Annotated in this window: 49 protein-coding genes, 12 tRNA genes, 1 rRNA gene and 2 pseudogenes (1 of these 64 running past the window's edge); 45 read left to right on the plus strand and 19 right to left on the minus strand. The window is 51.7% G+C overall.

All coding sequences use genetic code 11. The features are described 5' to 3' along the window. The 20 genes from rrf to glmS form a co-directional block, all read left to right on the plus strand. Positions 1-77, plus strand: a 5S ribosomal RNA gene (rrf, locus tag KVT34_RS33000); the annotation flags it as partial. A 5-nt stretch (positions 78-82) separates the two neighbouring features. Continuing rightward, positions 83-158 (plus strand) — tRNA-Asn (locus KVT34_RS21330). 1 nt (position 159) lies between these two features. Next, a tRNA-Thr gene (locus KVT34_RS21335) sits at positions 160-232 on the plus strand. Between the two features lie 6 nt (positions 233-238). After that, positions 239-310, plus strand: a tRNA-Glu gene (locus tag KVT34_RS21340). Between the two features lie 9 nt (positions 311-319). Beyond that, positions 320-395, plus strand: a tRNA-Val gene (locus KVT34_RS21345). 4 nt (positions 396-399) lie between these two features. After that, positions 400-475: transfer RNA gene (locus KVT34_RS21350), tRNA-Thr, on the plus strand. A gap of 8 nt (positions 476-483) precedes the next feature. After that, a tRNA-Gln gene (locus KVT34_RS21355) sits at positions 484-558 on the plus strand. Positions 559-568: 10 nt separating this feature from the next. Beyond that, positions 569-644, plus strand: a tRNA-Lys gene (locus KVT34_RS21360). Positions 645-656: 12 nt separating this feature from the next. After that, positions 657-737 (plus strand) — tRNA-Leu (locus KVT34_RS21365). Positions 738-747: 10 nt separating this feature from the next. Then, positions 748-822: transfer RNA gene (locus KVT34_RS21370), tRNA-Gly, on the plus strand. Positions 823-833: 11 nt separating this feature from the next. Next, positions 834-910 (plus strand) — tRNA-Arg (locus KVT34_RS21375). 9 nt (positions 911-919) lie between these two features. Then, positions 920-996, plus strand: a tRNA-Pro gene (locus KVT34_RS21380). Between the two features lie 7 nt (positions 997-1,003). Continuing rightward, positions 1,004-1,077 (plus strand) — tRNA-Gly (locus KVT34_RS21385). Between the two features lie 210 nt (positions 1,078-1,287). Then, on the plus strand, positions 1,288-4,074 hold the full coding sequence (gene ppc / locus KVT34_RS21390; RefSeq protein WP_217560894.1) for a phosphoenolpyruvate carboxylase: 2,787 nt from the start codon (positions 1,288-1,290) through the stop codon (positions 4,072-4,074). A 128-nt stretch (positions 4,075-4,202) separates the two neighbouring features. After that, positions 4,203-4,781, plus strand: coding sequence for an RNA polymerase sigma factor SigW (gene sigW / locus KVT34_RS21395; protein WP_217560896.1), 579 nt, complete (start codon positions 4,203-4,205; stop codon positions 4,779-4,781). 81 nt (positions 4,782-4,862) lie between these two features. After that, the gene (locus tag KVT34_RS21400; RefSeq protein ID WP_217560898.1) at positions 4,863-5,462 is read left to right on the plus strand and encodes a zf-HC2 domain-containing protein; all 600 of its coding nucleotides are present in this window, start codon (positions 4,863-4,865) and stop codon (positions 5,460-5,462) included. Positions 5,463-5,657: 195 nt separating this feature from the next. After that, positions 5,658-6,473, plus strand: a complete 816-nt coding sequence (gene cdaA / locus KVT34_RS21405; RefSeq protein WP_042234450.1) for a diadenylate cyclase CdaA — start codon at positions 5,658-5,660, stop codon at positions 6,471-6,473. Continuing rightward, complete coding sequence (locus tag KVT34_RS21410) at positions 6,466-7,803, plus strand: CdaR family protein (protein WP_217560900.1); 1,338 nt, start codon at positions 6,466-6,468, stop codon at positions 7,801-7,803. Before cdaA ends, KVT34_RS21410 begins: the two co-directional genes overlap by 8 nt. 119 nt (positions 7,804-7,922) lie before the next feature. After that, the gene (glmM, locus tag KVT34_RS21415) at positions 7,923-9,263 is read left to right on the plus strand and encodes a phosphoglucosamine mutase (RefSeq protein WP_217560901.1); all 1,341 of its coding nucleotides are present in this window, start codon (positions 7,923-7,925) and stop codon (positions 9,261-9,263) included. A 1,618-nt stretch (positions 9,264-10,881) separates the two neighbouring features. Next, entirely contained in the window at positions 10,882-12,711 is a 1,830-nt protein-coding gene (glmS, locus tag KVT34_RS21420) for a glutamine--fructose-6-phosphate transaminase (isomerizing) (RefSeq protein ID WP_217560904.1), read from the plus strand. An 866-nt stretch (positions 12,712-13,577) separates the two neighbouring features. On the opposite strand, the gene KVT34_RS21425 is transcribed toward glmS, so the two are convergent. Continuing rightward, positions 13,578-14,645: a sensor histidine kinase gene (locus tag KVT34_RS21425; protein ID WP_217560906.1), complete on the minus strand. Its 1,068-nt coding sequence runs from the start codon at positions 14,643-14,645 to the stop codon at positions 13,578-13,580. A gap of 1 nt (position 14,646) precedes the next feature. Continuing rightward, positions 14,647-15,333, minus strand: a complete 687-nt coding sequence (locus KVT34_RS21430; protein ID WP_217560908.1) for a response regulator transcription factor — start codon at positions 15,331-15,333, stop codon at positions 14,647-14,649. Positions 15,334-15,531: 198 nt separating this feature from the next. Between KVT34_RS21430 and KVT34_RS21435 the strand changes: the two genes are divergently transcribed. From KVT34_RS21435 to KVT34_RS21445, 3 genes are read left to right on the plus strand one after another with little or no spacing between them, the layout of a single operon-like run. Next, entirely contained in the window at positions 15,532-16,557 is a 1,026-nt protein-coding gene (locus tag KVT34_RS21435; protein ID WP_217560910.1) for a DJ-1/PfpI family protein, read from the plus strand. Further along, positions 16,554-17,201 carry a DUF2306 domain-containing protein gene (locus KVT34_RS21440; RefSeq protein WP_217560912.1) on the plus strand — a complete coding sequence of 216 codons (648 nt, stop codon included), beginning with the start codon at positions 16,554-16,556 and terminating at the stop codon, positions 17,199-17,201. The genes KVT34_RS21435 and KVT34_RS21440 overlap by 4 nt, the downstream gene beginning before the upstream one ends. Before the next feature lie 44 nt (positions 17,202-17,245). Beyond that, positions 17,246-18,046: a DJ-1/PfpI family protein gene (locus KVT34_RS21445; protein ID WP_217560914.1), complete on the plus strand. Its 801-nt coding sequence runs from the start codon at positions 17,246-17,248 to the stop codon at positions 18,044-18,046. Between the two features lie 147 nt (positions 18,047-18,193). Here KVT34_RS21445 and KVT34_RS31960 read toward each other — a convergent pair. The 7 genes and pseudogenes from KVT34_RS31960 to KVT34_RS31965 form a co-directional block, all read right to left on the minus strand. Next, a pseudogene (locus KVT34_RS31960) lies at positions 18,194-18,298 on the minus strand (type I methionyl aminopeptidase); the annotation flags it as partial. 3 nt (positions 18,299-18,301) lie between these two features. Next, positions 18,302-18,385 (minus strand): annotated as a pseudogene (locus KVT34_RS33005) (type I methionyl aminopeptidase); the annotation flags it as partial. A 293-nt stretch (positions 18,386-18,678) separates the two neighbouring features. Continuing rightward, positions 18,679-18,975: a spore coat protein gene (locus tag KVT34_RS21455; RefSeq protein ID WP_217560918.1), complete on the minus strand. Its 297-nt coding sequence runs from the start codon at positions 18,973-18,975 to the stop codon at positions 18,679-18,681. A gap of 14 nt (positions 18,976-18,989) precedes the next feature. After that, positions 18,990-19,193 (minus strand): hypothetical protein, encoded by a 204-nt coding sequence (locus tag KVT34_RS21460; protein WP_217560920.1) that lies wholly within the window; start codon positions 19,191-19,193, stop codon positions 18,990-18,992. Between the two features lie 31 nt (positions 19,194-19,224). Continuing rightward, entirely contained in the window at positions 19,225-20,361 is a 1,137-nt protein-coding gene (locus tag KVT34_RS21465; protein WP_217560922.1) for a zinc-dependent alcohol dehydrogenase, read from the minus strand. Continuing rightward, positions 20,358-20,744, minus strand: a complete 387-nt coding sequence (locus KVT34_RS21470; RefSeq protein WP_217560924.1) for a spore coat protein — start codon at positions 20,742-20,744, stop codon at positions 20,358-20,360. Before KVT34_RS21470 ends, KVT34_RS21465 begins: the two co-directional genes overlap by 4 nt. A 12-nt stretch (positions 20,745-20,756) precedes the next feature. Next, positions 20,757-20,999, minus strand: coding sequence for a spore gernimation protein GerQ (locus KVT34_RS31965; RefSeq protein ID WP_254635056.1), 243 nt, complete (start codon positions 20,997-20,999; stop codon positions 20,757-20,759). 193 nt (positions 21,000-21,192) lie between these two features. Between KVT34_RS31965 and KVT34_RS21475 the strand changes: the two genes are divergently transcribed. From KVT34_RS21475 to KVT34_RS21485, 3 genes are all read left to right on the plus strand, one after another. Then, positions 21,193-21,474 (plus strand): hypothetical protein, encoded by a 282-nt coding sequence (locus KVT34_RS21475; RefSeq protein WP_217560926.1) that lies wholly within the window; start codon positions 21,193-21,195, stop codon positions 21,472-21,474. Between the two features lie 646 nt (positions 21,475-22,120). Further along, a complete protein-coding gene (locus tag KVT34_RS21480; protein WP_217560928.1) occupies positions 22,121-23,215 on the plus strand; it encodes an L-dopachrome tautomerase-related protein in 1,095 nt (364 codons plus the stop codon). Between the two features lie 233 nt (positions 23,216-23,448). Then, complete coding sequence (locus tag KVT34_RS21485) at positions 23,449-24,210, plus strand: ANT(4')-I family aminoglycoside nucleotidyltransferase (RefSeq protein WP_217560930.1); 762 nt, start codon at positions 23,449-23,451, stop codon at positions 24,208-24,210. Positions 24,211-24,392: 182 nt separating this feature from the next. On the opposite strand, the gene KVT34_RS21490 is transcribed toward KVT34_RS21485, so the two are convergent. The 3 genes from KVT34_RS21490 to KVT34_RS21500 all read right to left on the minus strand — a co-directional run bounded on the left by KVT34_RS21490 (position 24,393) and on the right by KVT34_RS21500 (position 26,771). Beyond that, positions 24,393-25,796: an MFS transporter gene (locus tag KVT34_RS21490; protein WP_217561445.1), complete on the minus strand. Its 1,404-nt coding sequence runs from the start codon at positions 25,794-25,796 to the stop codon at positions 24,393-24,395. Between the two features lie 154 nt (positions 25,797-25,950). Beyond that, entirely contained in the window at positions 25,951-26,211 is a 261-nt protein-coding gene (locus KVT34_RS21495) for a hypothetical protein (RefSeq protein ID WP_217560932.1), read from the minus strand. Between the two features lie 32 nt (positions 26,212-26,243). Then, positions 26,244-26,771, minus strand: coding sequence for a YbhB/YbcL family Raf kinase inhibitor-like protein (locus KVT34_RS21500; protein WP_309244122.1), 528 nt, complete (start codon positions 26,769-26,771; stop codon positions 26,244-26,246). Between the two features lie 177 nt (positions 26,772-26,948). On the opposite strand from KVT34_RS21500, the gene KVT34_RS21505 reads away from it, so the two are divergent. The 3 genes from KVT34_RS21505 to KVT34_RS21515 all read left to right on the plus strand — a co-directional run bounded on the left by KVT34_RS21505 (position 26,949) and on the right by KVT34_RS21515 (position 28,838). Then, on the plus strand, positions 26,949-27,614 hold the full coding sequence (locus tag KVT34_RS21505) for a GntR family transcriptional regulator (protein ID WP_217560934.1): 666 nt from the start codon (positions 26,949-26,951) through the stop codon (positions 27,612-27,614). A 274-nt stretch (positions 27,615-27,888) separates the two neighbouring features. Beyond that, positions 27,889-28,416 (plus strand): Crp/Fnr family transcriptional regulator, encoded by a 528-nt coding sequence (locus KVT34_RS21510; protein ID WP_254635066.1) that lies wholly within the window; start codon positions 27,889-27,891, stop codon positions 28,414-28,416. An 80-nt stretch (positions 28,417-28,496) separates the two neighbouring features. Continuing rightward, a complete protein-coding gene (locus KVT34_RS21515; RefSeq protein ID WP_217560938.1) occupies positions 28,497-28,838 on the plus strand; it encodes a darcynin family protein in 342 nt (113 codons plus the stop codon). 207 nt (positions 28,839-29,045) lie between these two features. Here KVT34_RS21515 and KVT34_RS21520 read toward each other — a convergent pair whose 3' ends face one another. The 3 genes from KVT34_RS21520 to KVT34_RS21530 form a co-directional block, all read right to left on the minus strand. Then, positions 29,046-29,558: a hypothetical protein gene (locus tag KVT34_RS21520; RefSeq protein WP_217560940.1), complete on the minus strand. Its 513-nt coding sequence runs from the start codon at positions 29,556-29,558 to the stop codon at positions 29,046-29,048. A 136-nt stretch (positions 29,559-29,694) separates the two neighbouring features. Continuing rightward, positions 29,695-30,438 carry a spermidine synthase gene (locus KVT34_RS21525; protein ID WP_217560942.1) on the minus strand — a complete coding sequence of 248 codons (744 nt, stop codon included), beginning with the start codon at positions 30,436-30,438 and terminating at the stop codon, positions 29,695-29,697. A 202-nt stretch (positions 30,439-30,640) separates the two neighbouring features. Further along, positions 30,641-31,645 carry a metallophosphoesterase family protein gene (locus KVT34_RS21530; protein ID WP_217560943.1) on the minus strand — a complete coding sequence of 335 codons (1,005 nt, stop codon included), beginning with the start codon at positions 31,643-31,645 and terminating at the stop codon, positions 30,641-30,643. 429 nt (positions 31,646-32,074) lie between these two features. On the opposite strand from KVT34_RS21530, the gene KVT34_RS21535 reads away from it, so the two are divergent. From KVT34_RS21535 to KVT34_RS21545, 3 genes are all read left to right on the plus strand, one after another. Further along, the gene (locus KVT34_RS21535) at positions 32,075-33,748 is read left to right on the plus strand and encodes a family 14 glycosylhydrolase (protein WP_217560945.1); all 1,674 of its coding nucleotides are present in this window, start codon (positions 32,075-32,077) and stop codon (positions 33,746-33,748) included. A 264-nt stretch (positions 33,749-34,012) separates the two neighbouring features. Then, positions 34,013-37,588, plus strand: coding sequence for an OmpL47-type beta-barrel domain-containing protein (locus tag KVT34_RS21540; protein ID WP_217560947.1), 3,576 nt, complete (start codon positions 34,013-34,015; stop codon positions 37,586-37,588). Between the two features lie 494 nt (positions 37,589-38,082). Beyond that, on the plus strand, positions 38,083-38,778 hold the full coding sequence (locus tag KVT34_RS21545) for a hypothetical protein (RefSeq protein WP_217560949.1): 696 nt from the start codon (positions 38,083-38,085) through the stop codon (positions 38,776-38,778). On the opposite strand, the gene KVT34_RS21550 is transcribed toward KVT34_RS21545, so the two are convergent. Further along, positions 38,765-40,762 carry a serine hydrolase domain-containing protein gene (locus KVT34_RS21550; protein WP_217560951.1) on the minus strand — a complete coding sequence of 666 codons (1,998 nt, stop codon included), beginning with the start codon at positions 40,760-40,762 and terminating at the stop codon, positions 38,765-38,767. The genes KVT34_RS21545 and KVT34_RS21550 overlap by 14 nt on opposite strands. Positions 40,763-41,053: 291 nt before the next feature. On the opposite strand from KVT34_RS21550, the gene KVT34_RS21555 reads away from it, so the two are divergent. From KVT34_RS21555 to KVT34_RS21575, 5 genes are all read left to right on the plus strand, one after another. Beyond that, entirely contained in the window at positions 41,054-41,641 is a 588-nt protein-coding gene (locus KVT34_RS21555; RefSeq protein WP_217560953.1) for a sensor domain-containing protein, read from the plus strand. An 81-nt stretch (positions 41,642-41,722) separates the two neighbouring features. After that, positions 41,723-43,573, plus strand: a complete 1,851-nt coding sequence (locus KVT34_RS21560) for a helix-turn-helix transcriptional regulator (RefSeq protein WP_217560955.1) — start codon at positions 41,723-41,725, stop codon at positions 43,571-43,573. A gap of 188 nt (positions 43,574-43,761) precedes the next feature. Next, positions 43,762-45,234: a 4-hydroxyphenylacetate 3-monooxygenase, oxygenase component gene (gene hpaB / locus KVT34_RS21565; protein WP_217560957.1), complete on the plus strand. Its 1,473-nt coding sequence runs from the start codon at positions 43,762-43,764 to the stop codon at positions 45,232-45,234. Positions 45,235-45,427: 193 nt separating this feature from the next. After that, positions 45,428-45,724 (plus strand): putative quinol monooxygenase, encoded by a 297-nt coding sequence (locus KVT34_RS21570; RefSeq protein ID WP_217560959.1) that lies wholly within the window; start codon positions 45,428-45,430, stop codon positions 45,722-45,724. Positions 45,725-45,891: 167 nt separating this feature from the next. Continuing rightward, positions 45,892-46,296 (plus strand): VOC family protein, encoded by a 405-nt coding sequence (locus KVT34_RS21575; RefSeq protein WP_217560961.1) that lies wholly within the window; start codon positions 45,892-45,894, stop codon positions 46,294-46,296. Positions 46,297-46,386: 90 nt separating this feature from the next. Here the strand turns inward: KVT34_RS21575 and KVT34_RS21580 are convergent, their stop codons facing one another. Beyond that, positions 46,387-48,264, minus strand: a complete 1,878-nt coding sequence (locus KVT34_RS21580) for a bifunctional metallophosphatase/5'-nucleotidase (protein WP_217560963.1) — start codon at positions 48,262-48,264, stop codon at positions 46,387-46,389. Between the two features lie 286 nt (positions 48,265-48,550). On the opposite strand from KVT34_RS21580, the gene KVT34_RS21585 reads away from it, so the two are divergent. The 8 genes from KVT34_RS21585 (at position 48,551) to KVT34_RS21620 (ending at position 56,614) form a co-directional block, all read left to right on the plus strand. After that, a complete protein-coding gene (locus KVT34_RS21585) occupies positions 48,551-49,516 on the plus strand; it encodes a DNA-binding transcriptional repressor DeoR (RefSeq protein ID WP_217560965.1) in 966 nt (321 codons plus the stop codon). 76 nt (positions 49,517-49,592) lie between these two features. After that, positions 49,593-50,426: a purine-nucleoside phosphorylase gene (locus KVT34_RS21590; RefSeq protein WP_217560967.1), complete on the plus strand. Its 834-nt coding sequence runs from the start codon at positions 49,593-49,595 to the stop codon at positions 50,424-50,426. A 273-nt stretch (positions 50,427-50,699) separates the two neighbouring features. After that, positions 50,700-52,013: an amidohydrolase family protein gene (locus KVT34_RS21595; protein WP_217560969.1), complete on the plus strand. Its 1,314-nt coding sequence runs from the start codon at positions 50,700-50,702 to the stop codon at positions 52,011-52,013. A 117-nt stretch (positions 52,014-52,130) separates the two neighbouring features. Next, positions 52,131-53,351, plus strand: a complete 1,221-nt coding sequence (locus KVT34_RS21600) for an NCS2 family permease (RefSeq protein ID WP_254635067.1) — start codon at positions 52,131-52,133, stop codon at positions 53,349-53,351. A gap of 617 nt (positions 53,352-53,968) precedes the next feature. Then, the gene (locus tag KVT34_RS21605) at positions 53,969-54,118 is read left to right on the plus strand and encodes a hypothetical protein (protein WP_217560971.1); all 150 of its coding nucleotides are present in this window, start codon (positions 53,969-53,971) and stop codon (positions 54,116-54,118) included. A gap of 26 nt (positions 54,119-54,144) precedes the next feature. Continuing rightward, on the plus strand, positions 54,145-54,918 hold the full coding sequence (locus KVT34_RS21610) for a MerR family transcriptional regulator (protein ID WP_217560973.1): 774 nt from the start codon (positions 54,145-54,147) through the stop codon (positions 54,916-54,918). Then, positions 54,915-55,571, plus strand: coding sequence for a GAP family protein (locus tag KVT34_RS21615; RefSeq protein ID WP_217560974.1), 657 nt, complete (start codon positions 54,915-54,917; stop codon positions 55,569-55,571). The genes KVT34_RS21610 and KVT34_RS21615 overlap by 4 nt, the downstream gene beginning before the upstream one ends. Positions 55,572-55,933: 362 nt before the next feature. Beyond that, positions 55,934-56,614, plus strand: coding sequence for a 4'-phosphopantetheinyl transferase family protein (locus KVT34_RS21620; protein ID WP_254635057.1), 681 nt, complete (start codon positions 55,934-55,936; stop codon positions 56,612-56,614). Here KVT34_RS21620 and KVT34_RS21625 read toward each other — a convergent pair. Both KVT34_RS21625 and KVT34_RS21630 read right to left on the minus strand, forming a co-directional pair. Next, positions 56,577-57,569, minus strand: a complete 993-nt coding sequence (locus KVT34_RS21625; protein ID WP_217560975.1) for a DNA-3-methyladenine glycosylase family protein — start codon at positions 57,567-57,569, stop codon at positions 56,577-56,579. The genes KVT34_RS21620 and KVT34_RS21625 overlap by 38 nt on opposite strands. Continuing rightward, on the minus strand, positions 57,529-57,671 hold the end of the coding sequence (locus KVT34_RS21630) for a methylated-DNA--[protein]-cysteine S-methyltransferase (RefSeq protein WP_217560976.1). 424 nt of this gene lie beyond the right edge of the window; only the last 143 of its 567 coding nucleotides appear in the window; its start codon lies beyond the right edge, outside the window; its stop codon occupies positions 57,529-57,531. Before KVT34_RS21630 ends, KVT34_RS21625 begins: the two co-directional genes overlap by 41 nt.

Genomic DNA, 57,671 nt, shown 5'->3' on the forward strand with positions numbered 1-57,671 from the left:
CGAACACGACCGTTAAGCCTTCCAGCGCCGATGGTACTTGGACCGAAGGGTCCTGGGAGAGTAGGACGTTGCCAAGCGATATTCCCTGATAGCTCAGTTGGTAGAGCACTCGACTGTTAATCGAGTTGTCACAGGTTCGAGTCCTGTTCGGGGAGCCACGCTTCCATAGCTCAGTAGGTAGAGTGCTTCCATGGTAAGGAAGAGGTCACCGGTTCGAATCCGGTTGGAAGCTTCTTACGGCCCGTTGGTCAAGGGGTTAAGACACCTCCCTTTCACGGAGGTAACAGGGGTTCGAATCCCCTACGGGTCATTACTGGGCGGACGCTTAGCTCAGCTGGGAGAGCATCTGCCTTACAAGCAGAGGGTCGGCGGTTCGATCCCGTCAGCGTCCACCACCATGCCGTTGTAGCTCAATTGGTAGAGCAACTGACTTGTAATCAGTAGGTTGGGGGTTCAAGTCCTCTCGACGGCACCATGTTTTATTGGGGGTTAGCCAAGCGGTAAGGCAACGGACTTTGACTCCGTCATGCATAGGTTCAAATCCTATACCCCCAGCCATTTTTAGTACGAGCCATTAGCTCAGTTGGTAGAGCACCTGACTTTTAATCAGGGTGTCGAAGGTTCGAGTCCTTCATGGCTCACCATGTTTCCAACTTGCGCGTGTGGCGGAATTGGCAGACGCACTAGACTTAGGATCTAGCGTCTTTGACGTGGGGGTTCAAGTCCCTCCACGCGCATCGGTTTTATGCGGAAGTGGCTCAGCGGTAGAGCATCGCCTTGCCAAGGCGAGGGTCGCGGGTTCGATTCCCGTCTTCCGCTCCATAATTTCATATGTGCCCTTAGCTCAGCTGGATAGAGCGTTTGACTACGAATCAAAAGGCCGGGAGTTCGAATCTCTCAGGGCACGCCATTCATATTTCGGGACGTAGCTCAGCTTGGTAGAGCACCTGGTTTGGGACCAGGGGGTCGCATGTTCAAATCGTGTCGTCCCGACCATATGTATGCGGGTGTAGTTCAATGGTAGAACTCCAGCCTTCCAAGCTGGTAGCGTGGGTTCGATTCCCATCACCCGCTCCATACATAACTAACAAAGATCTCATAGAGATCTTTTTTTATTTATCCAGAATCGGGCTTCAGTTAAATCTTACTCAGCTTTCCTTTAATTCTCAGGCATGTTTCGTCAAAAATAGCTATAATGCAACGCGTGAATGTGGTAAAATATTCTGAAATGAGTATGAAATCAGACGAAATTTGGTGTGATTATCAGTAGAGAGAAGAGGCGAGGACATGTCGGATAACGAAACAATCGTTCAGAAAAATTCTACTAACAACTTGCTTCGCAGAGATGTGCGGTTTCTTGGGCATATCCTTGGGGAAGTACTGGTCCATCAGGGAGGCAATGAGCTTCTGGCAGTCGTAGAGAAGATCCGCGAACTGAGTAAATCCCTTCGGGCTCAATATGATCCAGCCATTTATGCGGAGTTTAAAGCGACGATCGACGGGCTGCAGCCTGAAATTCGTCACCAGGTTATTCGTGCTTTTGCGATTTATTTTCAACTCGTTAATATTGCCGAGCAAACCCACCGTATTCGCAGAAAACGCGATTATGAGCGTTCCTCGGGAGAAACGGTTCAGCCCGGCTCCATCGAAAACATCGTTCAGCAGTTGAAGCAGAATCAGATTTCCTACCAAGAGGTTCAGGAAATTTTGCAGACGATCTCGCTTGAACTCGTTATGACTGCCCATCCTACAGAAGCTACACGCCGTGCGGTTCTGGATATTCATCAGCGTATTTCCCAGGACGTGATGTACCTCGACAATCCGACGCTAACTTACCGGGAGAGAGAACAGCTTAGAGAAAAACTTCTGGCCGAGGTTATAACGCTTTGGCAAACCGATGAACTGCGCAACCGGAAACCGACTGTCATCGACGAAGTTCAGAATGGCCTTTATTATTTTGATGAAACCTTATTCGATGTTCTTCCTGAAGTTTATCAAGAATTGGAACGTTGTCTGGATAAATACTACCCGAATGAGACTTGGCACGTACCTAGTTTCCTTAAATTCGGTTCCTGGATCGGTGGAGACCGTGACGGCAATCCTTCGGTTACCTCTCATGTCACGTGGGAGACGCTGGAGCTGCACCGCGGCCTTGCCTTAAAGAAGTATGAAACAATTCTCGTGGATGTCATGTATCACTTAAGCTTTAGCAAGAATCTTGCCGAGATCAGTGATGAGCTGCAGAAATCTATTGAGGCCGATCATGAAGTTTTTGGTCCCCACAATGATTTCTGGAGCAATGACGACGAGCCGTACCGCACAAAGATTGCCTATATGATCGAGAAAGTCAAAAACACGGGAAATACTCAAGTAGCGGACTTCCAGAAGTATACCTCGCCGGACGAAATGATTGCGGATCTCTATGTGATCGAAAGAAGCTTGCGGAGCCATTACGCCGATTATGCGGCGGACCGGTATATCAAGAAGCTGATTCGTCAGGTAGAATTATTCGGGTTTCATCTGGCTACCCTCGACATTCGTCAGCACAGCCGCGAACATGAGCTGGCCATGACGGAAATCCTAAACCGGATCGGTATCGTGGAGGATTACAGCACACTCCAAGAAAATGAGAAGATTGAACTGTTGAGCAAGCTTCTCGATGAGCCGCGTCCGATTACATCCCCATACATGAAATACTCCGAGTCTACTCAGGAATGTCTGGATGTATATAGAAATATTTATAAGGCCCAACATGAGTTCGGACGCTACTGCTTGAACAGCTACCTGATTAGTATGACACAGGGCGCGAGCGACATGCTGGAAGTTATGGTTTTTGCGAAAGAAGTAGGACTTTATCGCAAGGAAGCCAACGGCACGGTTGTGAGCACCATTCAGTCGGTTCCGCTTTTTGAAACGATCGACGATCTGCATGCGGCTCCGGAAATTATGGATACGCTGTTTAAAATTCCGGCTTACCGTGCAAGCTTGAATTCCGCGGCGCCTATGCACGAAATCATGTTGGGGTATTCCGACAGCAACAAAGATGGCGGCGTTATTACCGCTAACTGGGAGCTGCGCGTCGCGCTGCGTGCCTTGACGGATACCGGAAACAAAAACGGTGTGAGGCTGAAGTTCTTCCACGGACGCGGCGGTTCGCTCGGACGCGGCGGAATGCCTCTGAACCGGAGTATTCTGGCACAGCCTGTGGATACGATCGGCGGCGGCATCAAGATTACGGAGCAGGGCGAAGTGCTTTCTTCCCGCTATTCACTGCAAGGTATCGCTTACCGCAGTCTGGAGCAGGCGACATTTGCTTTGATTAAAGGAGCGGTATTGGCACGCAATCCGCAAAAACATCCGCTTGAAACCGAATGGGAAAGCATTATGAAAGGAATTTCGGAAAAAGCGCAGAATAAGTATCAGGACCTTATTTTCCGCGATCCGGATTTCATGACTTTCTTCAAGCAGTCGACGCCTCTTCCGGAGGTTGGAGAGCTGAATATCGGTTCGCGTCCTTCCAAGCGGAACAACAGCGACCGTTTTGAGGATCTTCGCGCGATTCCATGGGTATTCGCTTGGACGCAGAGCCGTTATCTGCTGCCGGCATGGTACGCCGCGGGTACGGCGCTTCAGGACTTTTATCAGAATAAGGCCGAGAATATGTCGGTTCTTAAGAACATGTACGAGAACTGGCCGTTCTTTAAATCCATGATCGACGGTTTGCAGATGGCTTTGGCCAAAGCGGACCTTCTCATCGCCAAAGAGTATGGCAGCCTGCTTAAGGAAGGCAGCATCGCAAAGCGCATTTACGAGCTGATAAGCGCTGAATACGACCTGACTTCCAAACTGATTCTGGATATTACCGGACAACAGGAGATTCTCGACAACGTGCCGGTTATTCAAGAATCGATCCGGCTTCGCAATCCGTACGTAGATCCGCTGAGCTACCTGCAAGTAGATTTGCTCAAAGAACTGCGCGGGGCACGCGAGAATAACGAAGACGACAGCTTCCTGCTGCGTGAAGTTCTTCTTACGATCAACGGCATTGCAGCCGGACTCCGCAATACAGGCTGATAACGGACAACATCGCATAGGCACTGAAACAAAGAGTCAAGCCGTCCATCCGGGCGGCTCGACTTTGTGTGTTTTACCGAACATAAGTGAAAAGAAGCCCCGTACTTCCTAGGGTTGGAGGAGTTATCTTGAATTTAGTAGAAACACGATTAGCCAAGCTTGCAAGGAATGGAGATCGTGGTGCTTTTGAGGAACTGGTGAATTTGTATAAAGATAAAATATTTCACCTGGCCTACAGAATGCTCGGTAACAAGCAGGAAGCCGAAGATGCTGTGCAGGATACTTTCCTGCGCGTATACAACAACTTAGACCGCTATGACGAGAACCAGAAGTTTTCGACCTGGATCTTCCGTATCGGAACCAACTTATGCATAGACCGGCTGCGCAAACGCAAACCGACCTATTCCCTCGACGCCGAAATGCCGGACAGTGAAGGGAACGATTTTTACGCCATGCTTGCGAGCAAAGATGAGCTGCCCGAGGACCAGATTGTTCTTTCGGAAACACAGCAGGTAATTCGCAGAGCCATTCAAACCTTGCCTGAAAAATACAAATCCGTCGTGATCCTGCGCTATCTCCACGATATGTCGCTTCAGGAAATCGGAGATGTACTAGGGATGCCCGTTACGACCGTAAAGACGCGGGTCCACCGCGGCCGGGAGTATTTACGAAAGAAATTAGACATGGACGCAAATTTTTCTCTGTAAGTCCGATTTTTTTGAAACATCTTCTCCCGCCATACGTATGGTATTACACTATCGGCCAAGAACGAGAAAGGAGTGGCTTCGATGAATTGCAAACAGGCCCTCCCTTTGATGCACGAATATTTGGATGGGGACTTGCAGGGGGCCCAGGCGCTGGAGCTCAAGCAGCACCTTTTGTCATGTCCGGAATGCAATTCGCTGTTCCGGCAGATGGAAACGACGGATGCGCTCGTTCGTGCCATCTCTGCACCTACCGTGTCAAGTGATCTTACGAACCGTATTATGGGCAGTCTCCCTCCCGTTAAGAAGCGGAAGCCGTGGACGCGGTGGATCCGTAGACATCCTGCCGTTTCGGTAGCGGCTGTTTTTCTGTTAACGATGGCGGGCAGCTTTATGACCCTGTGGAATAACAACACTGAGTTAATGGTACGGGGTGCAGACCTGGAACGTGTAATCATCCAAGGTGATAAAGTGATCGTGCCCAAAGGAGAAACGGTAAAAGGCAATCTGGTGGTCGAGAACGGCCAACTGGTTGTAGAAGACGACGCCAATGTGGAAGGAAATCTGGTGGTGATCGACGGAAACATGAATTTGGCATCGACTGCTCACATAACCGGGGAAAAAATACGCATTGACGAAGCTTTAAGCTGGATCTGGTTTAAACTGAATGATCTCATGCATTGAGCTGCTTAAACTAAACAGCATGCATATCTTATACAGCTAAAGTCCTCAAGGGGTATCCTTGGAGGGCTTTTTTCTTTGGAAACCGGGAAATGGGTAGAATAGAAGAATTGTTCGGATTGTGGTATTATCAAGGAATAGACAGATAAAAATAAGATAAAAATCCGGGTTTTTACGCATTGATTTGGGGGAACTCCAGTGGAATTATTCGCAGATATTTCCATCACAGATATTATAGATATCTCGATTGTCAGTTATGTGGTTTATAAATTAATTATGCTGCTGCGCGGGACAAGAGCCGTACAGCTCATGAAAGGGATCATTGTCGTACTGGTCGCCTGGGCGCTCAGTGTTGCTTTTAACCTGAACACGCTGCAGTGGATCATGAACCAGATGTTTACGGTGGGTCTGATCGCCATTATTATTATTTTTCAGCCGGAGCTTAGAAGAGCCCTGGAACAGTTGGGCCGCGGCCGGCTTTTCTCACGCAGTTCGATGGACGTAGACCAGGACGTCAACATCCGGATCGGCGAAGTGATTAAAGCGATGAATTATTTGTCCCGGCGGAAGATCGGGGCTTTGATTGTCTTTGAAAAGGAGACGGGCCTGACCGATTACATTGAATCAGGGATAGCCATAGGCGGACGGATCAGTTCCGAGCTGATTATTAATATTTTTATCCCGAATACGCCTCTGCACGACGGGGCGGTCATCATTCGCAACAACCAGTTGATGGCGGCGGGGTGTTATTTGCCCCTTTCGGAAAATCCTTTTATCAGCAAAGAGCTTGGTACCCGGCACAGGGCGGCTATCGGAATGAGCGAGGTTTCGGATGCCGTTTGTTTGATCGTTTCTGAGGAGACGGGACAAATTTCTCTGTCGCTGAACGGTCAGGTCGTCCGGGATATCAAGGAAGAATCTTTGATTTCGAAGCTTTTTGATGAATTGAAGCCCAAAGCCAATGACCGTCAAAACCCTTTCAAGAAATGGTGGGAGGGACGCAAACGTGGATAGATGGCTGAGGAATACAAATGTCGTCCGGGTGATCGCGGTCATTATCGGAATTCTTCTGTGGGCGGTTGTCCGGATGGAAGGCACTACCGTGACCAATTCGACAACGGGGGGAATTAAAGAGCTGCCGATCAGCAATGTGCAAATTACGCCGAAATACGATTCGGATAAATATTATATATCTTCGATTGAGCCCAGTCGGGTACAGGTCATTTTGAAAGGGAAAGATTCCGCGCTAAAGCGGGTGAGTACGAGTGAGTACAAGGTCGTACTGGATTTGACCAAGGCAGGAGGTAAAGGGGAGTATGTCCTTCCGCTCGAGGCGGTCGGCTTCCCGTCATCTTTGCAGGTGGACATCGTGCCGCGGAACGTCAAGGTGGTCGTCGAGGAGCAGGAGATGAAGGAAGTCCCTGTGAAGATTAATGTTAAGGGAACTCCGCAGCCCGGCTATAAATCCGGCGATCCTATCGCCAAACCGAGCAAAGTGCACGTAACCGTTCCGGCGAGCAAGGCGGACGAGGTAGCCACGGTCCAAGGCGAAATCTCGGTAGAGAAAGCCGATTCTGCTGTAACGAAGCAGGTAAAGCTGAAGGTCTATAACAAAGAAGGCCGCGAGCTGCCTTACGATATAAGGCCGGCCGTAGTGGACGTGGACGTCCCCGTCACCAGCCCGTTTAAAACGGTGCCTCTGCAGATTCAACTGACGGGCAATCTGCCTCCCGGTTACAGCATCGGTTCGGTCAAGCAGAATCCGGACAAGATCATGGTTTACGGGGCACAAAACGTGCTGGACGGCATGGACTTCTATTCGGGAGTTACGCTCAAGATCGACGGGCTCAAGGAAACGAAAGAATTTACGCTGGACATTCCTTTGCAAAAAGGGGTGACTCAGATTGAGCCGACGAAGGTGCAGGTAACCGTCGAAATCGTCTCTTCCGTCAAAAAGGAATATCCGGGAATCCCTCTGAAAATAGTGGGACAGGCGGAAGGAACGGAAGTGAAGTTCACCGATCCTCCTAACGGCAGCATTACGCTGACCCTGGAAGGTGCCGCGCCTCAAATGGAGGCCGTTAAACCGGAAGATATCCAGGCTATCGTGGATGTGAGCAATTTGCCTCCGGGGACGCACGAACTGCCGATTACTCTCAATCTGCCGCCGTACATCAAAGATGGCGGGACACAGGTCACGAAGGCCAAGGTAGTCATTTCGGCGGCTCAGACGCAAACCGAGTCGAAAAATCCGAGTCCTACACCTATTCCGACTCCGACTCCAACCCAGAAACCGGATGCTGCGGGAGAAACGGTCCCTAAAAAGGAGGCCGTAACCCCCTAAACGGGAATTTTCCTTCGTAAGTTATAAGGGATATGTTAAAATCATGACAAGTTACCAGGATTTATAAAGAAACCGATTTGGCATTCACGTGCCGTTTATGAGAAGAGGGGAAGAGAACGATGGGGAAATATTTTGGAACGGATGGAGTTCGCGGAGTAGCTAATCGGGAGCTGACACCGGAGCTGGCTTTTGAAATCGGACGCTGTGGAGGATATGTGCTGACACGTCAGGCTCAGCATCCGAAGGTAGTCATCGGTCAGGACACGCGTATTTCGGGTCCTATGCTGGAGGCGGCGCTGGTCGCAGGTCTCCTGTCGATCGGAGCGAACGTGATCCGTCTCGGCGTCGTATCTACGCCTGCCGTCGCGTATTTGACGCGCGTGCTTGGCGCCGACGCCGGCGTGATGATCTCCGCCTCCCATAATCCCGTGGAAGACAACGGGATCAAATTTTTCGGCGGAGACGGGTTTAAGCTGCTCGATGAGACGGAGCTCGAAATCGAGCGCCTGCTCGACGCGGACGGCGACGAGCTGCCGCGGCCGGAGGGCGGCGAGATCGGTACCGTGTCGGATGATCCGAAGGCGAAGTTCCTGTACGCCGACTTCGTTAAGTCGACCGTGCAGCATTCGTTCGGCGGCATGAAGATTGTGATGGACTGCGCGAACGGAGCCGCTTATGAGCTGGCGCCTAAGATTTTCCGCGAGCTGGGAGCGGAAGTGATCACGCTTGGAGCGGAGCCGAACGGGCGCAACATCAACGAAGGCTGCGGTTCGACTCATCCGGAGAATCTGCAGAAAGCCGTCGTGGAGCACGGCGCGAACCTTGGCCTTGCGTTCGACGGGGACGCGGACCGGCTCATCGCGATTGATGAGAACGGGGAAGAAGTCGACGGCGACTTCATCTTGAGCATCTGCGGAGATGCGATGAACCGTGCGGGCAAGCTCAATCACAGCACGATTGTGACGACGGTTATGGCCAACATCGGCTTCTTTAAGGGAATCGAGGGCCATGGCCTGAAAGCGACCCAAACGGCCGTAGGAGACCGTTACGTGATGGAAGAGATGCGTAAGGGCGGATACAACCTGGGCGGCGAACAGTCCGGGCATGTTATTTTCCTCGATTACAATACGACCGGCGACGGTATTCTTACGGGCTTGCAGCTCGCGGACACCCTCGTGGCGGGAGGTCGTCCGCTTAGCGAAGTGAAGCGGATTATGCGGAAGTTCCCGCAGGTGCTCGTGAACGTGCGTGTAGCGGATAAAAGCAAGCTGAAGGACAATGCAGCCATTGCCGGCGCAATCAGCGCCGTAGAGAGCCAACTGGGCGACAACGGCCGTGTGCTGGTTCGTCCGTCCGGAACGGAGTCTCTCATTCGCGTTATGGCGGAAGGGCCGGACAAGGATACGGTGGAAGGCTATGTCAATGACATCGTGGAGGTCGTGAAGCGGGAGCTCGGTTAGTTCCGGCCACGTTTTGCGGGTTTGATTTTGCCTGATAGATAAGATTATAGGCTACTATGTTGGTTGGGTTGTACAGGCCGCTTTCTCTTGAGAGAGGAGCGGCTTTTTTGCATGCGGATAGAAGGGGACGGAGGACTGAGGGATGAGGAGGGGAAAGTAGGGTGGAGTAGAGGGTAGAGCGGTGTAGGAGGGGAAGTAGGGTGGGGAGAGGGCTGAGCGGTGTAGGAGAGGGAAGCAGGGTGAAGAGAGGGTCGTGGGAGGGAAGATAAGAGGAGTTCGCGGAAGCGGATGTAGATGCGCAGAAGGCCGGGCTAACAGGCAGACTGGGGATGGTTTAGAAGAATAAAAACGTCTTGTGGAGTTGAACCCCGCTGCCGGAAACTGTGTTCGTTGAAAAATGAAGGCACCGACCGATAGCCGTTAGCTTCCGGAGCGCGGCGAGGCGTCGCATGACGGGTTGTCAACCACACGTATGGAAGCCGAAAGGAGCCTGCCACCATCCAGTCGTCCCTAGCCAAAGGTGGCTCATACCGTTGATTTTACATATGATTTTACTGCCTATTATGGGGCTTGTATCTCATTTTGTATCGGGGGAGTTGCAAAGCGGGGCCAAAATGAATATGATGGGTATATGTTTTTTTACTCATGCATAGAAAGGTGGACAGTGTTTCAGCAACAACAAGCGCCAGAACTTGCGCGGGAAGCGTCTGAATTGTACATGCGGGTTAATCGGCCCGGTATGGCAAAGATAACGTGGAGCCGGCAAGTTGACGAGGTGAAGGTGTTCGAATTTTTCGGCGGGGACCTTCCGGTAGTTCATTCCTACCGACAAGCTGGAGAGCAAACTGTCCGGGTGACCGGGCACACAAGAATCCAGCCGAATGATTCATAGCAAGGGATCAGGGCCGCATGCTTATTTTATAAAGCAGAGACGGTTCTGGTTGAGGCTGCAGACGGGTCGTACGGAAACCGCCTTGAGCGGACGAACGGAGCAGTCGTTTTTTAGACAGGCGGAAAAGATCTTTGGGAGCGGTGACGCTGGCTTAAGGGTCTTGCTTGTGAAGCATATGGGCTGCATTGCGGCGCTGTTGGACAGGTGCCCTCGGAATAGGGGACTGTTTCTTCAGTTCTGTTTCTCGCGGCGAAGACGCTGCTTGGACAGCTTGTATCGTTACGTGTCAGGCATCTTTTTATAATCGTTCGGGCTTATACGATGAGCCGCTTTTTTGAAAAACGAGAGCTCGGAAGCCTTTTTTAAGTGCGCCTATTAGAAGAATTGAGGGCATTTAGGAGGATGACGGGTATAAAGGACCGATTCACTTTTTAAAAACGGGTGTTATACAGGGCACTTGTAAAAGATAGGTTTTGATACGTATTGTATCATTGGACTTGCGCCAGCTAACCTAACCGGACATCAAGGTATAAGAACCGGTTACGTGCACTCATTCTTTTTGACGAGATTAGGAATCGCAAATAAATAGGCAAGGCAGACGGCAGGAGTTTGAATCCCGGAGTATGACTCTATTCAGTGTTCCGCCGATCTTTGACAAACAGCCTATGAACGTTATTCGCAGGATGCGGAGCGGGTCATGGAGCTCAAATAATGGGGGTATTTTGTATGTGCGGAATCGTTGGATATATCGGTAAACGTGATTCTCAGGAAGTGTTGATCGAGGGGTTGAAAAAGCTGGAGTACCGCGGGTACGATTCGGCAGGAGTAGCCGTTTATACGGAAGGCGGGCTTCAAATCAAGAAGTCGAAAGGCCGTCTGGCTGTGCTGGAATCACAGCTTAGCGATGCGCCTTTGAACGGAACGGTAGGTATCGGTCATACGCGCTGGGCGACTCACGGCAAGCCATCGGATGAGAATTCGCACCCGCACACGGACAATTCGATGAAATTCTCGGTTGTTCACAACGGAATTATCGAGAATTATATGACGCTGAAAGAAGAGCTGATCGCTAAAGGGCACACGTTCGTCTCGGAGACGGATACGGAAGTGATTTCTCATTTGATTGCCGAACTGTACGAGGGAGATATCGTCAAAGCGGTTCAGCAGGCGGTTAAACAGATGCGTGGAGCTTTTGCTCTTGGCGTGCTGACGGAATATGAGCCGGACCGGCTTGTGGCCGTACGGTTGGCCAGTCCGTTGATCATCGGGGTAGGCGAGGGAGAGAACTTCATCGGCTCGGACATTCCGGCGATTCTCGAATATACACGCAACGTGTACATTCTGAACGATGGCGAAATGGCGCTGCTTACGCGGGACGGTGTCGAATTGATGACAATCGAGGGGAATTTTATTTCTCGGGAAATGTTTCGTGTGGATTGGGATCTGGTAACGGCTGAAAAAGCGGGCTTCGATCACTTCATGATGAAGGAAATTTATGATCAGCCGAAAGCTTACCGCGATACGATCGGCAGCCGTATTTCCGAAGCGGGCGACCGCGTGATTCTGGATGAAATTACGATGACGGCCGGTCAAATTCGGAATATTCGGAATATCCAGATCGTAGCCTGCGGAACGGCGTACCATGCCGGGCTTGTCGGTAAAAGCGTCATCGAAAAGCTGGCGCGCATCCCGGTTGAAACGGATGTGGCTTCGGAGTACCGTTACCGGTCGCCGATCATCACCCCGGAAACGCTGGTCATTGTCGTGAGCCAATCCGGTGAAACGGCGGATACGCTGGCCGCGCTGCGCGAGGCGAAAAGAAACGGCGCGCGCGTGCTGGCGATCACCAACGTAGTCGGCAGCTCCGTATCCCGCGAAGCGGACGACGTGATCGTGACATGGGCGGGGCCGGAAATTGCCGTGGCTTCGACGAAGGCTTACACGACACAGCTGATGGCGTTCTATCTGCTGGGCCTGTTCCTCGCGCAAACGCTGGAAACTGTTGAGCCGGCTGAAATCCGCCACACCTTGGCGGCTATGCAGAGCCTGCCGGAGCAAGTGGAAAGCATTCTGGCGCGTGGCGAAGAGATCAAAGCTTATGCGGAACAGATTGCTTCGAAGGAGCATTTGTTCTTCATCGGCCGTGGGATCGACTATGCGGTAGCATTGGAAGGCTCGCTTAAGTTGAAGGAGATCTCGTACATTCACTCCGAAGCTTATCCGGCCGGCGAACTGAAGCACGGAACCCTCGCACTGATCGAGGATGATGTGCCGGTGATCGCCTTGGGACTGCAATCCGACCTTCAGGAGAAGACGGTGAGCAACGTCAAGGAAGTTACGGCGCGCGGCGGCAAAGTGCTGGGGATTGCTTACGAGGGAGACGCCGAGTTCGCAAAATCGGTGGACCAGACGTTCAGCATCCCGCGGACGCTGGATATGCTGTCCCCTGCGCTGACCGTGATTCCGCTGCAGCTGCTTTCGTACTATGCGTCGCTGGCACGCGGGAACGATGTGGATAAACCGCGCAACTTGGCGAAGAGCGTGACGGTGGAGTAAGACGAGAGCGGGAAAGTAGCATTCTGTCTGGTGATAAAGATGTGTGGAACCGATAAGAGATGATTGAACATCTAGAAGGGAGCCCGAGAGGAACAATTCGGGGCTCCCTTTTAAATTGCGTATAAGTTGATTTACAGAGCACTTCAAGACCGGTGGTGAAATTGATGAGTGACATTGGCTATACAATCAAATGTATCCGCAAAGAATTAGTGAGTTTTTTACATGCTACATAGGTACCAAATGAGCAGATCGTTTCGCGGAATTTTTCCGTGGAACGGTATTTTTGTATTTGTAGAAAAAAATGAGTTCTTTGGCAAAGAAACTTTTTCGTCGGAGTGAGTACTCATAGCTCATGCCAAAACGTTGCAGCAACTAAACAAAATTATGGAGGGAAAAATGATGTCTGACAAAAGGGTTTGGTTGATAACTGGTGCCGGGGCGAGGAATGGGCTCAGACATCGCCCGGGCTGCTGCCTAGCTGCCTAGCTGCCGGTCATCAGGTTGTTGCCACCGGCTGTAATCCTATCAAAGTAATCGTAGCAATCGACGAGTCCGAAAATTTACTGGTCGTGAAACTGGACGTTACTAACCCTTCCGATGCAGAGGCGGCTGTCAGTTGAAAATAAAGTATTTTTCTTAGTGCTTAGGTTAAGATAAGTCCCCTGTTTAAGCACTACATGCTACCCGCGTGCGTTCTTAATTAGTAGTTGGAAATTGAATATAATGAGGAGGACGTAGCCCAAGCGAAGGCGCGGGAGCGTCCTTTTATTGAACTAACGGGCAGTTCAACACAATACACCATTACAAAATTACGGTAATCTATTTTAATCCAGGACGCTCATTGGTTATCGCAGAAGACGGTAGCATTAAAACGGAATCCAGCCCGATAGGACCGCGCCGCCGTCCGAATGATTGCTTGCCGCAAGCTCGCCTCCATGCTGGCGGATGATACGTTGCGAGATGGTCAGACCGAGCCCGGCGCCTCCTGTCGCGCGGCTTCTCGACTGCTCTCCTCGATAGAGGGGCTCGAAAATCCGGTTAAGCTCCTCCGGTGTAAAGCCGGGCCCTGAATCTTGAATGGTGAATGCCACACGGTCTTTCTCTCGTCGGCACTCTAAGACAACTCGACTATGAGCAGGCGTGTGCCGCACAGCATTGTCCAAGACATTGCTTATCGCGCGCTCCAGCAAATGAACATCGGCTGTTATTAGGCATTCGCCCGGCTCGAATTGGAATCCGGCATGAATTGTGATCTGTTTCTGCTGCGCTTGGGGCTCCAGGCTATCAATCGCTTTTTGCACAATTTCATAGAAGTTGCATTTGTCCTTGCTCAGCCCGTTCTCCCGATACTCCATCCTCGTAAACGTAAATAGATCCTCGACCAGCCGGTCCAGCTGCGCGGACTTCTCTTTGCACACGGCCACATATTTCGAAACTTGGTCCGGCGTGCGCGCAATGCCTTGCTCAAGCCCGTCTAAATACCCCCGCAGCGCAAATAAGGGGGTCCGCAGATCATGCGCGACGGCCGCGATGACGAACCGCCGTTCCTCCTCCAGCGCCGCTTGCTTCCGACTCGAGCTTTGGAGCCCGTTCACCATGAACTCGAACCCGTCCCGAACCTCGGCGATTTCCCGGACAGCGGACTGCGGCAGCTCTATGTCCCAATCCCCGCCGGCTATTCGCCGGGCTGCAGCGCCAAGCTGTTCGAGGGGATCAAGCAGATACCGGCGGATGCGAAGGCCAATGATCAAAAGAGCGAGCAGTAGGCCCGCAAAGGCGGCGATATGCATAACTACATACGAGCCGGGCTGCCCGCCGCCAATATCCAGCGACCCCGTCACAAGCAAAAAGGCTGTCACAAAAAAAATCCAAGGCAGCAGCAGAAGCAGCGCCAAGCTCAGAAAAAAAGACGTTCGTATGTTAAGTCTCCTCATGTCATGCACCCTCGAATCGATAGCCAACGCCCCATACGTTGGTCAAATATTTCGGCTCTTCCGGATCGTGCTCGATCTTCTCGCGAAGACGGCTTAGATGCACACGAATCGTATGCCGGTCACCAATACCGTCCCAGAACTTCGCGAGCAGCTGATCATAGGTGAACACCTGTCTCGGGTGCTCCGCGAACAACCGAAGCAGGTCGTATTCCTTTGGCGTAAGGGAGATGTCTTGACCGTCGACGAGCACTTCCCGCGTGGTTAAATCAAGCTTGATACGGCCATAGTCGAGCACGCGGGAACTGCTATCTTGCTGCGATCCGGTACGCCGAAGAACCGCCTTCACGCGGGCGATGATCTCGCCGGGCGATGCGGTTTTGACGATATAGTCATCCCCGCCGAGCGTCAGTCCGCGGATTTTATCCACATCGTCGCTGCGCGCGCTGAGGAACAGAATCGGAACGCCGCTCTCCGTCCGCACTTGCCGGCAGAAATCAAATCCGTTCTGTCCCGGCATCATGATATCCAGGATGATGCAATGCACGGCATGTTGTTGAAACAGAGTCCATGCCTGGGCAGTGTCGTTAGCGGTTACAACCCTAAAGTTGTCATTCTCCAAAAAGTCTCTTAATAGCTCGACGATGCTTTGGTCATCGTCCACAACGAGAATCGTATTAAAATCGCTCATGCGTATATCCCACCTATCCCACCTCTTCCCCCTATCTTATCACGTATTCTGCAAGTATTAGTGCAGTTTGCCGTTTTGTGATCAATTGTTTATTGTTTTGTGACTTTTTCGCCCCTTCTTTTGAGATACTCCTTTGTTATGCTTCAAATGTGAAAAAGATCACTTGCTCCGCTGAAATGGTTAAAGGAGGATGAATGAATGTTATCGGTTCAAATCGTGCTTTTTGACGGATTCGATCTGCTCGATGCCCTTGCGCCCTACGAGGTATTTTGTGCTGCTGAGATGATAACGGAAAACGCGTTAAGCGTAGAGCTCGTTACTGCCGAGGGGCCAAGATCTGTGCCTAGCGGCACGAACGGGTTAAAAATCGAAGCAGGCGACCGACTGGAACCGTTGCGCCCGGGCATTATTCTCGTGCCCGGAGCGTCCGGTCCCGTAGAAGGAGACAGCCCCGATTCGGTTCCGTCCATTTTGGGACGGACCGTCCATACGGCTTTGCCCGGCATGCTAGGTAAGGCGCTCGAACAAAAAGACGTCGTCGTCGCAACGGTATGCGGCGGGTCTCTGGTGCTGGCTATGGCGGGGCTGCTTGAAGGAAGACCGGCAGTAACGAATCATCTGGGCATGGATTTACTGGGTGCAACCGGTGCCGTTCCTATCCCGGCGCGCGTCGTGGATGACGGCAACCTGGTTTCTGGCGGCGGCGTCACGTCGGGACTTGATGCGGCTCTCTATCTGGTGGAGCGCGAGTTTGGACCACGCATCGCGCACGAGATCGAGCAGTTGTTCGAATATGAGCGGAGGGGAACGGTCTGGCGAGCGACGGGAATGGCGCCAATACCACTGACGGGCAGCGAGCCTCAGAAAGCAGAGAAGCAAGCGGCGATCAAAGTTGGCACCCCGACTGGCAAGACTCAGCAAGAATTCGCATTTGATGGAGATTGGGATACGACGATTGCTACGCCGTTCGGGAAGCTGCAGGTTAGGCTATCCATTGTTACATACAATGGCGTCGTCCACGGAAAGGCCATACAAGGGAATGAAACGGTTGATTTTTTGGACTCGGTTCTACAGGGCGACAAGTTAGTCTGGCTGCTGAAAATTACAAGACCGATGCGATTAAATCTGAAATTTGAAGTGGCTGTTGACGGAGATCACATGACCGGGGTCGCGAAGGCCGGCATGCTGCCGGCATCCAAATTAACAGGTAGGAGAATCCCATGAAGAGACCGGTAACATGGTATAGCTTGCTTGCCGGTGTCAGCATCCTGTTCATCCTGTACGCCCTAGCGAAAAATTATGTATTCGATCCTGGAGCAGAAAGCTTTTTAAGCCATAAAACCGTGCTGAACCGTGAGCTGAATCTTCCAGTCTGGCTCAACGTCATGTATGTGCACGTCGCCTTTGCCTGCGTCGCCATGCTTACGGGGCTGCTCAACTTCTCAAACCGATTCTTTGAAAAAAGCCGCAAGCTCCACCGGATCAACGGCTACGTTTATATCGTGTCCGTTCTGCTTGTCGTTGTAACCTCCGGCTATATGGCTCCTCACGCCACCGGGGGCAAGATCAGCAGTATGGGATTCAATCTGCTGAATCTCATCTGGCCGGCAATTACCATTACGGCGCTTGTCCAAATCAAGAAGAAACAAATCCTCAAGCATCGGAATTGGATGATTCGAAGCTACGCCTTTTGTTTTACGAATATGGCGATTCATCTCATCACATCCCTGTTTCATCAGGGATTCGGTTTCACTTATTCCGGCAGCTATACCATCGGCGTATACTGCGCCATAGCGCTGCTGCTGATCATCCCGGAGGTCATCATAAGAACGATCGGCAGGTCGCGCTGGATTGCGGCAAGTCGGTGAAAAGGTCTGTTAACTAACATGTATCGAAAGGATCGGTGATAAAAATGAAAAAAATGTTTGGATTCCTCATGTCGTTAGCGCTCGTTCTCACGTTAGTTGCCCCTGGAGCAAGCGCAAAAACAAAACAGGATCATGATGCGGCAGAAGACAATAGCGTACATGTTCAAATCGTCCTATTCGACGGATTCGATCTGCTGGACGCATTAGGGCCCTATGAGGTATTCGCCGCAGCGGGCATGTATACGGACGGAGCCATTACTGTGGAATTAGTGTCTGCGGAAGGCAAGCGCTCCGTGCCTAGCGGCCTGAACGGCCCTTTCCTCAAAGCGGAATCGAAGCTTGACCCTAATCGTTCTGGCATTATTTTGGTGCCGGGGGCTGCGGGCAAGCCGGCGGGAAATTCGGAGGATGCCATTCCGAGTATTTTAGGAAAGGCTGCGCATACGCACTTAAGCGATATGATGCGCGAAGCGTTAAATAACGAGAAAGTTACGGTTGCTACCGTATGCGGAGGTTCGCTGCTACTTGCTATGCAAGGCCTGTTAAAAGACCGTTACGCGGTTACGAACGAAATGGGCATGACTGCTTTGGAAGCCCTCGGTGCCATTCCGATCGATGCGAGGATTGTTGAAGATAATCCTCGGCTTGTGAGTGGGGGAGGTGTAACCTCCGGGCTTGATGTTGCTTTTTATTTAGTCGAGCGCGAGCTTGGCCCGCAAATCGCAAATGCCGTAGAAAATCTATTCGAGTACGAGCAGAGAGGCACAGTGTGGAAAGCAGAAGGCATGAAGCCGATCGTCTTTACGCAGAGTCGAAAGGATGAGCAGCAAACCGCTGCGAAGTAACGGCGGATCCTCGAAGGATCCGATGGAGGCTCAAATAAGGAGCGGCTGGCAACAGAGGAGAGAGCCGCATGTATCGGATGAAGAAAGAGGCTATATCGCATACGTAAAAAAGAAGTCGATCACCTTGTTGGCCGACTTCTAATTATTCTACTGAGAGGTCAGGATCTGCGGACCTTCAGAGGTGATGGCAATCGTATGCTCGTATTGTGCGGCGAGCTTGCGATCCAGTGTCCGTGCGGTCCAGCCGTCGAGCTATGCTACCGTGTCGATCGTCACGATATCGCCTTCCTCAAGTGGCTTATCGCTGGGGAAGCCATGCGCGATCACGTCGTTGACGGAGTTTTCGGGATTAAGGAAGGAAGATCTCATTGATTGAGGAGCACAGTTGAGTAGTCCACACGTTTTTAAGCTAACGGGTAACGAGAGAACAGCGATGGAACCGATCCATCGCAATTATTTCTACAGAATGCCGGGAGGATTGAGTATTTTAAAATCACAAATCAGACGTTATCTGCAAAGATTGGCAGCATAAGAAAACGGGGAACATTTTATTCTCTAAAGTCTTCGGCTAAAATCAAAAAACGCGCCTGAACCATGGTGGTTTTGCGCGTTTTGTCGGGACGAATACGGTGTCAGGACGGAATGTTCATAGCGGTCTGAATATTTTTCAGATCAAGCTGAATTTGCTCCGGAATATGGTAAGGATGGTATAGGCCCCGCTGCATCATGTAGTTTGTTATCTTTTCATGGGAGTCTATAGCTTCGTCGAGCTGTTTCATCAAAATTTGCTTGATTTCGGGGGTGGCACATTCGGTTACGGCCATGGCATAGTTTCTGACTCCGCTCTTGGCGTTCATCAAAAAATCCATTGCGATCACGTCGTCGGTCAGCGTATCAAGCCCTGTCAAGTGTTCTAATAGGATGTTCATTGTTTCTATCTCCTTTAGGTTAGGGTCACTTTAGACAGCACTCCACCGAGCTCCTGAAGCTGCTGCTGTGATAATTGCACGTCTTGCTGTAAAATTTGCTTGAGCTCCGGGTCGGTTACCAGAGCTTGCATGGTTTTGGATTTGGTCATGCAGACGGTCTTGAACGCAGCCATTTCATGAACTTCCAGCGTCTCATGCAAAGCGTAATTGGAATTCATTCGGATTTTCCTCCCCTGTATTTACCCGTATTCAGGGCTTTAAGATGACTTTGATGCAATTGTCCGTTTTCGTATCGAATTTTTCATAGCCTTGCTTGGCCTCACTAAGCGGAATGACGTGCGTAACAATATCCCCAGGGTCTACTTTGCCTGACGTAACCAGCTCGTACATATACGGCATATAGTGAATGACCGGGGCTTGTCCGGAACGGATGTTCACGTTGCGCTGCATGATGTCGCCGAGCGGGAATCCGTTATAGCGTCCGCCGTACACCCCAGTGACTTGGATGGTTCCGCCTTTGCGGACAGCCTGAGACGCAATGATGAATGCGCTCATGGTGCCGCCCTGCAGTTTCAAACCGCTGGCTAGAAATTCAAGATCGCTCATCTTGCCGTCCATCCCTACCGCATCAATCACGACATCGGCGCCGCCTTTGGTCATTTCCTTGAGAGTGTTGCCGATATTCTTATCTTGTTCGAAGTTTACGATTTCCACATGGTTCGTTCGCTTCGCATGATGTAAGCGGTAATCGACATAGTCTACGGCGATGACCCGCTTTGCTCCCTTCAGCCAGCAGAATTTCTGGGCCAGAAGTCCGACCGGACCGCAGCCCAGCACAATGACCGTATCTCCATTCTTGACGCCGGCGTTATCTACGCTCCAGAAAGCCGTCGTCATGGCATCGGCGATCAAGCTTAGCTTTTCGTCCGGTTGCTCGCAGTTTTCAGGAATCTTGAAGTGGGTAAAATTAGCAAACGGAACACGTAAATACTCGGCTTGCCCGCCAGGGTAACCACCGGTCGTTCCGGAGTAGCCGAAATAGGCGCCCATGTCCCCGTTATCGTTTGAATTGTCGCATTGGCTTTCCAGCTGATTCTTACAATAGAAGCATTCTCCGCAGGCGATGTTGAAAGGGATGATCACCCGGTCGCCTTTCTTTACCTTGGTCACTCCGGAGCCTACCTCTTCTACAATCCCCATCGGTTCATGCCCGATGACATAGTTTTCCTGAAGGTTAGGGATCATCCCGTGAATCAGGTGAAGGTCCGAACCGCAAATGGCGGAACTGGTGACTCTTACGATCATATCGTCCGGTTTCTCAATCTTCGGGTCCGGCACCTCTTTGACCACGACATTTTTAATCCCTTGATACGTTACCGCCTTCATGCTTTATGTCCTCCAATATGTTCATCTGGGGTCCGATCAAACATCCCTTTACGCGATGTATCCTCCGGGAACAAATTCATCTGCCCGATCATCACCGTATTTTTCGCTGAAAGCTGGTCGAGTTGGTACTGTTCGTTCAACTCGTAAGGATGGAACCATTTTTTGCGAATCATAAGCTCCGAGATTTCCTGGTGCAGTGCAATCCCCTGCATTAGATGATTGCGCAGCAGCGCTCTTACATCGGGTGAAGCCGTTTCCGTCAGGGCGATGGACAAATTTCGCACACCCTCCTTGGCACGAATAAGGAAGTCCATTGCAAATGTCATATCTGCCATCTCCGGCATATTTAACGAATTAATCGGGTCTAAATAATCGGTGTTCATTGGCGCTCCCCTTTAATGAGTGATAGGTGTCGGGCTATTCGGAACAGGCGCTTGGAATGGAGCTCTTGCGTAGATGGCCTGGAGCTCGGCGATCTGTTGCGTGGATAGAAGGACGTCCTTCTGCATTAACGCTTTCAGCTCTTGGTCAAAGACCAAGCCTTGCATAAGTTTTGACTTAGCGAGGCAGAGCGTTTTGAAGTTTAACGCTTCATGCAGTTCCATCGATTCGTGTGGCGCTAGCGTTGGCATACTCATTGAGTAATTATCCCTTCCTTTCTTTCATCAAAGTTAGATTTTCCTACGCCTTGGATCCCTATACTAAAATGGATTGCCTGAAATGTGGGGTCCGAATATTCCCATGCAGTCGCAAGAATATAAACAAAATCTCAACCACATACTTATTTCTGTTTAAGTTATCGATCTTTGCTCAAGGAAGGGAGGAATCATCTTGCCCAATGAAAACAAAATTGATCTAGCTACCGAAAATGCAAGAAAACCGGCAGAAGGTACACATCACTCGAGCGGCAATACGCTGGAGCAGCATGCATCTAACGCGGTTTCTGATACGCAAACGGCTTTAAATCAGGCGATAAGCTCAATAAGTGAATCTAATGCGGCAACAAATTCACAAGCTTTGGAGACGGCCCGGCAGCATTTGACCCAAGCAGAGGAATTTTTAGATCAAGCGCAAACTTCGGCAAACGCATTACGTCTGCCGGACCAACAATAAAACGGTAGCTGTGGTAGTTGACCTCCGAGGAACGAATAGCCATAGACACGGAGAGTCACCGACGAAAGTGCTTGATTTGCCAGACAGCGCAGCGAATCATGACAAGCGAAAGGGGCTGTCCCAAAAGTATTTTGTTTTTTGCCCTAACAAAAAGGAGCCTTCAATTCCACTTTAATAGTGGTTTTGAAGGCTTCTTCAGTATAATTCTGGGACTGGCCCACTGCACCATACCCTTTTGGAACAGCCCCTTTTTCTTCTGCTTCCTAGGGGGCATAGTCCCACATCTAGGAACGTTCGTGGCTTCGTTCTTTTGTTTTGCCGTTTCCACTCGTGTCATGGTTCCGAACGTCGGGCTAACGTCGAAAAGCTTCCTTACGGGATAGGTGAGAAGTTGGAGTTCGACCACGGTATGACCGAAAATACACGTAATATACTGTTTGAACAAAAAAGCGACCATCGCCAATCGACGTTTCTGCCGCGGGATAATGAGAATCAATAACAAAAAAATACAACGCCGTTTACTCGTTGTCCGTCATAGATACGAACTTGCGGGATTCTCGTAAAATTATTTTATTATCCGGGCAATTGAACCACATTCAGTCATATAAATAGGTGATAGCAGTTCGAACCTGTTGAGGAGGATTTTATGCCAGTGATGTTACCGAGTGAAAGGTATTTTGGTAAGTTTGAGGCGGTTTTTCTCTTTTACGGAGCCATGCCTACAGGCGTTACTGTTTCGGAAACCGGGCGTATTTTCATTTGCTTTCCGAAATGGGGAGACGACGTTAAATTTACGGTGGCTGAGATCGTTCGCGGTACATTGCAGCCTTATCCTAGTTTAGACGCTAATTTGGTGAGCCAATCGAATATCACATCGTCCTTCATTAGTGTCCAAAGTGTCGTTGCTGATGGAAAGGGAACACTTTGGGTATTGGATACGGGGGCTCCTAATTTCTCAGAACCCATCAAAGGGGGCGCGAAGTTAGTCGCTGTAGATTTAAATTCAAATACCATAAGAAGTGTATATACATTTACGGAAGATGTTGTCCTGCCAACCACTTATCTGAATGATGTCCGATTTGATTTTCGTGTTGGTAGAGCTGGTTATGCTTATATAACGGATTCGTCTTCCCGAGGACCCGGAGCCATTATTGTCGTTGATTTAGAAACGGGCTATGCCTGGAGACGGTTAAACGGAGCAAATTCAACCTCGCCCGATCTCTTTTTCTTACCGAAAGTTGAAGGTAAAATCCTGATGAATCGAAACAAAGACGGATCTATTTCACCGTTTAGATTGGCATCCGATGGTATAGCGATTTCCCCGGACGGCAAGATGTTGTATTTTTGTCCTCTCTCCAGTCGTCATCTGTACTCGATTTCAACGGAAGCCCTAAGAGACCGAACGATACCGGATATGAATTTACAGGAACACGTGAAGTATTGGGGAGAAAAGGGTGCTTCAGATGGAATGATCACCGATGCAAAAGGAAACGTTTATGCTGGAGACTATGAAAACAATAGTATTCGAAAGATATTGCCGAATGGAACAATGGAAACCATCGCACATGATCCGAGAATTTTATGGCCGGATACTTTTTCTATTGGTTCAGATCAATACTTATATTTCATCGTGAACCAATTACATCGGCAGGCAAGATTTCATTATGGAAACGACCTGCGGCAGAAGCCTTATAGTTTACTCCGTATGAAAATAGACGAACCACCTGCTCCTACCTTTTAGTTAGTGTGATGGTCTCGAAGTTAATGACTTCCGGGACCAATTTTTTATAAAAAGTACTTTTACACCGTGCGTAAAAGCTAATATATTATTTAATAATTAATAACTTGTTTTTACTATTATAGCGAGAGGTGTTATTAATGCCAGCAGATAAAGTTCCCCGTTAAGCCCGTGGACCCCCTTGGCCATTTATATAGGATCTCATTTGATATTTTTATTAAAAAGGAGAAACGTATATGATGGGGCCAAGAGAAGTTATAAGAGAAGAAAGAATGAAAATCGCCTATATAATAGCGAATCAACTGATGGAAAAATACGGTGCAGATGTTGAAGCTATTGGTATCTATGGTTCTTTAGCTAGAAAAACAGACGGTCCATTTTCGGATATTGAAATTAAATGTGTTTTAAATTCTATAGAAGACGGTTTTAGCTATGAATGGACATCAGGCGATTGGAAAGCAGAAGTAAACCTTGATAATAAAGAAAATATTGTAGAAGAGGCCACTACAGTAGAAGAAAACTGGCCGCTTACTCATGGACAATTCTTCACTATACTCCCAATTTATGATCCCAAGGGATTTTTCCAAGAACTAAGACAAAAAGCGAGTTCCGTGGATAACACAATTTTTAAAGAAGCGATTTGTAAAACGTTAGTTGAGGAAATGTACGAATATATGGGTAAATTGAGGAATATAAAAATTCAAGGACCAGAAACATTTTTGCCTACTTTGGCTATAGAAATAGCGACTGCCGGTGCGATGATTTTAGGATTACACCATAAACGATACTTTACGACAGCAGCTCAAGTATTGCCGGAAGCATTAGGATTATCAGATAGGCCGGATGGGTTTGATAAACTATGTCAACTGGTGATGTCGGGTCACCTTTATGACTCTAAGAGGATCCTTGATGCATGCGAAAACTTTTGGAATGGTTTATTGGACTGGTCGAATAAGAATGGTTATGTTATAAGTTATTCCGACTGTGTACCCTTTTGATTCGTCTAGGAGATGGAATGCTATCCATAATTCATTATAGTACTGCTACTGAATCATTAAGCAGGTAATGGCTTCGCCCTTTATAAACAAGGGCGAAGCCATTAGTCGTTTTTGTAGATAATAGCGAGCTGCTCGTTATAGGCGGGTTTATGGAAACCAAATTGGAGGTGACTCTTTGGCCACTAAGCAACTGATTCGCTATTCATTTTTTCATCCTTAGCCATGTTAGCTGCACGCCCAAATTGTACATAATAAAGTGCAGCCATCACAACGACCAGAACAGCAAGTGCCAGGAAAATGTTGCTATATACGAAAGTGGTGCTATTTTGAGGTATCGGATTTAAGCGAACGGTCGATGTACCGGAATCCAGTACCTTGCCGATAGCAGCTGTTGATGCAGCCGAAGAAATAAAAGTGATCATAGAGAACAATCCCATTCCTACTCCTATATGCTCTTTTGATAGCGTTCGTGAAACGGTGTTCGACATCGCAATTTGCATGAAAGATTGGCCAAGAACACCGAAGATAAGAAAGATCGCAATCAAGACTGGCGACATGCCGACAACGGAAGACAAACAGATGAAACCGATAATAAGAAGCGCTGCTGCTGTATACACAAGAATCGGATTTCCCTTTTCATCAGCTAATTTGCCGCCCCATCGACCCAAAAACGCGGCCATAAGGGCAGAAGGCAACATAACCATTCCAATGAAAACCGGTGACAAATGGTGTACAGAAGAAAGCAACTGAGGTGTAATGAATGGAATAGCAAAGCTAATCCCCACCATCACGAAAGTAATAATAAGACCGTATGAAAACAGCTTGTTTCGAAAAATAGCCGGGTTTATGAACGGCGCTGATGCATAGCGTATACGTAATAAGAAAAAAACGAAAGAAATAGTACCCGCTAAGACAAGCCAACTATTTTCGTCTGTTAATGCCAGTAACAGAATGGCTACTGTGCCCGCCAAAAGTGAACCGCCAATAAAATCCATTTTGCTGGCGACTCTCTTTTCATCATCCAAATACTTCCTGTATATGGGCAACGTAAGCAGCGATAAAAGGGAAATCACAAATAAAACCCGCCAGTTCCACGTACTGCTCACCACACCAGCAATGATCGGACCGAGTGCCAAACCGATTGCGTACCCGATTGCGACGGTACCCATCGCACGACCGCGCCTTTCGGGTGAAAAGTAACGAACCGGCACGATCATTGCAATCGCCGGAATGACCGATGCACCAGCTGCCTGTACAATTCGCCCCACAATGACCATCCAATATTGAATAGCCACTAAGCCTATAACAGATCCAATTGCAAAAAATAGCAGACCAAACGTCAACAAATTCTTCAAGCTGTATCTGTCTGTCAATTTTCCGTAAGTTACCGAGCCGATTGCATATACAATCATATAGCTCGTGATGATCCAGCTCACTTGCGATGGCGAAAGTTGAAATTGTTTGCTGATAGTCGGAAGTACAACATTAAACATGGTTGCATTCATGACGGAGATAATAAGCGTAAAGACAAGAATACCAAGTAATAACTCTCCGTTATTCTTTTGAATGCTAGGATTGGTTTGCATGTGGCATGCCTCTTTTCTATAGGACAAAACAGCATTGCTGAAGCAACGCAACTGTATTCCATTGATCATGAATTTATCACTCAAGTACATCCGTAAAAATGTAAGCATTGCTTTGCCCCAACGGCAAAGTAATGCTTCAAAAGCCGGTTGGTGCTCACCCCAAAAGCACAGAAAAGCGCTCATAATTGAGGGCTTTTCTGTTTTTTGAGACCATTTTGATTTTGTTTTTGATTTTGCTCCCACAGCCGCAAATGATCGTATGCTTCAAAACTTTAATTGGCTGCCGGCACATGGGGCATACACTCGGATGATGCGGATCGTTCAGCTTCACCGCTTCTTCCGCACTTGACGCTGCTTCGCTTGGAGCATTGGTTGTTCCTGCCCCGTTGCTGTTTGCGAACAACAACGCATTCATACCATCGTCTCCTATGACCCAAGCGACTTGGGTTACTTGATTTCCCCTGTTGCCACGAGAACGGCTCTCCCCAGCGTATGGCTCATCATGGTAAATCCTAAGAGAGCCGGCGTGGCATTAGGGTCGACGCCGATATTTTCGACATCCAGGGAATGAACGACAAAATAATACCGATGAGGCCCGTGTCCCGCCGGAGGCGCCGCACCGATAAAGCGTTGGAGTCGCGCATCGTTCGGCAGTTGCAAGGCACCTTGCGGCAAACCGCTGCCATGCTCGTCGCCAGCCCCGGTCGGCAGTTCGGTGACGCTGGCAGGGATGTTGATAACGGCCCAGTGCCAGAAGCCCGATCCGGTCGGGGCATCCGGGTCATACGCGGTTACGGCGAAACTCTTCGTCCCTTCGGGTGCCCCCGACCATTTCAAATGGGGCGAAAGATCTTTGCCGCCCTCCATTCCAAATGAGTATTGATGAGGCGGTAGAGGAAGGCCCTCCGTAATGTCGTTACTCGTCACCTGAAAGACAGCGACTTCTGGCAATTTGGCAAACGGGTTGTTACTCACTGTAAATTACCTCCTTTTTATGAACACAAATTCGATTATAGTGTTAAGAATCGATTTTGTAAATATAAAACGTTTTATATTATCGTAATCGAGTTTGTTCTTTGTTTTTTATAGTTTTTGGTGTAAACTATTTAAACAAATATAATCCCGATGTGTTTGAAGGATGGTGTCAGCTTCATGGCCAAAAGAAACGGTTCATCCACTTTAAGCGAAAATGTCACGAAGAAACTACAGTCTGATATTCTGGCCGGACAATATGAACCGGGCTCTCCATTAACCGTATCGGAATTAGCCAAAGGTTTCGAAGTCTCGGTTGCCGTCGTTCGAGAAGCACTGACCCGGTTGGCGACCCAAGGACTTGTCTTACAAAACCCGAATCACGGATTTTCAGTGAAATCGGTGTCGGAAGAAGAACTGAATAGCATCATAGAAGCGCGGTTGCTCAATGAATCGGAAGCATTACGCCTGTCCGTCACTCACGGCGATCTCACATGGGAATCCAATGTAATCGCCGTTCACCACAAATTATCGCAAACGGCCGAGTACGAGGAAGTGAATCAAAAGCTTATCGTTCGCGAAGAGTGGTCCGACATCCACCGTCAATTTCATTACGAACTTATCGCCGCATGTCCAAATCCGATTCTCCTGGGATTCTGCAGACGACTTTGGGATTTGAGCGAATTTTATCGACATTGGTCGTTCCAGCATCAGCCAACTCGCGATGGCCGCGCCGAACATAAGGCATTAGCAGATGCTGTTGTTAGCCGCGACAGCGAGCATGCCGTTGAAATCTTCAGAGCGCACATCCAACTCACAGTGGATAACCTGTTTGACCACCGATAAGAGGAGTATGCCTGCAAACTAAAGACCCCGGTCTCTAAGCAGTGATCGGGATGTAATCTGTTTTACTAACGGGAAACGTTAAATCAAAAATGACGCATGGGTAGCCGGCCAGAATGACCGGCTGTTTTTCGTTTTACTAACGGGCAGTTATCCTAAATGAGGCCTGAAAGATACGAGTAACTTGGAAACAACATAAGAGAGAAGCTATTAACCTGAGAGGAAAGGACTTATGGACACCTATTACACTGGATTGAAAACCCTTACCCAGGCGAAAATGCTTTCAGATGGGGACTGGCAGATGTTACTGGAATGGACGCGAATAAAGCAGATTCCAAAAGGAACCTGCCTGATAAAGGCGGGGGAGTTAGTGAATCATGCCTATTTTTGCTCGGAAGGATTATTTCGCCTATTTTACTCGATTTCCGACGGTAGGGAATTTAATGTGGCTTTTACGTTGGAAAACGATTTCGCTACTTCTTACGGTGCAATGGTGACGGGGGGACCTTCCAATTTTGCCATTCAAGCTATGGAGGATTCCGTGGTTATTGAAATTTCGTATGAAACAATGCAGAAGCTTATGGATAAAAGCCACGCATGGGAACGTTTTGTTCGTAGGAGTGTAGAAAGATTATATATCCGCAAAGAAGAAAGAGAGCGCGAACTGCTCTATCTAAATGCACAGGAAAGATATGAAGCTTTTTTGGTAAAGTACCCCGGTTTGGAAAAACGGATTCCCCAGTATCACATTGCTTCCTATTGGGGCATTTCCCCTGTTTCCCTTAGCCGTCTCCTTCATTCCTGAATGATTAACCTATGTTAATGCGTAGAAATCAATTCATGGCTATACTAGGATTTAAAAAAAGGGAAAAGGTGTAGAAAAAATTGAAATACATGATGATTGTGTTGTTGGAGTTTTATCCTTCTTGGCTTGCGTTGTCTCGGGAAGAGCGTCGAAATCATGCTGCATCGTTGCAGCAGATTACCCAGAAATACGGCCAATATGTAAAAGTACGCTTCTTTGATGCGGAAGCATTACCTGGGGATGATTATACGGATTTTGTTACATGTGAGACGGAGGACCTAAAACAATACCACTATATGTGGGAGGAAATCAGGGATTCGCTACCTTACACCCAAGGATATTTGAAAATCAAAAATGTTATTATGGGAATAGAAGGTGCATTTCAGTCTTATGAAGCGGAAGTATTAAAGAAGGGGAATTAAGTAACCCCGTAAAAACAAATGACAATAGCTTATTCCTCGTCCATGTACCGAAAAAAGGCAGGATCGGGGAGTGCCCTTATCCGGAAAGCGGCAGGTACGAGATTTGGTGCGTATTGTACAATTCCATACAAAAAGGACCCGATCAGAATCGGGTCCTTTTTTTGCAGCGTCAAGTTTATAGCATGTGTTCAATCGAACGTGCATCCGTTACGGAATGTACTGCTGAACGATTTTCACGACCTTATGGTCTTTGATGGTTAAATGGAACGGGAATGTGCTCACATCGAGCAGGCTGTTGTTGTGGTAAATGTCCAGGAACTTGCCGAGCGACACTTCTTCGTTCCACTGGACGTCCACGCCTTCGTAAGTGCCGTCATGATCGTAAAGCTGCATGAGGACCTGTGCATTCGGATCGATTTCGAAGCTTTCGAGCTTCTCCTGATCGTTAACGATATAGTAGCCGTCGGGGGCGTGTGTCATATCGCCGATATCCGTTTCATGTTCAAGGAACTTTTGATCGGCTTCTGCGCCTTCGTACCACTCGATTTGGTCTCCTTGCAGATAGAGAGAGCCGTTTTTATTTTCAAGGGAAGAAATCATAACGGTTATGGTGTCCTCGCTGCGGGGAACAGGCGTATATTCGGAACCGACTGCATTGGCGGAAGTGACGAAAGCCAGCATAGATATCATGAGAGTAGTGAAAAAGACCATCTTTTTCATGTGTGCAAACCCCTTTGCGGAAAAATGATTAGGATGCCTTACAGATTCTTTACCCGGCTGTGCCGGTTTAAAACGTTCTGTCGGGCTTGTTACTCTCATCATAAACCAAATCGCGCACGGAATGGTCACAATGTAGTTACAAACGGTCCGTAATCAGATAACCTCGTTCCGGTTCAAATTCAACAAAGCCGGCCATGTGGCGGGCCTGGTACGTTAGGGGGCTGCCGCCGCCAACCAGAAGGATGTTTAGCGTATCCCGGGTTTCTTCCGAGGGCAGATAAAAAGCCTTCCTGTAAGAAAAAACTTCGCCAAGGGTCGTGTGAATGGCGCTGATATGGTTGTCGTGCATGCTTTTGCCGAACAGATTCATGAGGATGGCACCGTCCGGGTTCAGCTTGCTGCGGCTGAGCTCGAAGAATTGGCGGGAGATGAGGTGCCGGGGGGTTCCTTTCTCGGTAAAGGCATCCAGGATCACGTAATCGTACGCCTCCGGCGGTTCCCGATCCAGGATCTCACGTCCGTCGCCGAGGATGATATTTTCCTGGTCGCAGCCGAAATAGGTTCTGCTGAGTTCCACGACTTTAGGATCGTATTCCGCTATGGTGAACCGTTTCTGCGGATAGCGGCCTGCCAGAGTCCCGATTCCGTGACCGATCATAAACACGTTTTCGAAATCGGGCCGGTTCGTCTCCATGAGATGGACGATCGCTCTTGGATATTCAAACAGGATGCGCCCGGGATTGTTCAGATCAAGCGCTCCTTGTATGGCATCATTAGCGAATTGGAGCACGCGGAAGCGGCCTTTCTCGCCGTACAGTTCGTTCGTGTCGTAAACCCGGATCACATGGCCGGGGCCGGTTTCTTCAAAAAGCAGCTGCAAAATGTCCTTCTCCTTTGCGGTACGCTTGAAGCGCTGGAATGTCATACCCAGTATAGCATTTCAGCAGGCTTTTCAGGTTTTGACTGGAGGCGTCGAGTGCTTTTCGCTTCCGGGAGAAGGATGCCGGTCAAAGGAATGGCCGGAGCGTGAATGCTCCGCTATCTGAATAAAGCCGCGGGCAGAAGATCCGCGGCTTTGTCTTTTAATCTTCCATGCTGCGGGGAAGGGTAAACTGGGCTTCGGGAATCCAGCGCTGCCGGTAAAAGTCGCGTCCTTTGATGCTGACTTTGTCTTTGTATACTTCGACATACAGGCCTTCGCTTTCATCCGGGCCCGTAAGCATTTCGCCCCCGTTCCCGTTGTCGGTCCAGGGCTGGATGACGGAGGACGAATTCACCATCGTAAATTTGTCTTGGACGAGGGTGCCCGGCAGTTTGAGCTCCCAGTGGGTATGGCCTGAGAAGAAGATCACCTGGGGATAAGCCGAGAGGATTTTTCTCAGTTCCGCATGCTGAACGATGGCCCGGTTATTGACGCAGCAGAAGCTCGTGCCGGATACGGTGCCGGGAAGCGGCTGATGCAGGAAGACGAAGACGGGCTTGCCGCTGGCGACTCCTTTCCGCAGGGAAGCTTTCAGGAATTCAAGCTGCTCCTCCGAAAGCCAGGCATCCTCCAAGTTGTTCGGATCCGACTGCCGATATTGCTCCGAGCCCAGGAAGATGAAGCGGAAGCCGTTTACCACCTGATCGCCGTAAACTTTTTTCTTGCCGGAGAGCTGAAGAAACCGTCCGATAGACGCCTGCTCCGTCTCGCCGTTCGGAAAAGCGTCCGCATTCCAGGAGCCGTTCCGGTCGATCCAGGCTTTGTAGTATTCATGGTTGCCCATCGTGTAAAACACTTTGCGCGGATGAGGGTTCCGCTCCATCAGCTCGCTCAGCTTAGCGTAATCCGCCGGCATGCCGTTCGTGAGATCGCCGTTGATGACAAGCGCGTCCGCGTCCGGGTCCAACGTATGAAGATCGCTCAGGGCCGCTCTGAACTTTTGATGCGATTGCAGGTCCCATGACTGAATGTGAATATCGCTGATAACGGGAAAAGCGAGAAGCGGCTTCTCTTTCTCAGGCTTGGCGCCGACGGCGGAAGGAATGACGGCGGCCGCCAGGAGCGATACCGACAGAGCTGTGGAGAGGAATGTTTTTCGTAACATAGAGCCTCCTCGGTCATCAATTTTATTTACATTTCCTACCATACCTTTGATTTGTCAGAGGGAAATCGTTGTTTTGTGTAGGTTTTATGAAGGAGGCTCGATACTTTACTTGATTTTTTAAAAAATTTACATTAGCCGCGGGAATCCGAAGGGTTCATAACAGACAAGATAGTCCACCCTTTTGACAAAATTTGGGGTCGTTTTGCGGGTTGTCCATTCCTTATAATACAAATTGTAAGCGATTTCATATAAAGGAGGAAAATGACACGTCCTAACCGTGTTTTTGGGAAGCGCTATACGAAAAGCCGCAGTTGAACCGGACTACATAAGACGAAGGATTCAAGGGAATGAGAGAGAAAAGGCATCCGGCTGCGGTGCGGGGCTCCTTGTGCTCTCGATAAAATGCTGGATAAAGGAAGGGTGTATGGGATGAGTTTGACGAACAAAAGCTTGAAAAAAGCGGCCTTGCAGCTGCTCGGTTTGATTCTGGTACTGACGACCGTGTTCGGCTGGGGACCGGCCAGGGCCGGTGCTGCGGTTGCCGGTGATTTTCAGGCTTCGGTGATGGGGCCTCTGACGAAGGTTACGGACTGGAACGCGTTCAAGAACCAGCTAAGCACGCTAAAAAACAACGGTGTATACGCCGTCACGACCGATGTCTGGTGGGGAATGGTAGAAAGCGCGGGCGATAACCAGTTCGACTGGAGCTATTACAAGACGTACGCGGGTGCCGTGCGGGAAGCGGGGCTGAAGTGGGTCCCGATTCTGTCCACGCACAGATGTGGCGGCAATGTCGGGGACGACTGCAACATTCCGCTGCCGAACTGGCTGTGGGCCAAAGGGACGGCGGATCAGATGCAGTTCAAGAGCGAAACCGGCTATATGAACAACGAAGCCGTGTCGCCTTTCTGGAGCGGGCTGGGCACTCAGTACAGCGAGCTATACGCTTCTTTTGCGGCTAATTTCGCTTCCTATAAGGATATCATTCCGAAGATTTATCTGAGCGGAGGACCGGCGGGAGAACTGAGGTATCCTTCGTATTATCCGGCAGCCGGATGGAGTTACCCGTCCCGCGGCAAGTTCCAGGTATACACCGATACCGCGAAGCAGGCGTTCCGGACGGCTATGACGGCCAAATACGGATCGCTCAGCGGAATCAACAGCGCATGGGGCTTGAACCTGACTTCGGTCGATCAGATCAGTCCACCCAATGACGGAGACGGTTTCTACACGAACGGAGGCTACAAGACCGCTTACGGAAAAGACTTTCTGTCCTGGAACCAAAGTGTGCTGGAAAATCATCTGGGCGTAATCGGCAGCGCCGCGCACAAAAATTTCGATTCCGTGTTCGGCGTGCCGATCGGAGCCAAAGTATCCGGCGTCCACTGGCAGATGACGAATCCGTCCATGCCGCACAGTGCGGAGCATGCTGCCGGGTATTACGATTACAACCGTCTGCTGCAGAAGTTCAAAGACAGCAATCTGGATCTGACGTTCACCTGCCTGGAGATGTCCGACAGCGGAAGCGCGCCGAATTACTCCCTGCCTTCCACGCTTGTCGATACCGTCGCGGGTATTGCGAGCGCCAAAGGCGTCCGTCTCAACGGGGAAAATGCGCTTCCGGCTTCGGGAACGGCCGCGTTCCAGAAGATCGAGGAAAAGCTGACCCGCTTCGGATTCAGCGGCTTTACGCTTCTGCGTCTCGCCAACGTCGTGAATGCGGACGGTTCCGCAACCGGCGAGATGGCGAACTTTAAGAAGTATGTCATCAGCCATGCGGGAACGGGTTCCGGCGGAACGAACAATACCGTAACGGTGTACTACAAGAAAGGTTACTCGAGCCCTTACATTCATTACCGTCCCGCAGGAGGGACCTGGACAGCCGTACCGGGCGTAAAAATGGCCGATTCCGAAATTAGCGGCTATGCCAAAATAACGGTCAATATCGGCGCGGCCACCCAATTGGAAGCGGCTTTTAACGACGGGAACAACAATTGGGACAGCAACAGCATGAACAACTATTTCTTCGGCACCGGCACTTCCACCTACACGCCAGGCACGGGCGGAGCGGCAGGGACCGTTAAAGCCGGAGGGCCCTCATAACTTCTTCCCGCGCGTACCGCAAGCAGATGCGGAAGGGAGAACCAACCGTCCGATGGTCACTTTGTACGGCCGCCAGCCCTGAGGCTGACGGCCGTTTTTCCGCGGAGGAGCAGGGGCTGTAAGGCAGTAAAAGTCTGTATAGATTCGTGAAAGAAGTGCAACGAAAGCGGTTTATCTTTACAAAAAAATACCACTTCTCCTAACTTATCCATGGTAGAATGAGGTCGAAAGTTTAACTAGCTTCCAGCATAAAGGAGGAAATTCATGAAGAAGAGATTCGCAGGGTGGAAGGCTAAGGTTTTCAAAGCTTCACTCGCCCTATCCGCGGCGCTTTCCGTGCAAGTATTGACCGATGGTTGGCAGGTGAAGGCGGAAGGGCCGGCCGATCCGGCACCCTATATTGAAGCGAAAGTTTTCAATGAGAACGCCGGCAAAAAGGTGCTTTTCGACAACACCCACGCTCAGACGGCGGGAGCCGCGGATTGGGTCATCGACGGCGGGTTCTCCGATTTCGGCAATGCTTTGGCGAATAACGGCTACTATGTGAAAGAACTCCGCAAAACGACTCCGATCACGCTGGCCGATTTAAGCGGATACGATGTTTTTGTAGTCGCGGAAGCGAATATTCCATACAAGGCAAGCGAGCAGGCGGCCATGGCGGCCTATGTGGAAGGCGGCGGAAGCATCTTCTTCATCGGCGACCACTACAACGCGGACCGCAACAAGAACCGCTGGGACGGCTCGGAAGTATTCAACGGTTACCGCCGCGGCGCTTGGGACAATCCGGCAAAAGGCATGAGCGCGGACGAAGCGGGCTCTGAGGCTATGCAGGGCGTAGTCAGCTCCGACTGGCTCGGCTCCCAGTTCGGCGTCCGTTTCCGCTATAATGCGCTCGGCGATATCACGGCCAACAACATTGTAGCTCCGGAACAGGCCTTCGGCATCACGAAGGGCGTATCCTCGGTGGCGATGCACGCCGGCTCCACGCTGGCTATCATCGATCCGGCCAAGGCGAAGGGCATCGTGTATCTGCCGCAGACGAAAGCGGCTTGGGCCAACGCGGTCGATCAGGGCGTCTACAACGGCGGCGGAGTGGCGGAAGGACCTTATGTGGCCGTAGCCAAGAAGGGTGCGGGGAAAGCGGCCTTCATCGGCGATTCCTCCCCGGTCGAGGATGCCACGCCGAAGTATCTGCGCGAGGATACGGGTGCGACGAAGAAGACCTATGACGGCTTTAAAGAAGCGAATGACGGCGTACTGCTCGTCAATACGATCAACTGGCTGGCGAAGAAAGAAAGCTATACGAGCCTGTCCCAGGTAAGCGGCCTCCAGCTCGACCAGCCGACGGCTCTGCTGCCTTTCGAGGCCCCGGCGGCTTCGACTGAGCCGCAAACAGAGCCTTGGGCGGCACCGAACGCGGGCTATAAGTGGTATGACCGCGGCACGTTCAAGTCCGGCTCCTACGGCAGCGGCGGCGGTACGACGGTGCCTTCCAATCCGGCGTACAGCTTCGTCCGTCAGGCGACTCTGCCGAACGCGGCGGAATTCAAGATCCGCGTCGTCATCGACAACCTGCCTGCAAACACGACCGTTTCGGGTTACAGTGCAGGCGTTTACTTGGCCACAGGAGGCACGCAGGTGGCGCAGGTGCAGAATGCGGACGGCACATGGCCGACCTCTTACGGATACAGCGCGGCTTTCAGCCTCACATCCGACAGCAAAGGCCATGCTTACAAGGATTTGACCGTCCGCATTAAGCCGGGCACGACCGGCGCGGCTAACCTCAGGCTCCGCCAGAATGGAACCAACCTGAAGACGGAAGCCGTGTCGATTGCGAATGTGCCGGTCGAGCCGCTGCCGGATGAGCAGGGCCCGATTCCGGCGAAGATTACCGTTGTCGAAGCGCGCGGCAAAGGCGAAGGAGCTCTGGTGACGCTGGAAGGCGTCGTTACGACAGAGCCGGGCATCTTCGGCGGCCAGTCCTTCTATCTGCAGGACGCTACCGGCGGTATTTATGTGTACCAGAACCTCGGCGGATTTCACGCCGGGGATGTAGTGAAGGTGACGGCCTCTACGGCCGTCTACAATTCGGAACTGGAATTAACCGATCCGGTCGAAGTCGCCAAAACAGGCACTTCGGCTGTTCCTACGCCTGTGAAGACCGATGCCGTGACAACAGGCAACCAGGGACAGCTCATCGAGCTGAGCGGAGTGACAATCGGCGCTGTCAAAAGTGCGGTGCCGGAAGGCTCCTTTGAGTTTGACGCCGTCAAAGGAGACGTGGTGAACCACATCCGCGTAGACGCGCGCACGGGGCTTACGCTGGCTTCTTTCCCGTATAAAGAAGGGCAAACCGTTGACATTCGCGGTGCGGCGGCGATTTTCAAAGGCGCGTTCCAACTTAAGCCGAGAGGACTGTCCGATTTCACGGCACAGGCGGATACGGAGGCTCCCGTAACGGAAGCCGCTCTTTCGGAAACGGCCAACGCGGAGGGCTGGTTTAACAAGAACGTTACCGTTACTTTAACGGCCCGCGATAAAGAAGGGGCTGCCGTTCTGACGCAGTACGATATCAACGGCGGAGAGGCGAAAGGCTATTCGGAGCCGTTCACCGTCGAAACCGAAGGGACGAACATCGTCCGTTACTATTCCACGGACGCTGCGGGCAATAAGGAGGAAGCTAAAACCCTCCGTATCAAGCTGGATAAAACGACTCCGGCCGCGTCTCTGACGCTGAACGGACAAGCTGTCTCCGATGTGACGGACAAAGATTCCTTAACCTTCAATCTGTTGAGCACGGATGCGGGATCGGGAATTGCGGACCGGAAGCTGCTTCTGGACGGGAAGGAAATTGCCGCCGGTGTGACGTTGAAAGCAGGCGAGCTGGCTGTCGGCCCGCATACCGTGCAGTACCGTGTCACAGACCTTGCCGGGAATACGGCGGAGGATGCGCTCAGCTTCAACGTAAAGGCGAGCCTGACGCTTAGCAAGGTAGAGCTCACTTCCGGCAAAACCGTTCTGAAGCCCGGTGAAACGACTGATCTTCGTGTGAGCGGCACATGGAGCAACGGCACCGCAGCCGATTTAACCGTCGCGGATGTCGTTTACCGCAGCAGCAATGAAGCGGCGGTTACGGTAAACGCGCAGGGAAGGCTTACGGCTGTCGGCGAAGGAACCGCGGATCTGACGGCTTCGGTAACGCTGAATGGCGTCACCGTCGTGTCGAACGCGGTCACCGTTACGTCCGCCAAGCCTCTGGCAACGGGCGTTCCGGGCAAGCCGGTGCTGTCCTCGAACAATGGCTATGATGGCCTCAAAGGCGGCAGCTTTACCGTGACGATGAACATGTGGTGGGGCGCCAACGGCTCCGTGTACAAGCTGTACGAGAACGGCGTGCTGATCAGCACGCAGACACTGAAGGACGCTTCACCGGTTGCGCAGACGGTCAAAACGGACATTAAAGGCAAAGCGAACGGAACGTACACGTACACGGCCGAGCTGATCAACGTTTACGGAACGACCGTAAGTTCGCCGCTCGTCGTGAACGTGACGGAAGCCGCACCGGGCAAGCCGGTTCTTTCCCAAGACAACTGGGACGGCGACGGCACCTACAAGGTGACGATGAACATGTGGTGGGGCACCAACGCTTCCGAATACCGGCTGTATGAAAACGGTCAGCTGATCGAAACGAAAGCGCTGAAAGAATCGACTCCGGGCGCTCAGAGCGCAGTAACCAGCCTTACGGGACGGGCTCCCGGAACGTATGAGTACCATGCGGAGCTTGTAAATGCCTCGGGTGTTACCTCCAGCGAGAAAATGGTGGTTAAAGTAACCCGCTAGTTTGCACGGATAGGCTTTCCTAGCTGACCGGCTGCAAGCAAAGCTGCAAAGCTGTAAAGGGTACGGCCGACCGCCGTTGATTTAGGACAAGCAAATCGGCGCCTGGCGCAAAAACCTCCATCTCGCTTGAAGCGAATGGAGGTTTTGTTCTTTGTGGAAGTTAATTCCTGCCGGAGGAGGAGAGCAAATTCCAACCCGCGTCCGGTGATTACGGGGGAGAGCCGTCGTATGATGAGGGTAGCGGCAGATAAAGAAAATGAACGGGGGAGCCGGTGAGATCAAAGAACGGCGGGAGACGGCGGTAGATTGGACGACGGACATTTAAGAGAAAGGGCGTCAGACTCCGAGCGACTCTGAGCGATTGTTTTGTGACGCATAGCGGAGGTCGACCACACAGAAAACAACGGGCAAAAGAGACGGTAGTCCGGTGAGGCCGGGGACTCCGTTTACCGGACATAACCAGCTATCCATCGCAACCGGAAGGAAGTGACGGTATGATCAGGACCGATAGAAGCGGGACGGACTTTAGGGCGGTACCGTCCGCCGGATTAAAGTTTTTGGAGTTGGATATGCCTGTTCTCGGGAACCTCCACCTGCATTTCGACGCCGGGGAGGAAGCGTACGTGAAGCTGTCGGGAGAGTACCACCTGTTTCCCGCATACACGGCAAGGGAGGGAGACCGGCTTATCCTTAAAGGCCGCAATCTTCCCGCGTACTTGAGACACGGCCAGAAAGAACGGCTGCGCATCGACATCCATCTGCCGGAAGACACCGCCGTGGATCTAACCTTTCTCGCGGGAGTGATCAGCCTTAACGGCGGATACGGCCCGCTCAGCGTGAAAGGTTTCTCGGGCGAGGTTTCCGGTTACACCGGGTCGGACCGCGTCCGAGTCCGGCTTCGCTGCGGCGACGTGTCTCTGGCCGGCCTGCCGGGCGAGGCGGACATCCGGATCGGGCTGGGCAGCTCCACCTTGCGCTGGTCCCGCTTGCTGGGAACCGAGCATGTCCGGGTCCGCTGCGCCTTCGGAGGCGTTGAGCTGCTGGTTCCGCCGGAATGGGCGCAAAAAGAGGAGCAGGGCGGCTTTTTCAAGAAAAAGCGGCTCCATGCTCCTCCCGGCGCGACTGTCTCGGCCACGGTGTGGTTCGGCGGGCTGGACGTCGGCTCCAGCCGAGGGTTTACTGCACCTTAAGCGGCAGCGTATAGGAGCCGAACGCTTTATCCAGCAGCACGGCGGCTTCCTGGCGCAGCAGCGGCTGCTTGGAGCGGAAATCGACCGAGCCGTCCGGTTTAACGGAGGCGCCGGGATCTACGATGCCCTGCGACACCAGAGCGGTGACGGCTTTAACCGCCCACTCGTCGGTCGTTCCGGCCAGCTTGACTTCCGACGCAGGCTCAAGCTGCTTCATGTTCTGGACCATGGCGGCGGCGATCTGCCGTGTGACCGGAGCGTTCCGGTCGAAGCCCGGGATACCGGCGACCATCATTTTTTTGTTGCCTTCGACCGAAAACACAATACCGTACCACCCGTGGGCTTTCAAAAGCACGTCCGCAAATTCACCCTGGGTCATCGTACTCTGAGGCTGGAACGAATTGCCCGTACATGCGCCCATAATTCCCCACGTATTCAAGTTATCGATGTGGGTTTTGTAGGGGCTGTCTTTGGCGACATCATCAAACGGAGTTTTCTCATGCACTTTCTGGGCATCGGAAGCGAAATCCATGCTGTTCCGGTTCGAGTAATAGAAGTACTCGATCTGCCCGTGGCTGTCTTTTTTGAACGCTAACTTGTTTCCGGACTCATCTTCGAAAAGCAGCGGATGGATCATTTTCAGGGTATGCTTGCCCGAGGAATTGGTTTCCATGATCAGATTGCCGTTATCGTAGGAAAACTTCGTTTTTAGGAACAGCAGGCGTGTATTCTGGTACATGCCCGTGTACTGCTGCGCTTCTTTTTCATTCAACGGAATGTAAGTCGGCTTCTCGGGTTGTTTCTCGGTAGGGAAATAGTGGTCCATAAACGCTTCATAAACTTCCACGCTCATCATGGAGTCATTGTTATAGGACATAAAAAACCCCGTATTCTTATCCGGAAGAAGAACGATCAGGGACTGGTGTCCCGTCATGTTTCCGCCTTTCAGCACCACATGATGGCCGTTCTTGAGCTCCGGAAAATACCCCTCAAAGCCGGCGGTTGTAATCGGCATCGACTTTTCCGAGAAAACCTGATAGTTGTGCATAAGGTCCATGCTCTTGGGACTGACGAGCTGTTTGCCGTCGTATTTGCCCTTTTGAAGCTGCATGATCAAATATTTGGACATATCTTCGGCCGTCGAGATGATACTGCCCTGCGGTCCGTCCGTCGGCGCATGCCCTTCAGTCGGCACAGGTTTGCCGCTCGGATCGTAATGAGCCGCCATTCTCGCAAGCAGTTCCGATGTAAAGCGGGCGCTCGTGGAATTCATGCCGAGCGGTTTGAACACCTTTTCCTGCATGTATTTGTCATAACGCAGCCCGCTCACGTTCTCAACGGCATGCCCGGCCAGCAGAAAGGCGAAGTTGTCGTAAGTGTAGGCTTCTCCCGGCTTGCGCACAACCGTAGGCATGTGTTCGGCCAGAAAAGGCTTCGTGGGGATATCCTGATCGACGAATTCGGGTCCTACATAAGTCGTAATGTCCGGATAATCGACCCCGCTTGTATAGGTGAGAAGATCGAATAACGTGAGCGGCGTACCCGTTTTGTTGGGCACCTTCAAGCCGCCCAGGTAGAGCTCGATGTCGCCCCTCAGTTCCATTTTCCCCTCATCCACAAGCTGCAGGGCGGCCAGGGCGGTAAACGTTTTGGTGACCGAGGCGATCTGGAATACGGTGTCTTTGTCGACGGGGATGTTCTTTTCCTTGTCCGCATAGCCGTACCCTTTATTGAGCACGACCTTGCCGTCTTTGACGACCACAAAGCTGGAACCGTTGACGTTGTACTTTTTCATTTTCTCGGCAAATATAGGATCGGCAAACGCTTCAACCTCCTTGGTGTCGACAGGTCCCTGCGAGGCACCTTTATCGGGCTGTGACGCTTCGGGCGGCTTGGTGGCAGGCTTGTCCGGCGTACAGGCCGTAAAGATAGAGGAAGACAGGACGAGCAGAGCAAGACTTGCGTGGCGTACCGTTTTTTTCATGGTGGATTCTCCTTTTCGCGTACTGTTTTTTTGTGTCCGTTGGCGATTGATTCAGACGGGGAGTGCCGCTTACAAACGGTGTCTCCTTCCGTGATATCCCCAATATCACAGACTTCCCGTCAAATCAGCCAGTGTTCTTCCGTCATGAAACCACATTTTACCTGGACGTGAGTGTCATATGACATTTGCTCACTGGCGCAGCTGACAACAGGCGGTTTAGGATACAAGCAACCAGAGAGGACACAGTACACAACGAAAACAAGAGAACGAACAAGAAAGGACCGAGATTCCATGAAAAAAGAGATGATGCAAAGTTTGCAGACGTGTTACTTCTTACTGCTTACTTTCGCTACGGGAGTGTTTTACTTTTGCTTCTATTTAGTCAGCCTGGTGTTCAGCTTGAGCATGGCTTTTACCTTAATCGGACTGCCGATGATCACTTACGTCATGCGCAGCACTCGCACGTTTGCCCGTTATGAAAGAATACAAACCAAAATTTATACGGATATTTCCATAGAACCTTACGAGCGGCCGGAAAAAAACGGAGGCTCCGTGTGGCAGCAGGCGAAAGAAGAGCTTACGGACCGCCGGAACTGGACGATCATCGGCTGGCTGATGCTGAAATTCCCGCTTGGCCTGCTTACCCTTCTTCTAACTGTGCTTTGCTACGTCGCGCCTATCATCTTCATTCTGGTTCCGCTTGCGGTTCCCTACCTGGATATCTACTTTGCGGGGATTCGGGTGGACACGTTTGTGAAATCTCTCTTCGTGATGGTCGGGGGCGTTCTGCTCGCTTATGCAGGCGCAAAACTGGGCCGGAGCTCGGCGCTGTTGGTCGGGCGCTACATCCAGCGGATGTTCGAACGGCTTCACACGTAGACAGCCGCAGCTTGCCGTGGCATAGTAAGGACAAGAACAAACGGGCGGCAAGCCAGGCAGCCAGACAAAGAGGTGATAGACATGTTCGATGCGGTCAAGCAGTGGTTCTGGTACGAATGGACTCTCTTTATCATCCGTATCTTGGTCTCTTTCTCCACCATAATCACGACCGTGCAATTTCAAAATGATTTAAACCTTCCCCTGTGGCTGGTTCTGTGCTGGGAAATCTCCGCTTTCTCGATTCCATGGATCTTGCTGCAGGTGAACACGAAGGCTTATGCCGTTCCCGAGCTGATTTTATCCGGAGGCGTCAGTATCTATTTAACTTCGTTATTTCCCGAAGCTTATTTAACCTTCCTCGTGCCCGCCGCCCTGATCGCAGCCAACAGTGTGGAGAAAACGTACCGCTGGTCGGGTCCGGCGGCCGTTCTGCTGGTGCCTCTAGTGATGGTTCAATTATCCGAACCAGCGAAGCCGTTTTGGGAAATTGCGCCTCAAGTCGGGCTGGCATATGCGATCGGATACGCGTTCAATTTGTTGATGGTGAATTACCGGCAAAATGAAATTATCCGCAGCCAGAACAGCGTTCTGGAGCAGTACATGTCCCAAGTGGAGCGAGTCACCCTGCTTGAAGAACGGAACCGGCTCGCGAAGGATCTGCACGACACGATGGGGCATTCGTACACTTCGCTCATTATGGGATTGGAAACGCTGCGCCCGGATATCGCGACGGAGGAGGGGGAGCATAAGCTGGAGGCTCTCTTAGCCGTAACGCGCAAAAGCATGGGAGAAGTGCGGGACTTCCTGCACGGAATGGGCGCCTCGGAGGAAATGTCCTCTCTCCGGCAGGCGCTGGAGCAGCTGGCGCGCGAATTCGAGGCCAGTTCGGGGGTTACCGTAAGCCTGCGGGTGCTCGGGGAGGAAACCGCCATGCCTCAGCAGGCGAAGATGACCTTCTACCGCTGCCTGCAGGAAGCGCTCACGAATGCGGTGCGGCACGGCAGGGCCGCGGAGATTCAGGCGACGCTGCAGTTCGAGCCCCGGCAAACCCGGCTGGAAGTGCGGGATAACGGCGAGGGCAGCGAGTCTCTGTCGGAGGGCTTCGGCCTGAAGGCGATGAAGGAGCGGGCCGCAAGCCTGCAGGGGCAGGTCTCCGTTTATTCGGAGAAGGGCGTCGGAACGACCGTGACGTGCACCCTGCCGCGCCAGGCGGAGCCGGGAGGCGAAGTGATCCGCCTGCTGATCGCCGACGATCAGGCATTCATCCGCGAAAGCCTCCGGACCCTTCTGCAGGGCCAAAAGGACATGACTGTTGCGGGACTTGCCGGAGACGGCGAGCAGGCGGTGGAGCTTTGTGCGGAGCTGGAGCCCGATCTGGTGCTGATGGATCTGGATATGCCGAACATGGACGGCACTGCGGCTACGCGGACGATCAAGCAGAAATGGCCGCATGTCCGGGTCGTCATCCTGACGACTTTCCAGGCGCCGGACAAGGCGCTGGAAGTGCTGCGCAGCGGCGCGGACGGCTATCTGCTCAAATCGATCGAGCCGAAGGAGCTAGCCGAGACGATCCGTCTCGTGCATCAGGGCGGCACGATGATCGCGCAGGATCTCTCGACGAAGCTGTTCGGCGAGATGGGAGAAGCGGTCAAAGCTTCGGGTCGAGGTGGCGTCCCCGATACTTCCGAGCCGGCAGAAAAGGCCGGACTTCCGGAGACGGCGGCCCCTGCCGGAGAGGACTACGAGCTGACTCCGCGCGAAATCGAGATTTTGCGGATGCTGTCCAAAGGGCTCCGCTACAAGTCCATCGCTTCCAAGCTGTACTTGTCGGACGGAACGGTCCGGAACTATGCGTCCACGGTGTACGCCAAGCTTGGCGTGCGCAACCGGGAAGAAGCCGTGGAAAAGGCGGCGGAGGCCGGACTTCTTTGAAGCCGTATCGGGAAAGGCTTTCGGTTCCGTGAGGAACCGGGGGTCTTTTTTGTCTAGAGGAATAAGACTTGTCCCCCAGACTCATCTCAGGATAGAAAATCGCTCCGATTACCCGCTCATTAGGTACCCGCTCATACCAATCCGCCTTCGCCCGAATAATGTAACCCTAGAGTGAGGAGGCGATTCTAATGCCCGTTAAAAACGGCAGCGACTATATAGAACGGATTAACCGGCATCTTCCGGACGTCTGGATTGCGGGAGAACGGGTGCGGGGATTGATTTCGGAGCATCAAGCTTTCAAGGGACTGATGGCGACACAAGCTTCCATGTATGATATGCAGCAGGCGGAGGAATGGCAAGCGAAAATGACGTATGCTTCACCTTCGACAGGGGACCCGGTCGGGTTATCCTTCCTGCAGCCGAAGACGAAGAAAGATCTTGCGCTGCGCAGGCAGATGATGCAGGCGTGGGCATCGGCCCATCACGGTTTCCTGGGGCGCGCTCCCGATTATATGAACACGGCCATCATGGCTTTCGCCGCAGCGGCGGGTCTGATGGAGAAGGAATCTCCCGAATACGCGGATAACTTGAGGCGGTATTACGAATACTGCCGGGAAAACGACGTGACGCTCTCACACGTGTTCATTCAGCCGAAAGCGGCGAGAATGCCCGCTTTTCTGCGGACCTTCGAGGAAGACGCCGCCGCCCGGGTGGTCGAGAAGAATAAAGACGGGATCGTGGTCCGAGGCGCGTTCTTGCTGGATACGCAAGGGGCGACGTCGGATGAAATCCTCGTTTTTCCGGCCCCATTTCCGTACGGGGGCGGCGAGGACAGTCCGTACGCGTTTGCTTTTGCGGTGCCGAGCAATCTGGCCGGCGTGAGCTTCGTATGCAGGGAGAGCTTCGTCGGGGGCGAATCGGCCTACAACTACCCTTTGAGCTCCCGGTTTGAGGAAATGGATACGCTGGTCCTTTTTGAAGATGCGCTCGTGCCGTGGGACCGTGTATTTATATGCGGGGACGAAAGGATGGCCTGGCAGCTTGTGGACGAAAGCCGGTTCCATACCCACGCAGGTATGCAGATCATGTGCAAAAATATCGCTAAAACGGAATTCATTCTGGGCACACTTGAACGAATGGTCGAAGTAGGAGGGCTCGACGGCTTCAGCCATGTAACCGAGAAAGTAACGGAGGTTATCGTGGCTTTGGAGACGCTCAAGGCGTTCCAGATTGCGGCGGAAAAAGGGGCGTCCCGGGACAAATGGGGAAGTATGCTTCCCGACTCGAGACCGCTTCTTGCGGCCAACTCCTATTTTCCGAAAGTGTATCCGCGGTTTTTGGAAATCATCCAGCTGCTCGGAGCCAGCGGGCTGATCATGATTCCGGACGAAGCGGATTTCGGCACCGAGATCGGCGGGCAGCTGAACCTTTACTTGAGGGGGATTGACCTGAGCGCCGAAGAAAACGTGAAATTATCCCGGCTTGCGTGGGAGCTCAGCGTCAGTGCGTTCGGCGGCAGGCAGGCGGTTTACGAGCGTTTTTTCTTCGGAAACGCCGCGGTTGTAGACGGACGTTTGTACAACACCTATAAAGAACGGGAGGCGTTAGGACGCCGGGTCCGGGATTTCTTGTCGGGAAAAGACGGAAAGGGACTGGGTTAAGTTTTGCCGGTAACAGTTGAAAAAGTTTCGGCCCGGGCCGGGGCTTTTTTTGCTTTCCGGTCTTTTTTCTTTTATATTTTTTATAAATTAATATTTTATTATTGAAGTAATTAATGAAGCTAACGTTGGGAAAAGATACAAGAGAATCCCCTGCGGGAAGAGGCTGTCTACTATAAAAGGAGGCTGACATATCATGATTATTATTCACGCGGCCATGCGGCTGCAGCCGGGCAAAGACGAAGCGTTTCTGAAAGACATTCTTCCGCTCGTGGAAGCTTCGAGAGGCGAGAGCGGCAACGTTTCGTATGATCTGTACAAACATGCGGAGAAGGAGCACACCTATACGATGGTGGAGGTCTGGAAGGATCAGCAGGCGGTGACCAGCCACAATTCCAGCGCTCATTTTACGGCTTTCACCGGCAAAGCCGGCGAATTTCTCGCCGCTCCGCTCGATGTGAAAGTGTATGCGGCCGAGGCGGTAAAGGTTTAGAAGATCGTGCAAAACAAGCTGTCGCCTGAATCTTACAGACCGGCGGCTTGTTTCTTTTATCGGGGATAAACATTGCGGCTCTCCTGAAGATGGATTATCATCGAGTTTGTGCACAGCCTGTACACATACACACATTTCATAAGCAGGCCGCGAAGGAGAATGGCGTTATGTCCGCAAAAGTTATCCACCACATCTGCATTCAAACGGATTGTTATGAACAATCGCTGGTTTTTTACCGGGATGCGCTCGGCTTCGAGGTTGTGCAGGAAACGCCCGGTTTTCATACACGGGCTTATAATTCCTGGCTGCGGCTCGGCGAGTTCTATATCGAGCTGCAAACCGGCAAGGCCGGTGAAGAGCTTCAGCCGGTGAATACGGGTTCACGGGGAATCGTTCATTTTTGTTTATGGGTGGAGGATCTTGAAGAAGAGGTCCGCCGCTTAAAGGAATCGGGAGCTGAGTTCAGGCTCAAAAACGGTGAGGAAATTTATACGGTAGAAAACGGAAAGCTGTGCAAGCTGACGGCGCCCGAAGGGACGATCATCGAACTGAGGGATACGAAAGGGATCTGACCGAAAAAAGAAAGGCCCGCAGACGGGATATTCTGCGGGCCTTTTTATTTTTTGAGCAAGCCGCTAACGGGTACGGGAAGCGTGCAGCTCTTATTTTACTTCGACGATACGTCCTTCGACTTTCGGATTAACGGTTCCCTGCTTGATCAAGGCTTCTTCCACGACATCGTAAAGCGTGAAGCCGGAGTCGAACACTTTCTTATCCTTCATCATGGCATAACCGTCGCCGCCGGCCGCGATAAAGTCATTCGTAGCCAGCTTGTAGGTTTTATCCGGGTCAACCGGCTCGCCTTTGACCTTCAGCTCGACCACTCTTTCGCCTGCGGGTTTGCTGCGGTTGTAAGTGAACGACATGCCGCCGATTTGCGGGAAGCGTCCTTCGCCGCTCTCCACTTTGCCGACTCCGTTTTCGAGTGCCGCTTTCAGCTCGCTGCCCGTAAGCTCCAGGACGACCAGGGTGTTCGGGAACGGGAGCACGTCGTACAGATTTTTCTTCGAGATGTCTCCGGCTTTCACCTGGGTCCGGATACCGCCGCCGTTAATAAGCGCAACATCGGCTTCCTGTCCGCCGATTGTCTTGGTTTTGGCGAGCATAGCATCGGCGATCAGGTTGCCGAGATTGGTTTCCTTCGCGCGCACGAGGGTGCGTTCCCCGTCAAGCTGAACGTCGGTTTTGGCGATTTTCACATCAAGCTGCCCGTCAACGCGGCCGACGATATCTTTAACGAGTTTCGCCATTTCGGCATCGGGTTCTACTTTCTCGTCATACTCGATCAGGCCGCCGGTAAAGCCGACAAGCTCCTTGTTGTAATAGTACAAGTCCGCGCGGCCCATCGACTTGCCGTACTCCCAGTCCTGCACGATGTACGTGCCGTTTACGAGCTCCGGCTTCGTCAGTTGGGTGTGGGAGTGGCCGCCGATGATCAGGTCGATGCCGGGAACGGTCTTCGCCATTTCGCGGTCGACTTCGATGCCGTTATGGCAGACGACGATGACGTGATCGACTTTCTTCTTCAGCTCGGGCACAAGCTGTTTCGCTACTTCGATAGGGTCCTTGAACTCCAGCGCTTTTACGTTATCCGGATGAGTCACGATCGGTGTATCCGCGGTCGTAAAGCCGAGGATGGCGAATTTCTTGCCGCCGATTTCGGTATAATGCACCGGCTGGAGCAGCTCCGTGCCGTCTTCTTTTTTGAACACGTTGGAAGAAATGATCGGGTGATCGACCATGCCTTTGAGCTTGAGCAGCTGCTCGTAGCCGAAATCGAATTCATGGTTGCCCGCCGCCTGTGCGTCGTAATCGAGGTAGTTCAGAAGCGGCACGATGGACTCGCCTTTGAACAAATTGGCAAAAACGGTTCCTTGGAAGGTATCTCCCGCATCCATCAGCATAAAATTACGGTTTTCCGCCCGCATTTCTTTCACGAGCGTTGCGATTTTAGCGTAACCGAACTCTTTCAGCGACTTGTTTTCTTCGATGTGTCCGTGAACGTCGTTGGTATGTCCGATCGTAATATGTAAGGTGATGGCTTCGCCGAGGGCCTGCAGAAAATCTTTCCGGGATACGGAGTCGGCACCGGCCGTCAGTTTGACGTCATACCCGGCTTTTTTGGCGATTTCGGTAACGGCTGCGGCGCTGAGTACGGCGTTCGGCGTGTTTACTTCCGCTTCGCTCAGCAAGCCCTGCTTTTTGGCCCAGGACAGGGAAGCCGAGGCCCAGTGGGAAATCGAAGCGTCCGCCGTCAGGGAAGCTCCTTTGGAGCGGGCGAGAATAGTTGCAAGCTCCGCCGTCGAAACGCTGCGATCTAAGGCCAGGGCGCCGCCTTCGTAGCCTTCGATGATCGCTTTTTTTTGCATCCAGTCGGTATGAGTGATTTGCGGTGCCGTCTGGGCGTAAATCGAGGTTGCCAGAATCGAAGAAATGATTGCGCTTACAGATAAAGCTGAAACAAATTTGCCTTTGAACAAAAGAATTCCCCCTTAACAAAAGTAGCCCCATTGTAACATGAGCGTTTGGGGGCAACAATAGAGGGATAGCGAACATAGTTTGTCAATTTGTGCACGGTCGCCGCCGTAAACGCTCTCAAAAATGGTATAATGAAGAGAAGTGCTTATTGAACTCACGCTCATCTTCATTCATTTCCGGCCTGGATTGGATTGATTTTCATAAAAGGATGTTTTATACTCAGGAAATGAAATGATGTCACTTTTATATTGAACATAATTTCATGATGCGAGGCAGGGAAAAGCTCCGATGGAAGATGAAAAGCTCAGAAAGATAATCGAGGTAGCCAAATTATACTACCAGCTGGACTATAATCAGAACCAGATTGCGCAAATGCTCGGCTTATCTCGTCCGACCGTGTCGCGCCTGCTGCAGCAGGCCAAGACAGAAGGAATCGTGAAGATTCACATCGCGGACCCTTCGGAAGATTGCGAAGCTCTTGCGGTTACGTTACGGGAGAAGTTCCATTTGAAAAAAGCGGTCGTTGCCTTCGTGCCGACTTATGACGACGAAATCGTCAAGAAATTTATCGGCGAAGCGGCTGCGCACTACTTGATGACCACGGTAAAAGACAAAGATATTATCGGGGCTTCGTGGGGAACCACGATGTACCAGGTGGCGGCGAACCTCCAGCAGAAGGGGCTGACGGATTCCCGCGTCGTGCAGTTGAACGGGGGTGTGAGCCATGCGGACATCACGATCTCTCCGTCCGAAATCATCTATCTGTTCAGCCGGGCGTTCCATGTTACGCCGTATTTCCTCTATCTCCCGGCTATCGTCGATCATAGTCTGGTCAAGCAGGCGATTCAGTCCGACCGGCATATCCGCCGCGTACTGGATCTCGGAAAGCTGGCCAATATCGCGATCTTTACGGTCGGGCTGCCGGATGCCGAATCGGTGCTGATCCAGTCCAATTACATGACCGAGGAAGATTTGGAAGTCATTCAGAGCAGAGCCGTGGGCGACATTTGTTCCCGTTATTTCGACGATAAAGGACAGATCTGCCATACCAGCCTGAACGACCGCACCATTGGAATCGAACTGGAAGATTTAAAGGAGAAAGAACAGGCGATTCTCGTAGCCGGCGGAATGAGAAAGGTAAACGCCATTTACGGCGCTCTCCGCGGAGGCTATGCGAATACGCTCATCACTGACCAGATGACGGCCAAAGCGCTCATCGCCAAACATGACGGGGGGCAGACGGCAACGGCCTGACGGCGGGCCGGCACAATACGCGGCGCGCCCCTGCCGGGCTGTCTTGTCACGCACCGAACCAGGGGGACTTCACGAAATGACACAGACAACACAGACTAACCACGTATCGCAGGCGGCCGCCTATATTAAGGACAAGTTGTCCTTTACGCCGCAGGTCGGCCTAATTCTCGGTTCGGGCCTCGGCGTTCTCGCCGATGAAATCGAGAATCCGGTCGTGATTCCTTATCACGAGATTCCCGGCTTCCCGGTATCGACGGTTGAGGGACATGCGGGCCGGCTCGTATGCGGAATGCTGCAAGGCAAGCCGGTTGTCGCCATGCAGGGACGTTTTCACTATTATGAAGGATATGCCATGAACAAGGTCGTCTTTCCCGTTTTCGTCATGAAGCGGCTCGGGGTGAAGACGCTTCTCCTGACCAATGCCGCGGGCGGGGTCGATGTAAGCTTGGAGCCGGGGGACCTGATGCTGATCTCCGATCACATCAACCTGATGGCGTCCAATCCGCTGATCGGACCCAATGACGCGGAGCTGGGTCCGCGCTTTCCCGATATGTCCGAGGCTTACTCGAAAAGGCTGCGCGAAGCGGCTCGCGAAACCGCAGGCTTGCTGAACATGAGCCTGAAAGAAGGCGTATATGCGGGTCTCACGGGCCCTTCGTACGAAACGCCGGCCGAGATCCGCATGGTGCGGGCGCTCGGCGGAGACGCGGTAGGCATGTCCACCGTGCCGGAGGCAATCGCCGCGAGCTATGCGGGGCTTGAAGTGCTGGGCATCTCCTGCATCTCCAACATGGCCGCGGGCATCCTGGAACAGCCTCTTTCCCATGCGGAAGTTATGGAGACGACCGAGATGGTGCGCGCTAACTTCGTGGCGCTGATCAAAGGCATCGTCGGCCGCAGCGACCTGTAGCGGCCGTCCGGCCGTTCGGGCCGATACGCTCAAGGAATCCTGGATATTGCTGTCCAGGGTTCTTTTTTGCGCCCGGATAAACGAGTGGAACGCTTGGAAAGAAGGATGGCATAAAATAGAATGGGCAGACATAAAATAAATTTCAAATTAATATTTACATATGTTCAAACCATACCTATAATAGGTGTAATGAATTTGGGTTTCACAAATACTAGCCCCTGACAGCGGGTTTCATGCCTTACCTTTTTCTACAACTTAGATAAGTCTGGAGAGATGGTTTTGAATACAGCCTATGTGAACGGTCACTTTTTTACCATAGATGAAAGCAGCCGGCAGTACAAAAGCGGAATGATGGTCGTCAGCGGCGACATCATCGATTATATCGGCGCTCATTCCGGAGAACGGCTGGCCGCGGTGGACCGGGTCGTCGATCTGGGCGGCAAATGGGTTATGCCCGGCCTCGTCAATGTTCACTCCCATATCGTAATGACCATCCTGCGGGGGATCGGCGACGATATGCTGCTGAAACCGTGGCTGGAGACGAAGATTTGGCCGATGGAAGCCAGGTTTACGCCGGAGATCGCGTCTGTCAGCACCCGGCTCGGCATTCTGGAGATGTTGAAGTCGGGCACGACGACTTTCTCGGATATGTTTAATCCGAACGGAATCGACCTGGACGGCATCATGCAGGAAATTGCCGATACGGGAATCCGCGGCGCGTTCTCGCATACGATTTTCAGCCTGGGCACGGAGCGGCAGCAGCGGGACAACATCGCCAGCGCGGAGCGGTTCGCGAAACAGTTCCGCACGTTCGCGGACGGACGTCTGACGACGATGGTTGCGCCCCACAGCCCGTATGCCTGCACGCCCGCGGCGCTGGAGGAAAGCGCGCGGATCGCGGCCGAGAACGGTCTGATGGTGCATATCCACGTATCGGAGACGGATCTGGAGATCCGCGACATCGAGAGCCGCTACGGCGTGCGTCCCGTGGAGCACCTCCGCCGGCTCGGCGTGTTGGATCAGCCGACGGTGATGGCCCACGGTGTCGTGCTTAACGAGGAAGAGCGTGCGATTCTTCATCAGTACGATGTGCGCGTGGCTCATAATCCCATTAGCAACTTGAAGCTGGGATCGGGAGTGGCGGACGTTGCCGCGCTTCTGGAAGCGGGAGTCAAGGTCGGCATCGCCACGGACAGCACCGCCTCCAACAACAACCTTGATATGTTCGAGGAGATGAGGACCGCGGCCCTGCTGCAGAAAGGGATCTACAAAGACGCGAGCAAGCTTCCCGCCGAAACGGTGCTGGCTCTGGCTACTCGTGTCGGAGCCGAAGTTATCGGCATGGGCCATACGGGCTCGCTGGAGGCGGGGAAGAAGGCGGATTTCATCACGATCGATCCATCCGACAAGCCGCATCTTCAGCCGCTGGAACAGGCGTTTTCGCATTTGCTCTACGCCGCCAGCGGACGTGACGTCTGCGATGTGTATATCGGCGGAGCAGCCGTTGTCCGCGACGGAAGCTGCCTGACGATCGACGAAGAAAAAATCTTGGCGGAGGCCAACCGTCTGCAGGCTGAACTGCAATAAATCCGCTGCGCGGACTGCGGTTGACTGACGGGGCAGAGTGGAGGAATAGAAGTGATTCGGGGTCTTAACCGGTATTTTCAACTAGAAGCCCACGAGACGACGTGGAAAAGAGAGCTGATGGCAGGCCTCACCTCGTTCTTTACGAGCGCGTACATTATGCTCGTCAATCCCCTTATCCTGCAGGATACGGGGATGCCGCTGAGCGCGGGAGTGCTTGCCACCATTGCGGCGACTATTATCGGCTGTCTGATGATGGCTCTGTGGGCGAACGCGCCCATTATTGTCATCCCCGGCATGGGGCTGAACGCGTTCTTTACCTACACGATCGTCCAGTCGCTGGGACTTTCCTGGCAGCAGGCGCTTGCGGTTGTCGTCGTGTCGGGTGTCATTTTCCTGCTTGCGAGCGTGTCGTCGTTCGGAAGCAAAATTTTATCGGCGGTACCCGCGTCGCTGAAGCATGGGATTACCGCGGGAATCGGCCTCATGCTTACGTTTATCGGCCTGCAGAAAGGCCATATCATACAGCCCGATTCCGTCAACTACGTGGCGCTCGGCAGTTTTACGAGTCCGGTCACGCTGGCGACGCTTATCGGACTGGCAGTTACGTTTATGCTGTTTGTCCGCAACATAAAAGGAAGCTTGCTCATCGGAATCGGGTTTACCAGCGTTCTGACGCTCGGATTTGCGGGCAAGGGAGATCTCGCCGACAAAGCGGTCGATTTGAAGGCTTACGGGCAAGTCCTGGGAGCCGCCGATTTCAGCGTCATGCAGATTCCGTTCTGGATCGCGGTCTTTTCCATGACGATGATTGTCCTGTTCGAGAATATGGGTCTGCTCAGCGGCATGCTGCCCGACAAGGAAAAGTTCCCGAAGGCTTACCGGGTCGCGGCGGTGTCCACGATCGTATCCGGCTTTTTCGGGACCAGTCCGACCATCGCTTCCGCCGAGAGTACCTCCGGCATTTCCGAGGGCGGCCGGACAGGCATCCCTCCGCTCGTAACGGCGGTTCTGTTCCTGCTCTCCGCCTTGGCGCTGCCCGTCATCGGACTCATTCCCGGCAATGCCGTCGCGCCGGTGCTCATTATCATCGGAGCGCTGATGATGATGAGCGTGAAGGACATTCCGTTCAACGATTTCTCGGAATATTTGCCCGCGTTCCTGATCGTGGTGTGCATTCCGCTGACGTCCAGCATCGCCGACGGGCTCGCTTTCGGCTTCATCGCGTATCCTCTCACGAAGGTGGCCATCGGCCAATGGAGAAAATGCTCGCCTCTGCTGTACGCGATTGCGGCGCTCTTTGTCCTGAACTTCGTGGCTTCCGCCGTGTTCGTGCATTAAGCAGGGAAGTGAGCCTGCGGAGGGAGCCCGCCTCGCGAAACAGGGGACCCGCATGGTTCGCAGCTCCCGGACCCCGACAATCGGCGTCGCAAAACGGGCGGCCATCCACTGGAGTCCGTCCGAATCGGGCACCTATGCTACGATATTAAGGCGAGTGACCAGGAAAGTTTCTCGCTTCAAGCGTCGATTGCCCACAGCAATCGACTTTTTATTTTGAACGACACATTTATTAGATTTGGTTGATCAAACTTTCAATCTCTTGGGACTTAGACAATGTTCGGCTATCCAAAATGCCATATTGAGCAACTAATAGACACAATAACTCACGTTCTCTTAGTATAAGATCAATTGCGGTGAACCGTATCGCCGCTCATCCCGCATCCAACGACATCTAACGGATGAATCAAGAATATCAGAAGCCTGGTTCCATTAGAAAGATGGAAAGCAGGCTTCTTTTGTTAATCTTCTGTGAGTGAAATAGTTTGCAGTTTCTACTGATAAAAAACTTGAAAGTGACGTTGCGTCATCTTGTATACTCAAGCAAATGATGAGGTTCCTCTTAAGTTATGTTCATTAAGTCAGGGAGAAAGAGATTTGTACAAAAGGGATGTGTAAAAATGAAACAAGGAGATATCATTATTTATGCATGTGTCATTATAGGAGCAGGAATTGGACTTATGTTGGATCGAGCATTTCCCGGAGTATTAGTCGGATTAGGATTGGGCTATCTAATCAAAAATGCTGTATATAAAGATACAGAAAACTAGAATTGTCCATCGTTGGAGGTGTCAGCTTGATTCATATCAAAGAAGTAGCGAAACAGACTAAAATCACGGTCAGAACACTTCGGTACTATGATGAGATCGGATTATTGACAGCTTCCTCCAAAACAGAAGGGGGACATCGTCTATATTCTGATGAGGAAATGAAGAAGCTTCAATATATCCAATTTTTCAAAGGAATGGGTTACAAGTTGCAAGATATTAAAGATATATTATCTGACTCCAATTGGAATTGGCCGAACAGTTTGAAAAGCCAGTTAGCTTATATCCTTGAAGAACAGGAAAGATTGAGAGAAATAGAGTCGTCTGTGAGGGAATTGATGAATGGGATTGCAGTCGAAGGAGGGGATGAATGGCTTGCGGTACAGAAACTTATTCAGTTATCGAGTCAAAATAAAAAAAGATTGCTAACCTTTAAGGAGAATGGGTTTAACGAGAAGGAAATTAAGCTGTGGACAAAGCTCCCCAAAATGAAGGGAGAAGACCCTGATTCTCTGGAGTGGATTGCTTTGTTAGGTCAGATAAAACGTTATACGAAAGAAGATCCTGCTTCATCAAGAGTGCAAAACATAATACGCCGTATGTTGGAAAAACAAATGGAAGAATTCAAAGACGAAAACGAATTTATAAATAAATTATGGGATTTGAGGAAATCCCCAAAGCAATCTGAGAAACTAGGACTTTATCCTATCGATAAGGAAGTTCTTGATTTTATGGAACGAGCATATGACATTCACATTTCTTGCCTACAAGACTCTTCCTTCGAGCAAGGAGAAGAATCATGAATCTGGAACTCCTTGTTTCGGTAGGGGGATTAGCCTTATTAGATACGCTGAGTCCTGCAACATTAGGGGTGACGGTATATTTGCTGCTAACTGAAAAGGAGCGATTAAGTTCTCGCTTAATGATTTACTTGGTTACAGTAGCGGCATTTTATTTTTTTGTAGGTGTTGCTTTCATGTTAGGCATGGATATGTTACTAGCTGCGTTCTCCTCCATCTTTCAAAATCGGATTGTGAGCTGGGTTACGCTTATCATTGGGGGAATTCTGTTTATAGCCAGCTTTTACTACCCAGAGAGTAAAAAATCGGATTTGCCAAGGCCAAAGTCCAAAAGTAAGACATCCATGATTGCACTCGGGTTCTCGACATCATTGATTGAGGTGGGCACGGCATTTCCGTATTTTGCTGCTATTGGTCTTATGACAACCTCCAATTTAGCAGTTTTTCAGTGGCTCCCGATTTTAGCCGGTTATAATTTCATAATGGTACTTCCGCCATTAATTGTGTTTTCCTTGCATTTATTGTTGGGACGTGTGATGCAAAGACCATTGGAAAAGCTTCAAATCAAGATTTCAAAGCATTCAGGATCGGCTATTTCGTGGATCATGTGTATCGTTGGGCTGATTTTGATTTTTAATAGTTTGGATTATCTGTAAAGAGTTTAATGTATGCGGTTTGCTATCTAAAGATGTTAAGCTAACGGGTTCGTTAGTTAAATAACAACAGCGGCAGTCTAAGACTTTATTTTCAGGTCTTAGGTCGCCGCTGTTTCATTTCCTCAACCCCAGAGGGCTGCCGTCCATCGGGTGATCTCAGTCTTGCAGCTTCGCCATACATACCGGGCTTTGTGTCCGGCGGTGTTTTTAACCGCGCCGTATCAAAAGGACGGCGAGCACAGGGGAATGTCCCACAGGGGCTCTTACATTTGGTACAATAAGGTAGAAAGGGACAGGGCGCATTGGAAATACGCCCTGTCCCCCTCGGTTAAGCCAACAACTTCAATTATTGGGGATATAAGATGGATATTTATGCGATAAACCTGCGTTTGGACGAAAAAGAAACGGTACAACATGCGGACCGGCTGATGGTCCATCTGTCGGAGGAGAAGCGGGCCAAGGCCCAAAGGTTCTACCGGACGGAGGACCGTGTGAGGGCGGTTGCCGCGGACGCCCTCGCGAGATGGTGCCTGTGCCGGAAATTGGCCGTCGCTAACCCGGAGCTGCGCTTCGGGACGAATGCGTACGGCAAGCCGCACGTAACCGCGCCCCGTACCGGCGTCCATTACAACGTGACGCATTCGGGCTGCTGGGTCGCGGCGGGCGTTTCCGAAGCGGAAGTCGGCATTGACGTGGAGCAGATCCAGCAGGTGGATCTGGATATTGCCGAACGATTCTTTTCCGCCTCGGAGAAAGCCGACCTGTTCAGCCTTCCTCCGGAGGAGCGGCTGAATTATTTCTTCGATCTGTGGACGCTCAAAGAGAGCTACATCAAAGCGGTCGGCAAAGGCTTGTCGATTCCGTTGGACTCTTTTGCCATCCGCAAGAGGGGAAGCGGCGTGTTCGAGCTGGAGCCGCAGCCGACCCATGTTTTCAAGCAGTATGAGCTTGACGGGCCTTACAAATTGTCCGTTTGCTCGACTTTGGACCATTTTCCCGATGAAGTTACGTTCTTGCGTCTGGAAGATTTGCTGTTTGACTAGCAGGAGCGCCCTCCGGGAGGAGGCTTCTCCACAAATAAAACACCGCATAAGCCTCCCAGCCCCGCCAGGGAGCAAAAAGCTGCCGGATCTCTTCGAGAGCCGGCTTTTGTGTGCGGTGCAGGAGCTGCTTCAGCGCGTTGTGAAGCCCCGCGTCCCCGATGGGGAAAGCGGCCGGGTTCCGCAGGCAGCGCATCAGCACGTAATGCGCGGTCCACGGGCCGATGCCGCGGATGGCCAGCAGGGTGCGCTCGGCGGCCTCGTAGGAGCCGGAAGCAAGAAGCGCCTCCTTCGACAATGCGCCGCTGTCCATCAGACCCGCCACATGGAGGATGTATTCGGCTTTCTTGCCGGTGAACTGGAGCTGCCGGAGTTCTTCCACGGTCACGTCCGCCAGGTCCCCCGGTTTCGGGAACAGCCAGTAGGTGCGGCCTTCCCAGACGAGCTTCTTGCCGTAATTCTCCACAAGCCTCCGTTCGAGTGTATAGGCGAACGTTAAATTGATCTGCTGCCCGGCGATCGCCCAGCAGAGAGCTTCGAACAGATGCGGCACGCCGATGATGCGGAGCCCGTAATACCCGGAGGCCAGAGGCCCGAGCAGAGGATCGGACTGTGCCGTCGCGTAGAAGGGCGTCATATCCCGGGCAAGGTCCAGCCATTCCGCCGTGTAGGCCGCCGCTTCCCTGACGGCGTCCGGATCTGCGGGCGGGCCCTGCATAAACCGGAGCTGGAGCCTGCCGGGACCCGGATTGCTGATTTCGACCGGAAGCAGTTCTTTTCCCGCTTCGAGCAGCTTGTAGATGCGGCCGTTCTCCACGCTGTGAAGGCATTCCAGAGGGGAACGCGTCAGATACAGGAGCGTTTCCGCGTAACTGAACGCGGCAGGCGTTTCGATGTGCGCGATTCCCGTGTTTTCGTCAAAACTGAAAACGGGCGTGTCCTTTTGCCGTGTAGTCATGGAATCCCTCCAGTCTGAGCAGCTCTTCTTTGACTTGAAGGCCCCCTCTGAAACCGGTAAGCGCCGCATTTTTGCCGATGACGCGGTGGCAGGGCACGATGA

This window comes from Paenibacillus sp. GbtcB18, assembly GCF_019091125.1.
Classification (GTDB): domain Bacteria; phylum Bacillota; class Bacilli; order Paenibacillales; family NBRC-103111; genus Paenibacillus_F; species Paenibacillus_F chitinolyticus.

Excerpts from the sequence above, each read along its gene's own strand:
- ppc (WP_217560894.1), top strand. The coding sequence starts at position 1,288 with ATGTCGGATAACGAAACAATCGTTCAGAAAAATTCTACTAACAACTTG.
- KVT34_RS21400 (WP_217560898.1), top strand. The coding sequence starts at position 4,863 with ATGAATTGCAAACAGGCCCTCCCTTTGATGCACGAATATTTGGATGGG.
- glmM (WP_217560901.1), top strand. The coding sequence starts at position 7,923 with ATGGGGAAATATTTTGGAACGGATGGAGTTCGCGGAGTAGCTAATCGG.
- glmS (WP_217560904.1), top strand. The coding sequence starts at position 10,882 with ATGTGCGGAATCGTTGGATATATCGGTAAACGTGATTCTCAGGAAGTG.
- KVT34_RS21425 (WP_217560906.1), bottom strand. The coding sequence starts at position 14,645 with ATGAGGAGACTTAACATACGAACGTCTTTTTTTCTGAGCTTGGCGCTG.
- KVT34_RS21430 (WP_217560908.1), bottom strand. The coding sequence starts at position 15,333 with ATGAGCGATTTTAATACGATTCTCGTTGTGGACGATGACCAAAGCATC.
- KVT34_RS21435 (WP_217560910.1), top strand. The coding sequence starts at position 15,532 with ATGTTATCGGTTCAAATCGTGCTTTTTGACGGATTCGATCTGCTCGAT.
- KVT34_RS21440 (WP_217560912.1), top strand. The coding sequence starts at position 16,554 with ATGAAGAGACCGGTAACATGGTATAGCTTGCTTGCCGGTGTCAGCATC.
- KVT34_RS21445 (WP_217560914.1), top strand. The coding sequence starts at position 17,246 with ATGAAAAAAATGTTTGGATTCCTCATGTCGTTAGCGCTCGTTCTCACG.
- KVT34_RS21455 (WP_217560918.1), bottom strand. The coding sequence starts at position 18,975 with ATGAACATCCTATTAGAACACTTGACAGGGCTTGATACGCTGACCGAC.
- KVT34_RS21460 (WP_217560920.1), bottom strand. The coding sequence starts at position 19,193 with ATGAATTCCAATTACGCTTTGCATGAGACGCTGGAAGTTCATGAAATG.
- KVT34_RS21465 (WP_217560922.1), bottom strand. The coding sequence starts at position 20,361 with ATGAAGGCGGTAACGTATCAAGGGATTAAAAATGTCGTGGTCAAAGAG.
- KVT34_RS21470 (WP_217560924.1), bottom strand. The coding sequence starts at position 20,744 with ATGAACACCGATTATTTAGACCCGATTAATTCGTTAAATATGCCGGAG.
- KVT34_RS31965 (WP_254635056.1), bottom strand. The coding sequence starts at position 20,999 with ATGAGTATGCCAACGCTAGCGCCACACGAATCGATGGAACTGCATGAA.
- KVT34_RS21480 (WP_217560928.1), top strand. The coding sequence starts at position 22,121 with ATGCCAGTGATGTTACCGAGTGAAAGGTATTTTGGTAAGTTTGAGGCG.
- KVT34_RS21485 (WP_217560930.1), top strand. The coding sequence starts at position 23,449 with ATGATGGGGCCAAGAGAAGTTATAAGAGAAGAAAGAATGAAAATCGCC.
- KVT34_RS21490 (WP_217561445.1), bottom strand. The coding sequence starts at position 25,796 with ATGCAAACCAATCCTAGCATTCAAAAGAATAACGGAGAGTTATTACTT.
- KVT34_RS21495 (WP_217560932.1), bottom strand. The coding sequence starts at position 26,211 with ATGAATGCGTTGTTGTTCGCAAACAGCAACGGGGCAGGAACAACCAAT.
- KVT34_RS21505 (WP_217560934.1), top strand. The coding sequence starts at position 26,949 with ATGGCCAAAAGAAACGGTTCATCCACTTTAAGCGAAAATGTCACGAAG.
- KVT34_RS21510 (WP_254635066.1), top strand. The coding sequence starts at position 27,889 with ATGCTTTCAGATGGGGACTGGCAGATGTTACTGGAATGGACGCGAATA.
- KVT34_RS21520 (WP_217560940.1), bottom strand. The coding sequence starts at position 29,558 with ATGAAAAAGATGGTCTTTTTCACTACTCTCATGATATCTATGCTGGCT.
- KVT34_RS21530 (WP_217560943.1), bottom strand. The coding sequence starts at position 31,645 with ATGTTACGAAAAACATTCCTCTCCACAGCTCTGTCGGTATCGCTCCTG.
- KVT34_RS21535 (WP_217560945.1), top strand. The coding sequence starts at position 32,075 with ATGAGTTTGACGAACAAAAGCTTGAAAAAAGCGGCCTTGCAGCTGCTC.
- KVT34_RS21540 (WP_217560947.1), top strand. The coding sequence starts at position 34,013 with ATGAAGAAGAGATTCGCAGGGTGGAAGGCTAAGGTTTTCAAAGCTTCA.
- KVT34_RS21545 (WP_217560949.1), top strand. The coding sequence starts at position 38,083 with ATGATCAGGACCGATAGAAGCGGGACGGACTTTAGGGCGGTACCGTCC.
- KVT34_RS21550 (WP_217560951.1), bottom strand. The coding sequence starts at position 40,762 with ATGAAAAAAACGGTACGCCACGCAAGTCTTGCTCTGCTCGTCCTGTCT.
- KVT34_RS21555 (WP_217560953.1), top strand. The coding sequence starts at position 41,054 with ATGAAAAAAGAGATGATGCAAAGTTTGCAGACGTGTTACTTCTTACTG.
- KVT34_RS21560 (WP_217560955.1), top strand. The coding sequence starts at position 41,723 with ATGTTCGATGCGGTCAAGCAGTGGTTCTGGTACGAATGGACTCTCTTT.
- hpaB (WP_217560957.1), top strand. The coding sequence starts at position 43,762 with ATGCCCGTTAAAAACGGCAGCGACTATATAGAACGGATTAACCGGCAT.
- KVT34_RS21570 (WP_217560959.1), top strand. The coding sequence starts at position 45,428 with ATGATTATTATTCACGCGGCCATGCGGCTGCAGCCGGGCAAAGACGAA.
- KVT34_RS21575 (WP_217560961.1), top strand. The coding sequence starts at position 45,892 with ATGTCCGCAAAAGTTATCCACCACATCTGCATTCAAACGGATTGTTAT.
- KVT34_RS21585 (WP_217560965.1), top strand. The coding sequence starts at position 48,551 with ATGGAAGATGAAAAGCTCAGAAAGATAATCGAGGTAGCCAAATTATAC.
- KVT34_RS21590 (WP_217560967.1), top strand. The coding sequence starts at position 49,593 with ATGACACAGACAACACAGACTAACCACGTATCGCAGGCGGCCGCCTAT.
- KVT34_RS21595 (WP_217560969.1), top strand. The coding sequence starts at position 50,700 with ATGGTTTTGAATACAGCCTATGTGAACGGTCACTTTTTTACCATAGAT.
- KVT34_RS21600 (WP_254635067.1), top strand. The coding sequence starts at position 52,131 with ATGGCAGGCCTCACCTCGTTCTTTACGAGCGCGTACATTATGCTCGTC.
- KVT34_RS21605 (WP_217560971.1), top strand. The coding sequence starts at position 53,969 with ATGAAACAAGGAGATATCATTATTTATGCATGTGTCATTATAGGAGCA.
- KVT34_RS21615 (WP_217560974.1), top strand. The coding sequence starts at position 54,915 with ATGAATCTGGAACTCCTTGTTTCGGTAGGGGGATTAGCCTTATTAGAT.
- KVT34_RS21620 (WP_254635057.1), top strand. The coding sequence starts at position 55,934 with ATGGATATTTATGCGATAAACCTGCGTTTGGACGAAAAAGAAACGGTA.
- KVT34_RS21625 (WP_217560975.1), bottom strand. The coding sequence starts at position 57,569 with ATGACTACACGGCAAAAGGACACGCCCGTTTTCAGTTTTGACGAAAAC.